The following is a 57,671-nucleotide window of genomic DNA, read 5'->3' as shown; positions in this document are numbered from 1 at the left end:
GCTATCGGGAACGCGCCAACTTACAACAATGCCGCCTTGAGCGGGTCTGAAAATTTCACAATCTTTTAAATCGAAAAAGCGCAGGTGGCTTTTCCATAAATTTGTATGGGGTGTATTTTCTCTGGCATTGAGAAATTTTCTCTCTATCAAATTAAGATCCGTAGGCTCTGTAAAATAATAAGAGATATCAGCTATAATACTAGGCGTTTTACCACTGGTTGAATAACTATAACGTAACGCTATTATACAGGGAATTTCCTGTTGATCCGTGACTATCTCCCCTTTATAAGGATAGTAGTTTATTGTTCCTATTCTCGGCCTAGTAAACAGTGCTTCAACTGGACCAAATTTTATATAATGAAACTCTTTTTCAACGAACCACTTCTGTAAACTTTTCTCTCGTACATTTCTGGATTGTATTATAACAACGAAAGTACCTATAATACCTAAGGCAAGACCAACCAGTGTGAATTTTTCGCGGGGTGTAATGTAACTTATCCCTGTACAGACCGCGACAACAACGAGCAGCAACGTAGCGTGTTGGGGGCTGTTTCGATACGTCATATAATAAAAACCACCGATCAACAGCAAAGCCGGCAAGTAGGAAAACAGATTAAACGGTTGCACAGACGTACGACTTAGTTGACGTAATATTAACCTGATGCGTATCGCCTTGAACGTATCAGTACGTCAAAAATAAGGGCTTTGTGACTGAGTAGTCTGGGTATTTATAATCGGCTACAATGGGTTTATAAATGGAGCCGGAGAATGCACCGGCGGTATTGGGACAAGCAAACTTTGTTAGAAAAGTTGATAATTAAGTTTTAGGCTATGCCATACCGAATACTTATTACTTCCATTTGTTCCTTTCCCTGTAGAGAAGGTACCATCACTGTTTCTCCGATCCGTTTACCTTGCAGCGTCTTCGCCAATGGAGCCGTAAACGCAATTAGTCCCTGTGTAGCATTGGCCTGGTCAACTCCCACAATCGTGAACTGACGTTCAGTACCAGCTAATTTCCCGGTTTGTATTCTCAAACCAACAGTAGCCCCAAAGCGAATTCGATCTTGCTCCTGCGCGTCGACCACCCTGGCGCTTGAAATACGCTGATTCAGATTAGCGATACTGCCATTAAGCCAGGCAAGCCGCCGACTACGTTCATTCTCGTCATCGACCTCAGTGGCTTGTAAGTGAGCGCGTTTAGTTTCTAAATCCGTAAGCTCGGAGCGTAACAGCACCAGCCCGTGGGGTGTTACGTAGTTGGGTGTACCCGGTGGCAAGGGGGCGCGTGCCGGGATAACGACGGGCGCATCAGCCGTTTCATTTTTTAAAAAAGCACTGCTCATAGTCTACTTCACAGAGACTAATTTAGTTTTAGCCCCAATGAAAAACAGCGGCATCTGTTGAATTGTTTCTGCTACGATGAGGCTGGTAGTTTGAGCAACGTAGCATTGGCCCCGCTGAGCTCCGGCTGTCTCGAAGCAGACACGGAGCCCAGCGGGGCCAATGCTAATCACTTATTTTAATGACTGCCTAAAAACGCCCGACACGCTTTTGGAGCGCATCACGAGTAAGCGTAATTAAATGGCCAATGGGTTTGCCCGACCGATACGTAACGACCCGGAGCGTAATGTTACCGTCGGGCAGGTCGACAGGTTGGGTGTATTTGGTCGAAAACTGGTCCGGCATGGTGTCGTCGGTAGTGTAGTAGATATCGAGTCCCGGTACTTCGCCCGCAAGTTCAAGCCGTAATTTGTCGCCGTTCATGCTGGTTCGTACGATGGCGTCATACACCGCCCGCGAATAATTGATCCGTGCTACGTCGGCCCGGTCGAAATGGGTTTCCATACGTTGCACAAAATTGGGCCAGTTTTTCGCTTCCTTCTGCGACCAGTAGACCTCGGCCAGTGCCCAGCCACGTGGGTACATCATGTATTCAACATGACGTAGCGTTGGAATCTGCTCGGTCCACAAATTCCCCTGCCCACCCAGAATGTATTTGGCATCCACACCTTCAGGAACGGGTTCGTAGCTATAACTCTTCTGTGTGCGCAGGTTGGCGTAAATAGGCGGGTCGATGGTGGGGTCGCCTTGGTTATAGTCGAGGTAAGCGAACGTAGTGGGGGTCATCACTACGTTGTGTCCCGCATGAGCCGCTTCAATGCCACCCTTAATTCCCCGCCAGCTCATGACCGTAGCACCGGGCGAAATACCGCCTTCCAGAATCTCGTCCCAGCCCAGTAATTTCTTGCCTTTGGCCGTCAGAATCTTCTCGACCCGGTTCATAAAATACCCCTGTAAATCTTCAACGTGGCGGATATTCAGTTGCTTCATCAACGCCTGACAGCCAGGGTCCTGCGCCCAATATCCCTTGTAACATTCGTCGCCCCCAACGTGAATGTAGGGATTCGGGAAGAGGGCGGCTACTTCGGTAAATACCTTATCCAGAAAGGCATACACGTTTTCGTCCGACGGGTTCAGTGTGTTCTCAACCTTCATTTTGAACGTACCATTGCCATACCACTCCGAGAAGGGCGTTCCGGGATCGACGTTTACCTGTGCTTTGGTGCAACTCAGCTCGGGATAAGCCGCCAGCGCTGCCATACTATGCCCCGGTACGTCGATTTCAGGCACAATCGTTACGTTACGTGCCTGAGCGTAGGCTACAACTTCCTTAATATCGTTCTGCGTATAAAAACCGCCATATGGTTTGGGTTCGCCGGGTTTTGGGCTAGGCCGGTCGCCGTAATGGCCGGTACGTGCTACGCGCCAGGCACCAACTTCGGTAAGTTTCGGTAGCGATTTGATTTCAATTCGCCAGCCGTTATCGTCGGTCAGATGCCAATGTAACGTATTGAATTTCAATTCGGCGAGCTGATCGATGAATCGTTTGACTTCCTCTTTGGTGAAAAAGTGACGACTTACGTCGAGCATGACACCCCGCCAGCCGAAACGTGGGTAATCGGAGATACGTACGGCGGGCACCGACCAGGTTTGTGATACGGCTGTTTTACTTTCAATTTCTTTGGGCAACAACTGCGTCAGCGTTTGAATACCGTAAAATAGGCCCGCTGGTTTGTTGGCCGTAATAACGATACGTTTTGGCGAAGCATCGAGCGTGTACCCTTCCTGACCGAGTTGATTGTCATGCGTTTCGTTTATCGTAAGCTGGATTTTTCCGGACTTTCCCGCTTTGGGCAATAAGCCCAGACCCGTTGGTACGTTTAGTTGCTGGCTAAGCATTTCGGCCACTACGCGGCCATCAGCCTGATTGTATTCGATGGTGGTTCCCTTACTTAGCGTAAAAGCGCCGGATTGCGGCTCAAGACGTACAGGTTGGGGAATAAGATGAATTGGAGTCTGCGCTTGGGCGAACGTAACGGCCAGGCAGAAATAAACAATATGACTAAACTTCATGAAGCAAAGGGTTTATAAATTTTTTTCAAAATTAACTCAGAGATAGTTTACTATTCAACTGAAAGCCAAAAGTAGTGTCTTTGTCATGCTGAGGAACGAAGCATCCTAAGGTTTCCTGACTGGTGAGTTATGAAACCTAAGATGCTTCGTTTCTCAGCATGACAAAAATGGCAATCAACGTTTTATAAACCTCAAAGCCAGATTTTAACAACGAAGTATTGGCGTGCGTATTCCTTTTTTGCCGATTTTTCCGGTCATGGCTTCATCTGACAAAAAGAGCCTAACTTTGCTCATACCTGATTTCGACAAGACAGAACCTCATGCAAACTGAAAAGCAAGCAGATATTGAGTTAATTAATGCCCCAAAACCGTTGAAAACCGACGTTCTTGCCCGGAAAAATGCGGAAGCCGAACTCGGTGGCGGTCAGAAACGTATCGACGCCCAACACGCGAAAGGCAAACTGACCGCCCGTGAACGGATTGCCCTACTGGTCGACGAAGGTTCGTTTGAAGAAATCGGGAAGTTTGTGATGCACCGTACCCGCGACTTTGGCCTCGATAAAGAACATTATCTGGGCGATGGCGTCGTAACGGGTTACGGCACCGTCGATGGGCGGCTGGTGTACGTTTTTGCGCAGGATTTTACGGTATTTGGGGGCGCTCTGTCGGAAACCCACGCCGAAAAAATCTGCAAACTGATGGATCTGGCGATGCAAAATGGCGCGCCACTTATTGGGTTAAATGACTCAGGTGGTGCCCGGATTCAGGAAGGTGTTCTATCACTGGCGGGTTATGCCGATATTTTTTACCGGAACACGAAAGCATCGGGCGTTATTCCGCAGCTATCGGCCATTATGGGGCCGTGCGCGGGCGGAGCCGTGTATAGCCCGGCCATTACGGACTTCATTTTCATGGTCGAAAACACGAGCTATATGTTCGTGACGGGCCCCAACGTAGTGAAAACCGTTACGCACGAATCTGTTACAGCCGAAGAACTGGGCGGAGCCAGTACGCATAGTACTAAATCGGGCGTTACGCACTTTGCCTGCGGAAACGAACTAGCTTGCATTCAGTCAATTAAACAACTGCTCAGTTATATTCCCCAGAACTGCGAAGACGAACCGCCGATGTTGGCTTACGAGCCTTCGGAAGAAGCTCGTTCGGCGTTGAATAGTATCATTCCCGACAACCCGAACCAGCCATATGACATGCGGGAAGTGATTGCGGAACTGGTCGATGAGGGCAGTTTCATGGAAGTGCACAAAAATTTTGCGGAGAATATCGTCGTTGGTTTTGCCCGACTGGCCGGACGTAGCGTTGGCGTCGTGGGTAACCAACCCGCCGTGTTAGCCGGTGTTCTCGACATTAATGCCAGTACGAAAGCAGCCCGTTTTGTGCGTTTCTGCGACTGTTTTAACGTACCACTGTTGGTGTTGGAGGACGTACCGGGCTTCCTGCCCGGCACCGACCAGGAGTGGAACGGCATCATCACGAACGGTGCCAAACTACTGTTTGCGTTCTGCGAAGCAACCGTTCCCCGCGTAACGGTCATCACGCGCAAAGCCTATGGCGGTGCTTACGACGTAATGAATTCCAAACACATCGGCGCAGATCTGAACTACGCGTGGCCCACTGCCGAAATCGCCGTGATGGGTGCCAGCGGTGCCGCCGAAATTATTTTCAAACGCGAAATCGCCGAAGCTGAAGACCCTCAGGCCAAGTTGCAGGAAAAAGTACTGGAATACACCGAGAAATTTGCCAATCCGTACCGGGCCGCTCACCGGGGCTACATCGACGAAGTCATCATGCCCGACCAGACCCGTCAGAAACTTATCCGGGCATTTCAGATGCTGGAAAATAAAGTCGCATCAATGCCAAAGAAAAAACACGGGAATATTCCGTTGTAAAATAGATTGTTAAACCGTATTCTGTTACTATAATTGCCAGTGCCGTCCACACTACGTTCCAGCATGAACTGATGTATCGATGACAGTTACCCAAAAACTAATTCTGTTTGTTTCTGTTGGTTTCGCACTAGTGTTGCTGGCTGCGTTTTTACCCGTATTATCTGCCACCTGGCGAGGTGCGCTTGTTATTGGCGGTGGTTGGCTGATGGCTATCGGTGGACTGTTTCAGGTAAAGGAATTTTCGCTTCGACGAGACGTTGCCTACTATGTCATGCTGGCTTTGGTCGGTCTATACTGGGTTGCTTTGCTAGGCATTACGTTCTACTGGCTCGCTACGTTGGCAGGGTGGATATAAATAGAGAGAAAAGTCAATGACAAAATCAACACCCGAAAAGCCGGGTAGTTTACTGAGAACTATACTGATTGGTCTGGCGATAATTTTCGGATTAGCACTGCTGGTCGGTACGTTGACAGTCTTGTTTCCGTAAAACCGGACAATAGCGTTATGAAGAAAAAGATTTTACTGGCAGGAGCCAGTGGAGCGGTTGGACAACGCTTGTCGCGGTTGCTGGTAGCGGATGGGTGGCCGGTAGTAGGTACAACTCGCTCGGAGGAGAAAGCAGCCCTGCTACGTTCGATTGGCATAGAACCGGTAGTTGTGGATGTTTTCGACGTAGCGTCGCTAAATCACGTGTTTGCTGAATTTCGGCCTACCATTGTTATCCATCAACTTACCGACTTGCCTCCCGCGCTGGACCCGGCCAAAATGCCCGAAGCCCTGATACGTAACACTTACCTGCGAGAAGTCGGGACTCGAAATTTGCTACGTGCCGCCATGTCAGTTGGAGTTGAGCGGGTTATTGCCCAAAGTATTGCATTTGCCTATGCATCAGGCCCGACGCCCTATGCTGAAGACGCTCCGCTAGACCCGTCATCGAAAGGAGTTATCAGTCTGGAAGAACAGGTGCTAAGCGTTGGCGGAATTGTGCTACGTTACGGCAAATTTTACGGACCAGGCACTGGCTTCGATAGCCCTCCGGCCGGATGCGCCGTCCATGTCGACGCGGCTGCAGATGCGGCCTGCCGAGCGATTACGCAGGGTGAAAGCGGTATTTATAACATCGCTGAAGACGGCGGTACTGTTCAGACCGATAAAGCAAAACGTGAACTAAGCTGGGACGCAGACTTTCGCATCAATGAATAATGGATTAATAGAAAATTAACCGATTAGTTTACGATGTATTGCTGACGTATGGGGCTTCGACAGGCTTAGCCTGACTGTCAACTTAAATTTGTTAACTCAAGCTGGTTTGTCAGGCTTAGCCTGTCGAAACCCCATACGTCAGCAATACGTTGCTTATCCGTTATTCATTTCTCTACCGCGTCCAGAATAACATTACAGGCTTCGTGAATTTGCTCTTCTGTGATAATAAGCGGTGGGGCAATTCGCATTGAATTGTTGCAGAAAAGAAACCAGTCCGTTATGACGCCCGTCTGGCCGGACGTACCACGTGCAATGGCCCGGTCGATGATGGGTTTTAGTACGTCGAAGGATTCGAATTCAGCTGCGAGCATCAACCCTTTGCCGCGTACTTCACGGATAGCCGGGTGACGTAGCAACTGTCTGAATAACTGTCCTTTGGCTTCAGCTTGCTCATGTAATTTCTCAGATTGAATCACCTGCAACGTAGCGAGGGAGGATGCGCATGAAACCGGATGCCCTCCGAACGTAGTAATATGCCCCAGAATCGGGTTGTTTTTCAGGACGCCCATGATCTCCGCTGAACTGATGAACGCACCAATCGGCATACCGCCACCCATTCCTTTGGCGCAGAGCAAAATATCGGGTACTACGTTAAAATCCTCAAATGCCCAGAACGTACCGGTACGTCCGAAACCCGTCTGAATCTCATCGAAAATGAGCAACGTACCGACTTCGGTGCAGTGTTGCCGAACGGCTTGCAGATACGTAGCGTCGGGTACGCGAACACCCGCTTCACCCGCTACTACTTCCATTACAACGGCGGCTGTCCGGTGAGTTATCTGGTCAAGATCATCGAAAATGCCGTAGTGGATATGACGAATGTCGGGTAGGAGAGGGCGATAATTCCGTTTGAAATTTTCGTCGCCCGACAGCGAAAGCGCACCCTGTGTGGAACCATGATATGCATTGAAACAGCTTATGATTTCGGTTCGACCCGTGTATCGTTTGGCGAGTTTCATCGCACCTTCGGTAGCTTCGGTGCCCGAATTGGTGAAATAGACGTTGTCCAGCGTCGGCGGAAGCGTTTGCACCAGCGCGTGCGCCAGTTTTGCCTGGGGTGTCTGAACGTATTCGCCATACACCATCAGGTGCATGTATTTGTCCAGTTGCTGCTGAATCGCTTCCAGTACACGCGGGTGTCGGTGCCCTACGTTGCTCACACCAATGCCCGAAATCAGGTCAATGTAACGCGCTTCTTCGGTACCATCATTCGATGGACCAATTAAATAAATGCCTTCTGCCCGCTCAATTTCCAACGCTAACGGGAAATCGGAGGTCTGTGCTATATGCTGAAAAAATAATTGTCTGGATGTCACCGTTGATATGTAGAAATTATCATACTAATTCCTGAATCCTAACACCGCCGACCATGAAAACAGTTCTACTCTTCCTGCTGATTATCCCGTTCTTCGCCTGGGCGCAACGTCTGCAAGTGAGTCCCGACGACTTGCTACGTAAGCAATCGTATCTGCTGCTACGTGACGGCTCTGTTGTGTATGGACGTATCGTTCAGCAGGATAGTTCAGTAGTTAAAGTCCGACTACGTGGTGGTGCTATTTCATACGTGGAAACGGATCAGATTGTTCGTATTTCAGCGTCGAAAGTGGCGCCCATAAAGGAAAGGATTCAGCGGCCATCTACCGTTTTTGTGCTGAAAGATGGTACCCGATTGCCCGGAACGTTTGTCCGACAGAATAATACGATGATTACTGTCAGAAAAGCGAGTGGACAACTGACGTATTTCGAACCGGAACTCTTACTTAGGGTCGATACGATTCGGGCGGGGATGCTGCCGAGCCGGGATAGCGTGGAGCAGGGGTGGCAGGAAGCGGGGGGGGCGTCACTGGCCAAACCGTCGTTCACCAACAAGTTTTCGCCGTTTATGCTGACCAACCCGACGGCATTTAATCTGGAAAAAGGGCGATTCTACTATCGTAACACGTTATTACTCCTTAACGAAATCGATTATGGTATAACCAAAAACTGGAGCGTGGGCGCTGATTTCTGCCCTATAATAAATGATTTGAAGTTTGGAAGTTATTCGGTCATGGTGGCAAGTTTTCGGTTTAAAACAAAACTGGCCTTTCAGGTAAGTGATCAGTTTCGATTTGGCGTAAACGCGATTTATCAGCCTAAACAACGGGGCGACATTGTGTTCACGCCTGAACAGGTGATTCTGCAAGGTGTTGTGTCGATTGGCAATAGCCAGCGAAATGCAACAATTGGTTACGGAATGCGCTTACTGACGAACAGTATATCCGGGTCTTCCAGTATTTATTCATCATTCTATGCCCGAAAACAAACGTATATTTCGATTGGCGTAATGCAGAAAATTTCCCGAAATCTGACCCTCCTGAGCGATAATATGATTTATAAAAACCTATACTTTGGCGGCAACGGAGTGGACGTTTCGGTTGCCTTACGTCTTGATCGTCAACGCCATGCGTTTGATCTTGGTGTTTTATCAACGTTACAATCGTATACATATTACTCGTTCAGTTCGTCGGGTACAAAACTTCAGGCTAATTTTTACCCGTATCTGGCCTATAACCTACTGATTGGTCGACATTGACCGCGAATCGCTCTGGCACTTGCTTTGCAGTAGATTCGTCCGAACGTAACGCTTCGCTCAGGTAGTATGAAGTATATTTTATGGATCTTCCTGTTCATTTTGCCCCTGCTAACCCAGGGGCAGGACGAGTATTACCAGACTAAACCCAATCCGTCTAAACGAACGTATCGAATTGAATTAAAAGACGGTACGCAGCTTCGGGGCGAATTGCTGAAACAGGATAGTACAGAAGCCATTATCCGAACCGATAATCTGGGCGAAGTAAAACTGAAACCCGAGCAGATTATACGTATCGAGCAACTGGATGCACAGGCACGACCGGCTTTCCCGAATTTGTTTCCCCATACGCTACGTCTGACACCCACGGCGTTCCAGGCCGAAAAAGGTAGAGTTTATTTTCACAATTACTGCATTTACATAAGCCAGTTTGAGTACGGCATCACCGATAACTGGAGCGTTGGTACGTCGTTTTTTTCGTTTCTGCCGACAAACCTGTTCAGTCTGAATACCAAAGTATCGGTGCCTGTAAGCAGTCGGGTGAGGGTAGGGGTAAATGCGCAGTACGTCGCGCTCCGAACCGATATTACTGAGCCACAGGGACTTGGATACCTACAAGGGATGGTAACAACAGGTGACCAACGTAACAATACTACGTTTGGACTCGGATGGAGCATTGCGGATGGAGAAATCTCCCGAAACATCGTCGGTACGTTCGGATTGGTACGTAAAGTAAGTCCGAGACTTACGCTCATCAGCGAAAACTTTGTTCTGTTCGGCGCTGGCCCGGTCGATTTTGCGGGTATCCTTTCGATGGGACTGCGCTTTGATCGCCAGCGTCACGCTTTCGATATAGCCGCTTATATTCCATTTATTGCAGAACCGGGCGTTCCCTTCGTCGTTACGTTGCTGCCTTATGCGAGCTACCACATTCGTATCGGCAAATAAACCGTTCATGTGAATATCGGCGGCAATACACCGATTTATCCTATTTTCGCCGTTATAGTCAGACAATCCTACCCTTCATGCCTGAAAACACTACCGATTTACCTCCTTTTGTCCGTTCGTGGGCACAGCTCTACGCCATCGTCATTGGCTGTCTGGTGCTTGAAATGCTGTTGTTTTACGGTCTAATGCGCTGGCTATCATGAGTGTTCTTGACTGGGTGGTACTAACCGTTACCCTGGCTGGTATCATTCTCTATGGCATACTACGTAGCCGCGGGTCACGTAGCATGGACGATTATCTACTGGCTGGTCAGTCGTTGCCGTGGTATCACGTAGGGTTGTCGGTGATGGCTACACAGGCCAGTGCCATTACGTTCCTGTCGACGCCGGGGCAGGGTTTTGCCGATGGAATGCGGTTTGTTCAATTCTACTTCGGACTGCCGCTGGCGATGGTTGTGCTATCTGTTACGTTCGTACCGATTTTTCATCGACTGAAGGTATTTACAGCCTACGAATTTCTGGAAGACCGGTTCGATGCCCGCGTCCGAACCCTTACAGCGGGGCTTTTCTTACTCCAACGCGGTTTATCGACGGGCTTGTCGATTTACGCTCCGGCTATCATTCTCTCGACGATTCTGGGCTGGAATATTTACCTGACCAATCTGCTGATGGGCGGTATCGTGCTGATTTACACCGTTACGGGCGGCACCAAAGCCATCTCGCATACGCATCTTCAGCAAATGGTGATTATTACGTTAGCGATGGGGATAGCCGGCTATTTGACTGTGAAGTTGCTACCCGAAGGAATTGGCTTTGTCGATGCGCTGCACGTAGCGGGTAAGGCTGGTCGCGTAAATCTGATTGATCTGAAATTCGACCCCAACAGTCGATACAACATCTGGTCGGGGCTGATTGGCGGCTTTTTTCTGCAACTATCCTATTTCGGTACCGACCAGTCGCAGGTGGGGCGCTATCTGACGGGCGAAACCATTGGGCAAAGTCGGCTGGGTTTACTGATGAATGGGCTGCTGAAAGTGCCGATGCAGTTTCTGATTTTGCTGGTTGGCGTGCTGGTGTTTGTGTTTTACCAGTTCAATCCATCACCCACGTTTTTTAACAAGCAGGAAACGGATCGACTGAAAGCAAGCCCTTACGCCCGGCAGTATCAACTCGCTGAAATCAAGCACCAGAACCTCACCACGCAACGTCAGAAAGCGGTGATCGATATGCAGGCCGCTCTTAAGACCGACGATGAAGCCGCGCAGAACGTAGCAAGTAATACGTTGCACGAAACGGACGATGCCCTGAAAACGGTGAAAGCCGACGTAGCGAAGCTTATTAAACAAAACAACCCTGCCGCCGACACCAACGACGTCAATTACATTTTTCTGCGCTTCGTGCTTGACTACCTCCCGCATGGACTGATTGGTCTACTCATTGCCGTCATCTTTATTGCGTCGATGGGGTCGATTGCGTCGGCTTACAACTCACTGGCATCAACCACCGTAGTTGATGTGTATAAACGATTGATTAACAGCAAGTGCAGTGATACGCAGTACGTAGCAATATCACGCTGGTCGACCATTGGCTGGGGGATTTTCTGCATTGTGGTGGCTCAGTTTGCCAATCAGCTGGGCAGTATGATCGAAGCCGTGAATATCCTGGGGTCGTTGTTTTACGGAGTGATTCTGGGTGTTTTTGTAGTGGCTTTCTACGTCAAATCCATTGGCGGAGGTGCTACGTTCTGGGCTGCCATTATTGCCGAAGTTTTGGTTGTTGCGAGCTGGTATTTTGATCTGACGGCTTTTCTCTGGCTGAACGTAATCGGCTGTCTGCTGGTCGTTGGCATTGCCTGGATTCTCCAACGCACGATTTATCGGTAACTTTTGGTGTGCTATACTACGTTAGTGACTTTCTGGCTAGCAATTTGGTATCCCGATTGTAGAAAATCGTACATTTAAGCGATAACCTCACATCCATGACAACAGGACTGATTTTTTCGTCAAAACGACCAATTGTATACTGGAATCTGAGACGGCAGGTCATCGCTGAATTTAGGGAGGAACTACGCGGGACAGCCGGCTGGAAACGGGAATGGATTCGGTGGAAACGAGGTATGGCGCTTGAGATACGGTACAACGAACTTCTGTTTGCAGAAAAGAAAGGACGTGTCCCAACCCATTCTCACTGAACCAGGTCTTTCCAGATATGAAAAAGCTAAACTTTTTGCTTCTGTTAGTCGTATGTGCGTGCCAGGAACAGGGACCTAACTGCGAAGAAACGACCAATCAACGAACAACGGATCAAACAGCCGGTCTGGTTGTCAGCATGCTGGACGACAGGTATTTGGCTTACGATACGAAGCAGGGCGAAGATTTAGGGCGCTTTGGTATTAAAATTACGGATGCCCAACAATACCGACGGGTGTTTTCATACTGCTGCGAAAACCGACTGGACAGCGTTGATTTCGCTCAGTTCGATGTACTTGGTTTAACAACGGTGAATCTGGGGAGTAACAGCACTTATCTGCTCGACGTAAAGCGCGATGATGCGGCTAAAAAGATCGTATATACCGTAACCGAACGTTACTGCCAAAAAGCTTCGCCATTTGATGGTCGGGGAAATTTTGTGGTGGTACCTAAACTACCGACAGCCTATCAGGTTGAATACGTTCGGAATCAGTAGGTTTAGTTCAGGCTGAAAAATGGTTGCATCTTTCCGGATTTACCCAATATTTTGGGCAACGTTAAGACGGGCTTGCTTACACCTTTCGAAAAACTGATTAATCTATAATACAGTCTATTACCTGAAAAAGCCAGTCGGAATCATGCGTTCCCGACTGGCTTTTTCAGGTAATAAAATCATGTATCAATTACGCTTTTTATGGCCATACATTATTTACAAGCTCAGCCTATCCATTGAGTGGCTTCGACCAGTTGAAAATATTATTTGTATATATAGATTTCTTATATATTTTTGTTTAAAATTTACCATTGTTATTAATACAACCAATGGATTCAGCAAATCAGGAGTTTCTACGGGGAACATTGAAGACAATCGTCCTTCGGTTATTGGCTCAACAGGGGCGCATGTACGGTTATGAAATCACTCAGGCCGTTGAAGAACGTACCGGAGGTGAACTGACACTTACTTTTGGGGCACTATATCCGGTTCTTCATAAACTTGAGGAAGAAGGCCTGCTGATTACGCAGAGCCAGGAAGTTGATGGACGACTACGTAAATACTACCTGCTTACACAGATGGGTAGTGAAACGGCGCTCCGGAAACTGGGTGATTTTGAGCGTTTTGTTTACCTGATGAGGTTGCTCATCAGTCCTGCACCGAATGTAGCTTTAGGCCAATAAGGCCTCACAATTCTCTCTTCAATAAACAATTTACTGAGTTATGACCAAGCTATCTCGCGCCCAGCTTGATACAGTAGCGCATCAAATCCAGCAAAATGAGCCGGTTCAGGCTTTACAAGCCGAATTAGTCGACCATATTGCCTCCATGATAGAGCAAAAGATGGAGCAGGGATTAATCTTCCCGGACGCTTTCAATCTGATCATGAAACAGGCTAATCCGCAGGCGCTGGACCAATTGAAACAGCTTTATTCGCGGGAGTTTATGGCAAACCCCTCGTCTGCTACGTTGACGGCCTCGCGGATGCGGTTACGCTCGCAACGGCGTACATCTCCCCAGCCTTTTCAGTACATGCTTCTTCCGAGCGGACTCGTCATGTTGATTTTGATGGTTTTTTTCGGGCTGGTCAGCCGCCCCTTTTCTGTGCCAATCGGTACGTTCCAGGTTGTTTCGGTAGTAGGGGTAGCGGGGCTGATGGCCGTCATAGCTGTTCGGTGGTGGACGACTCGACGGCTCCGTAAACCGAAGCGATTACTGACAGCCTGACCCCGCGTTTATTGATAAACGTATTAATTCTTTTCTGCCCTAATTCTCTTTTCCGATGATTATTCACTACCTCACAGTGGCCAGGCGTCACCTGTGGCAACATTGGCATGTCAATTTGATTAGCCTGTTGGGGCTGGCGGTGGGACTCACCAGTGGCCTGATCATTTTTTTGGTAGTCAATTACATGTTCAGCTTTGACCGTTACCACCCTCATCTGGAACGTTCCTACTGGATTGTTACCGACATCAAACGCGAAAAAACTCAGCCGACTGATGCTGCTCCCCGCCCCCTGGCCGATGTACTCCGACGCGATTATGCGTTTGTGGAGACTGCCGTTCGACTGGAAACGTTCTTTGGGCGGGTTTTGAGCGTATCGAACGGGAAAGGCGGTTGGGTTAAAAAATTCGCGGAGGCACGTACCGTTTGTTTTACGGAGCCTCAATACTTCGAGATGTTTGGTGTGGAGTGGGTAAGCGGGAATCCAAAAACTGCTCTGGCGGCTCCGAACTCAATTGTACTCAGCGAACGCTACGTCCACAAATATTTCGATACGTCTCCCGCTATGGGGCGGACGATACGTTTAGACAATCGAACCGATCTAACAGTTACGGGAATTGTCAAGGACCCGCCCGCCAACACCCAGCTTCGGTACGATGCGTTCGTGTCTTATGCCACTATCCCGGTTCTGGAAGGACCGACCGCGTTGACCGACTGGCAGGGCTTGCAAGCCATGTGTTTCGTGCGGTTGCGAGAAGGTGTCGATCCAAACTTGCTACGTCGGAGTTTGCCAGTTATTCAACGTAGCAACCTCCCACCGCAGGAAGCCAATCATTTCGACTATCAGGCTTTGCCACTGTCTGAGCTTAATCACGAACGTAGTGGTACGGCTCCCCGGCCTATTCTTTACGCCTTAATTGGTGTAGGTGTGTTACTGGTGCTGGCAGGCTGCATCAATTTTATTAATCTGGCTACGGCAAGGGCACTCAAACGGGCGAAGGAGGTTGGCGTTCGCAAAGTGATGGGCAGTTCGCGCTGGCAACTGGTTGGGCAGTTTATGCTGGAAACGGCCTTATTGGTACTACTATCCATGTTTGTGACACTTGTACTAACTCAACTGAGCTTGCCTTGGATTAATCAGATCCTGGCCGCTAACATTGAAATGCTACGTCCCGATCTGTCCATTTTCGATATAATTTATCGACAGGCTTCAGGTTGGTTTCTGGGACTGATCGTCGGCGTTATTATCCTTTCAGGGTTGTATCCGGCGTTTGTGCTGGCGCGCTTCAATCCGGCAAAGGCATTTGCCAGCCAATCAACGGGGCGGATTACCGGCAGATTAACGGTGCGGCAGGGGCTCGTTTTATGGCAGTTTGTCTTGATGCAGTTTTTCATCCTGAGCGTATTGGTCATTACGTTCCAACTTCGGCACATGCATCAAACGGTATGGGGTTTTCACCACGAATCGACACTCGCCATCTTCCTGCCACAGCAGGGAAATTCCCCTCTTTCGAACTTACGCGAGCAATGGTTGCAGGTGCCGGGTGTCGAGCAGGTGGCTTTCGGTAGTGATATGCCTGCGTCGCCCTATAATCATCCCAGTCCGTTTAGCTTCCATAAATCTACTGAGCCTGAATCATTTGAAACACGAGTGCGGGCGATCGATGAACACTACGTATCGGCGTTCGATTTGTCGCTGGTGGCGGGCCGAAACGTCCGATCCATTGACACGTCTGGACGCGAAGTGTTGGTCAATGAAACGCTGGTGAAGCAGTTAGGCATTTCGTCGCCGACTGCAATAGTGGGTAAGCCTATCCGGGTTAAAGATGCCGAGCGGATTGTTGTCGGTGTCGTACAGGACTTTCGAAGCGGAGATTTGCACCAGCCTGTTTTACCTGTAACGCTGATTCATGATCTTCCACACAGCCGGGTTGCCCTGCTACGTCTGAATCCAACACAGTCCGATCAAACCCGTCAAGCCATTCAGCAAGTATGGGATAAGGTGTTGCCAGATCAGGTCTATCACGCCAAAGACTTAACCGATTTGATGCAAAGTTTTACGGAATTCGAACGATTATTGGCCGGATTGGTTCAGGCGTTTGCCTTTGTAGCGATTGGGCTAAGCTGCTTAGGGTTGTACGGGTTGGTTACGTTCTTAAGCGAAGCTAAAGCGAAAGAAATTGGGGTTCGTCGAGTCCTGGGCGCTCGTACAGCGCAACTGCTTTGGTTACTGGGTCGGGAGTTCGGAAAACTGCTTGGTTTAGGATTTCTACTAGCAGCACCGGTAGGAGCATGGTTGCTGTCTGGTTGGTTGCAACAGTATGCGTATCGAATATCGGTAAACGGCTGGTTACTGGCGGGAACTCTATTGCTAACGTTACTAATAACTGCGCTGACAGTTGCACGTCAAGCGTTGAAAACCGCTCGAATCAATCCAGTTAATTACTTAAAAAGTGAGTAATCAGGCGCTACGTATTCCTGCTAGTAATGCCCTGATGTACTATTCCTTTATGAAGCACAAACCCGCCAATGAAATCCATATTTCATTGGCGGGTTTGCGTAAAAAGATGTCCGCAACGTAGCGGCTACGCTTTTTTCTTGCCTTTTCCGGCTTTCACATCAGGCACAGCGGCTGGAACTTTGGACGTGTATTCCGTGATGCTTTTTTGTATAGCATCCTTAAAGAACGGAAATATCTGGTCGTTTGACGCCTGACCCACAGAAAGTGCTTTCTGAGCTAACGGAGCTGCTTCTGCGTATTTACCCATTTTCGCCAGAATCTGCGATTTCACGTAGAGGTTCCGGTAGGTTTCCTGCTTGGCAATCGACTTGTCAATCCAAGTCAGCGATTGATCCAGATTACGCCCTTTTGATACGTTGTAGCTGGCTGCGGCCATCAAAACGGCGGCATCGTCGGGCTTCTCGGCTACGGCTTTGTCGACATTGGCAGCTGAGTTAGCGTTTACGTCTACACGCAGGTCAGCCGACGCTTTCACGTTCGCCCACATAAAATTTAATTTGGCGGTGCTGTCGGTCAAATCGCTGAAACCGATGGTGAACGTCTCCACTTTTTCTGGCAGTTCGGCCGGAGTGAGGTTCACACGTAGCGCGTCTTCTTCCTGCTTGTACGTCGCTTCAGTAGTTTCTTTATTCTTGCTGAAAATCAACGTAGCGTTACCATCCTGCGGAATCGATAAAACAGCGTACGAACCGGCTGCAAGCTTCTTGCCGCCTACCATTAGGTCGGTGGACGTAGTAAGCATTGTAGGCGAATTGGCACCAGTACGCCACACTTTTCCCAGCGGAACAAATGAATCGGTGAAAGGTTGACGACCTTTTAGGCTAGGCCGTGAATACGTAACGGTGATGTCGGTGGTGCCAATGGTTTGCATAACCGAAGCACCGGGGCTAGGCGAAGGTAGTTTAATTTGAGCCGTCGCTAATTGGGCAACTAAACAAAGCGTAGCAGCCGTCAGGGATAATTTGTGCATAATAGTCTATAGACTTATGAAATTTGACGGCAAATTGCGGCTTTTTACAGACAAACTCAAGGTTATTACAATTAACAATACGCAATAGCTGTTTTGCTTACTTCTAAACTGCTATTGGATGAATAAACTGGAGTTCGTACCTCATAAATTATTTCTTTTTCGTGCATCGTCAACTTCTGCTTCAACTGCTACGTCAACACCAGCCTGCTGATTCGAATGAACAGGCTATGAATCAGGCTACTATCTCATTTGTTGAACAACATTCGGACTGTTTCGAACGGTCATTACTCATTGGTCACATTACAGGCTCAGCCTGGATTGTAAGCCCCGACCGCCAGCAGACACTTCTGATTCATCATCGGAAACTAGATAGATGGTTGCAACCCGGTGGCCATGCCGACGGCGATCCCGACGTAGCAGCGGTTGCCCTGCGCGAAGCTCAGGAAGAAACCGGATTAACCTCGTTACGCCTGGTGTCGTCGGCTATTTATGATGTAGATATACACCCAATTCCGGCCCGGAACGATGTTCCCGAACATCTTCATTATGATATCCGATTTTTACTTGAGGCAGACCCTGAAGAGCCGTTTGGCAAATCTGATGAAATTAAGAATATTCAATGGTTTTCAATGGAAAAGGCCAAAACAATAGCCGATTCTGAATCAATTCTCAGACTTGTAGTAAAAAAATAAGAAAAACTATAAACATAGTAGCTATTTTAATTGTTTTTTAATCTGACAAATGCATAGATTTGCCTTACAACAAAACCATAGATACAGTTATGAAAGCGTTCACCTTATTGCTGGCGGGTGCTGGCTTGCTGGTCGCATCGCAGCAAGTATATTCTCAGGATGAAGGAGGGAAAAAGCCCTTGTATAATCCGATGTATTCGACCCACAATTATAAACATCCCAATATGGCTAAAGCTGCCAACCGTTGGGAGAAAAAATCAGGGGTAGCGGTGCAGACACCGGCGCCGGGTGCAGCCCAACTGGCGAATTATAAAACCCAGATGCCGATGGCTGAACCCGTTGGTGGTATCACTGTCGAGCATACGCCGTCGAGCAATCTGAACGACCGTAATTATAAAATTCAACGGCTGAGCGAACCACAACCACTCGGACCACCCAGCGAATACTACGTGAAGAAGCCAAAACGTAAAGCCGACGGCTCTGTTGTGGGGGAATAGTTTTAAAATGAATAATGCTCAATGTCTACTGAATAATTGCCATTCACACCGGCATTATTCAGTAGACATTGAGCATTATTCATTCAAAGTTACTCGCTCTTAGCGGTTCCCTCAACCGCACTTTTGGGCATTGTACTCTCGTAAAGAGCGTTGAAAATCAGCTTATACGTACCACGAGGCTGCCCCCGGAACTGTGGGCTAAAGCCAAACATGATAATGTTCCCTTTCCCCTGCTGCACACGTAGCACGGCGGGTTTACCGGCAATGTATTTGTCTTCGTTTAAGGCCCAGCCACTCATCAATAAATCTTTTTTGGCGTAGCTGGCAATCACTTCTACTTTCGGATCGGGAGCAGTTTTCGTCTCTTCCCGACCGCCTTCGCCCTCGCGAACCTGACGTATCACGTCAAAAGCCCGGCTGTTCGAAAACGCAGCCGCGGCTTCGGGCTGCATACCGTAAGCCAGTGAATGTTTCGTGTCAATTGTGGTACGTATCAGCGAACCGGGAATATAAAATTGCTGACTCGACAGACCTTCTGTTACGTTCCTGACAGGCAGACCGAATAGTTCGATAGCGAAATCACTGGCTCCATCGAACGTAACGAGTGTGCCGCCATTGGCAACGTACTGTTGGAGAGCCATCGTGCCTCCCAGACCAAGTCCGCCGGTGTATTGTGCGGGCATAGTGTTCGGTGCATGACCGTTCAAAATACGCTTCACTTCCTGGTCAGGAATGATGATCGCGCTATAGGTCGACAAGTCTTTTTTGGCTATGTCAGCGTCATGCAACGTATCGATGGGGAAACTGTATTGTTCCATCAGCCAGCGCGTCCAGCCTTCGTCCATGTTAGCCACCCACGATTTATAAAGGCCAATTTTTGGAAGCTTGAGCGGTTTCGTTGCTGCTGTTGGTTTGCTGGCAACGGACGTAAAGCTGATTCCTAATTCTTTGGCCAGTTTCTGCACACGAGCTTCAGTCGACGCACCTTTTTCAATAAGAAAACTTCCTGATTCAGAAGGAATTACCGATACGTTCTCGCCATCTTTTAACAAACGATTAACGGCCATTACGCTGGCATTCTGGTTGCGCGAAAGCATATATCCGTAACCTGCACTGGCCGCTACGTCTCCACTAACCACCGGTGCGAGGCCGCTAATCAATGCCGCATCCGCTTTGAACGTGCTGCTGATACGTGCCACTTTTACGCCCATCTGCATGGGTAACGTCCAGCCAGCCAGATCGTAGGGTGGGATGGGAGGACCTCCGGGATACAGGCGCTGGTTAGGGTGGACCTGCTTCTCCATCAAATCCACTACGTAGGGGCTGAATGCCTGACCGCCGTAAATAATGTAAGCACCTGCCTGATACGTTTCGTTGTTCGCCTGGAACGACTGTGTAGCCCGATGTACTTCCACGCCACTTTGCCGGAACATATTTACCAGGTTCAACGCTTCGCTCTTGTCCCATTGATCAGTGGGAATCACATAGGCGAAAGGCTTCGTTTTGCCAGCGGATTCGATGGCATCGCGACCCATTACGTAAATGTTGTAGAGAAATTCTTCGCGTTTATCGGCCGCCAAAACCAACGTCGCCATCGACGCTTCTTCCATATAATTCACCGCATCGCGGAAACGCGATTGACCACCTTTCCAGGGATCGGCGTAGAAAATATCGGTGCCGCCGGTTGACGCTGTTACGCCTACGCCCACCGTTTTCGGCAGCGAATCAGGCGGGTAGAAGCGGGGTGATGGGGTGGCATGGGCTGTTTCGGTCAAAATGCCAATCTGGTTATGGTAATACGGAACCGTCCGCATACCGCCGTTCCACCACATACTAAAACGTAGTTGCGCTACCACACCCGGCATTTTTTTAATGGCGAAACGGCTTGCCATAGCCGTACCGACCAGATTGACGCCCGCCGTTACGCCAGGGTGAATCTGTGGATTAACGGGATTGGCGAACGGCGGAATAAAAATACGCGTCCAGGCAGGAGAAGTCTGGTGGTGGTTGTATACAATCTGCGGATACCACTGGTTGTATAGTACGTTCGAAATGGCTTTTGTTTCAACCATGTTGTTGGTGAACCAGTCGCGGTTGTTGTCGTGACCAACGTAGTGATGATAGAGCCACGGTGGTTGGGTGGTTTCGAAGGGCGTACCGAGGTTGCCGTTGTACCAGTCGGCTACGATGTCAAGGCCGTCGGGGTTCATCTCTACCATGAGCAACGCCACTACCTGATCGCGGATTTTTTTCATTTCCGACGATTCTTCGGTAGCCATGCGGTAGGCGAGTTCGGGCATCATTTGGGCCGACGCTACCTCCGATGCGTGCATCCCGGCGTCAATCCAGATGATAGCTTTGCCCGATGCTGCGAGCCCACGAGCTGTCTTATCATCAATCTTTGCTCTGGAAAGCTGTTCGCTGATGGTGCGCCACTTTTCCAGTTGCTTCATATTGGCTTCACTCGACACCATGAGTAGCAAAAGCGGTTTCCCCAATGTTGATTTGCCAATGTTGACCATCTGTACGCGCGGGCTGGCCTTATCTAGTTTCTGATAGTAGTCTATCAGCATTTTCGTGTTTGCCAGTTTGTAATCGGCACCGGGTTCAAAGCCGAAAACATCGGCTGGTTTGGGTACCTGAGCCAGGGCCATTGTTCCAGCTACTAAGGTTGCCAGAAGCAGACTGCTTCGAAAAATGGCCATTTTGGGAATAGAAAGTTTCATGAAAGAGGAGGTTAGATTGGAGAATTTGTCATTCTGACGAAGGAAGAATTTTAAGGTTTCTTTATTCGCTAGTAAGGATATATGTAAGATTCTTCCTTCGTCAGAATGACAAAAAAAATGTAGTTAATTCGCGGTTCCGGCTTCAGATAAGAGAACCAGCAGAATTCGTTGCAGACCCAGTACGCCCTTGTCATTGATCCACCATTCGCGGAGGGAGTGCGCGTTACCACCTGTACCACCGCTACCAATTGTGACAGCCGGAATGCCTTTGGCAATAGGAATGTTGGCGTTGGTAGAACCGACGCGCAGTTTGGGTTCACCTTGTAGGTATTTGGAAACCGCCATAGCCCGCTGCACCAGCGGAATCGTCGGTTCGATACGTCCCGATGGCCGGTCACCAACCAGCTTTACCTCGACGGTCAGATCGGGGCCGCTACGTTTCATGGCGTTTTCTTCTTTCAAAGCCCGTTGAACAGCGGCCTGCAAAAGCTTATCAACACCAGCGAGTTTTTCTTTGCTTTCCGACCGCATATCAACTTCCATCCACGATTCATAGGGAATAGCGTTGATCGACGTACCTCCGCCAATGACGCTCACGCTGTAAGTCGTTTTTACACCTTCGCGGGTGAATTTGTCGGCGTCTGTGGTGAAGTAATTAATTGCTTTGCCTAGTGCACCGTGGGGATTCACGATGCCAAAAGCACCATACGAGTGTCCACCCGGCCCTTTGAACGTAATACGATAGCGGTGCGAGCCTAGCCCCCGGTGAGTGATGGTTTCAATACCGTGTCCATCGACGGCGATATACGAATCGACTTTTGGGCTACCATCACGTAGCAGGTGTTTTACACCACGCAGGTCACCGAGTCCTTCTTCGCCAACGGCACCCACGAACAATACGTCGGCTTCGGTTTCAATCTTCGCTTTTTCCAGCCCCTTCAAAACGGCTAGTACGGCGGTCAGACCGCGTGTATCGTCGCCTACGCCTGGAGCGTATAACGTATCACCTTTGGTTTTGATTTTCACGTCAGTTCCCGCCGGGAAAACCGTGTCGAGGTGCGCTTCAACCACCACCGTTTTTTTGCCGGACTTTCCCTTGCGTTTGGCGATTACGTTGTTGACTTCATCAATCCAGACCGAATCGGCGCCAGCTTCTTTCATCATGGCCGCGTATTTTTTAGATCGCTCGGCTTCCTTAAATGGGGGCGATGCAATTTCCGTCAGCGTATAAAGATCCTGTTTGGTTTGCGGTTCCAGGTCGTTGAAGATTTTAAACGCAGACTGAACCGCTGGTTTTTGGGCTAACGTACTGATTTCGGTTTCGTACCGCTTGTCGATGGGAACTACCTTTTTCGATTCTTCGTCCGCTTCTTCTTCCTGAGCAAACAGTCTGGTAGCCGTTAGCAACAAAGGAGCAACGAAAGCGACTTTTACAAGTTGATTCATAGTTAAGAAAATTTGAAGCGGTTGCTACGTACCTTTTCGTTTAGAATCGCTACGTAACAACCGCTTCACTACGTTTAAGAACTGGATTTGCGATTATTCTTCACTTACTACGTCAGTGCCTTGCGAACCGCTTCTACCCGTGTTGTAAAGCTGGTTGAACAGGAACTTGAAGGTTCCCTGCGCCTGCGCCCGGAAGGTGATTTCGGGGCCAAAGGCATAGAATTTACCCGCGCCAACCGGAGCCATGAAAGCAGCTACGCCATCCTGCAGATACGACTGACCCCACGCCCAACCGGAACGTAGCGGCTTGTCGGTATCGAACCAGGCGAGTGGTATTACAGTACCTTTAGCAATGGCTTCGGGCGATAGTTTGAAAACCGGGCTGGCATCGAAATACACATCAGTTTGCTTCGACAGACCCCACGTAGCATGTTGCGTCGAATCGAGCGTAACACGTAGTACGCTGCCGGGAATGTAGTATTTCTCACCAGGCAGCGGGCGCTCTTTACCAGCAGTGGTCATTTCGGTCAGAGCGCTCTTAACGGGCAGACCAAGATGGTACGCTAGATTCGTACTGGAACCGATAGTCAATACTGTCCCGCCTGCTTCGAGGAAGGTTTTTATCTGCGGAATCGACTTGGTAGCAGTAATCTTGCCCAATAACGGACGGTATTCAGCCGGTGTAGTTTCCTCTTTCGGCTCCCGTTCCATCGCGCTGAAAATGTCTTCATCCCGACCGCCAACCGGAGGAATCGCACGGGTTACGAACACGATCACATCATATTTTTTCTTCAGATCACCAGCGTCGATGTCCTGCGGGAAAATAACTTTCATTGGGAAATGGTATTGTTCCATCAGCCAACGTACCCAGCCCGACGGCATCGATCCGCCATACGTATCCCAAAGCGCAATACGCATCGGCGACACTTTAATCATCGACGTAGTAGGCTTTTTAGCTACGCCCATCACTTCCAGACCAAGGTCTTTAGCTGATTTGTCGAGCAACGATTTCGCTTTTGCCGAAGCGGGAACGTAGAACGAACCCGCTTCTACCGTCGATTTTCCACCTGTTCCATTTGGTAACCGGAACACGTCGACACCCGATGCCAGCAGGTCATTCACGGCAATAAACGAGTTGTTTGCCTTGGCGCTCAATACGTAGCCAGCGCCAGCCGCACCATTAATATGGCCTTCTGGCGACTGAAGTTCACCAATTGGAAGCTTCTTGAATGGGCCATCGAAGCCATCCAGAATCCGGTCGAATTTTACGTTCATGGTGTACGCTAACGTCCAGCCAGCTGCATCATACGGACGTACCGGCGGGCCACCTGGGTACTGGAAATCGTTAGGGTGATCCTGCGGCTCAAACATGTCCAGAATGTGCGGACGGAAGGCTTGATCAGTTTTCACTACGTAGGAACCGGCCGAATATTTTTTACCTGCAACCGTGAAATCGGCGGTAGCCTGCTGAATCTGCACACCGGTACGTATCAGGGCGTTGATGAACTTGGTAGCTGTTGCAAAATCAGGCTGATTGATTGGGATGATAAAACCACGTGGATCACGTAGCACCGGCGCTTTCATGATGGTGTCGTAATATTTCATTGGCATACCACCACCGCGAGGAACAAAGCCATATTGAGCCAGCGCTGCGTTAGTTGGTACGTTAGGCTTTTTGGGATCGTTCTGGAAAGCCTGCGTAATGGCGTCGATTTTCTTCGGCGACAAACCCCAGAAATCTTTACTACCGCGCTCAATCGAGTTTTTACCCATGCGGTAAATGTTGAACAACACCTCATCGCGGTAGCGGGCTGCATAGCCCAGCACAGCGTAGTTCAGCGAAACCGAGTAATCAATAGATTGCTTGAAGTACCACTTCTGAGGTAATACTGGAAATGGTGTATTGCCATTGGGAATCAGGTATTTAGATACAACAGGAATGTCTTCTGGTGTTGGGCCACCGATGATTTCGGTCAGCAAACCAATCATGTTGTGAAAGTGCGTCGTGGTACGTAGACCGCCGTTATACCAGGTCGAGAAAACTGAGCCACCAAGGCGTGTAAAGCCCGGTTTGTTCTCCGAGTTTAGTCGGTTGATCATAGCCGCTCCCAGCGCGTCAATTCCCGTAATCATCAGTGGGTCAAATACGTAGTTGAACGGATCGCGGTAGGGTGGGCCTGCCAGCACCGACCCAGCCGGACCGCGCTGGTGGTGGTTATACATAATCTGCGGAATCCATTCGACGAACAGTTGCTTACCCATGTTCTGGGTTTCCTTCATATTCATGATAAAGAAATCGCGGTTGTTGTCGTGGCCGACGTATTTCTGATACAGCTTGGGCAGGTTATCGAGTACGCGCTTGTTGGCAGTCTGCTCGCGCATGTACCAGTTGGTCACGATTTCCTGTCCATCAGGATTAGCGTGAGTAAGCAGGATAACGTCCTGATCCAGAATACGCATCGTTTCGGGATCTTTCCGGCTCGTCAGCTGATAGACGGTTTCGATGAGCTGCATCGTACCAACGGTTTCGGTTGCGTGCAGGCCACCATCAATCCAGACAATGGCTTTGCCTTCGTTCGCCAGCGCATGAGCCTGTTCATCGCTAAGCCCTTCGGCGCGGGCCAGTTTCGTCGAAATCTCTTTGTAACGATCTAGTTTCTTGATGTTTTCGGGCGACGATACAATCAGCATTAACTGATGCCGACCTTCTTCAGTCAGGCCAATATCGACCAGTTTAACCCGGTCGGAGGCAGCAGCGACTTTTCGGAAATAAGCCTCGGTCTGGGTATACGTAGCGAGTTGATAATCATCGCCAATGTTGAACCCAAAATGCTCCTTGGGAGAGGGAATCGTCTGGGCAAACGTAGTGCTTACGCCCATCAGCAGCCCTGCAAAGAGCGAGTACGGAGAATAACGCATTTGTTAGCAGTTAGTTGAGGTTAATTATTGTAATAGAATGAGTAAGGATTAATGAATAATGGTTAATGAAAAATGAATGCTCTGAACTGTTTGTACATGAACCATTATTCATTAATTTATTTCCTACGGAAACGCACGCCTACGCGGCAGTCGCCAACTTCCCCACGGGCTTCGTCGCAGACGTTTTCCTGATAGCCTTCGATTCGTCGACCGTCGGTCATGGTCAGGATAAATTTAAAGATAAAATAATCATTCTGAACCACCTTCGTGAGATCCGTACCCGTAAAGGTTGCCATCTGACCCGCCGTAGCTGTAATCACTTTCGGGAAGTCTGTAACGGTCATGAAAAGCTTATCAGTCGAAGCAACCCGACTCGGAAGCGGGAATTGCGTTACGCTGGGATAGATACCTCCCGGTTGAGAAACCACAATCGGATACGCTGGATTACCCGTTGCTGGGGCCTTCACAAAACCCAGATACACATCGATACTCTTCACCTCAGTCTTGCCAAAACCTTCCCATTTGAGCGTGTATTCAAATTCCTGGCTGGCCAGATTCGCAGCGCCCATATCAAAAAAGGACGTATTGGCAGTGGCTATGGTCGGTAGCGCCGACTTGGCCGTATTTACCGCCACCAACGGTACCGCCGTATAAGACCAGTTTTCCCAAACGTAGTTCTCCGTCTTACAGGCATCCAGTACCAGAATAGCTAGTAATGAACAGTATAAAGAGATTTTTTTCATAAATCTTGAATGTTTTTAAGATTCAGTTTGCTACGTTCGGTAATGAGGACGTAGCAAACTGAATCATTTATTTGTCCCAGAAAACAGGTGTTGTTTGCTGGGCGGTTTGAATCTGATCGGCTTTTTCTGATACGCTTGCATTGGTGGCTAACTCAGTTACTGAATAGGCCAGACGTAGCGGGAACGTATTAAGTGGCGCGATGGGGGCAGGAAGAACTGGAAAGCCCGTTCGGCGGTAATCATTATAGGATTCCATGCCGTTTCCATACAGCGCAATGTATTTCTGGGTCATAACCGCATTCAATTTACCGGTTGCATCGGCGGCATCGTACTGAGCTGCCCGACTGGCAACAAAGGACGTAACACTAGCTGCGGGCATGGTAGGGGCAGAATTTCCAGACGTAGTGGAAATGGTATTGATGCTGTTCAGACTTGCCGTAATACCATCCTGAAAAAGCTGTTTTGGGTCACCAGCGGTGCCCATTGTAAGAGCGGATTCCGCTAAGATGAATTTCACCATCGCATTCGTGATAAACGGAAAGACGCCAGCCCCTGAACCGTCGGAATTCGTGACCACTTTGGGCGAGCCAGTTGCGCCTGTGTTGAGGATAAATACGTTAGCCGCCGTGAGGTTATTAATGGGGGCGTTGTCGTACAAACCACCCGCCGGATACACGCCACACGTGGCTTTCAACGCGTTGTCGTTGGGTGAAGCAGTGGCATCGCCCGTGTAGCGACCGAAGTACCCATTACCCGTTGGTGTAAAGCCGACCGTGTAATTCGACGTCTGGCGGAAGAAAAAATACCGCATTCGAATGTCGTCGGTACCAAACAAACGTTCGATGAAATTCTGGCTCATGTAATAGGTTTTCCCCGCCTGATATTCAGTCCGATGCCAGGGGTGGCGGTTCGCCGGTGTTTCGGTGGTGCCGAACCGGAACGCAAAATCCTGGGCATTGGTCGTAATCAACGGTGCGTTACTGCTCAGGAGAGCAGCTATACCGGCTTTCGCTTTGTCAGTCTGTACGAGCCGAATCTGATTGAACAGCTTTAATTTCAGCGAGTTACCCATCCGAATCCACGCAGCTTTATCGCCTTTGTAGATGATGTCAGCCGTTGTTGGCTGAATCGCGAAATTACCTTTATTAGCGTCGGCCAAACCCTCGTCAATCAACGTAAAGAGTTTGTCGTAGATAGCTGCCCCACTCTCGAACGTAGGGTCGGAAACAGTAAGCCCTTTCGAGGCATCCGTATACGGAATGTCGCCCCAGAGGTCAACCATTATACTGTAGAGATACGCCTTCTGCAATTTGGCAATCGATACGTAGTCCCATCGTTGCAGGCGCGTACCTTCCCGGATAACAATTTCGATATCGTTCAGAACCTGCGTGTAGAGCGCATTCCACGATTGCTGGTAATCGGTACCATCCTGAAAATTGCGGCTGGCTGTAGCCGTGTACAGGTGCTGCATCACGATGGACGTACCCTGATTAACATCCCGCAGACTACCCGCCATCGAGATTTGAGTAGCCGGTAAAAGCAACTCCAGTACTGGCGTAGTCGGGTTATTAGGGTCACTGTTGATTTCGACGAAATCTTTGCAGGCACCCGCTATTTCAAGCAAACCCAACAACGAAATCGTACGTATAAGGTTAGTGAATTTCATACAAGTTAATGTTTGTTATTTCGGGTTCCAGGTTCCACATTTTGGCTTTAGCAACCTGAAACGTTGACCGTTTTAGAAACTAAACCGAAGATTAACGCCCAGACGACGCGTGGTCGGAATACCAATTAAATCGAACCCTTGCGAATTTCCTGCCCCTAACGAACTGACTTCCGGATCGAAGTTCAGGTATTTAGGGAAGTTGGGAGCCAGATACCAAAGGTTACGTCCGCTGACCGACAGAAACGCCGTTCCGAAAGGAGTTTTCTTCAACCAGGATTTTGGGAACTGATACCCCAGCGATACTTCGCGCAGCCGGAAAACCGTGGCATCCAGTACGTTCACTTCGTCGGCGCCACCCGGTCCGAAACCGCCGGTGAAGTAATAGTCAGCTACGCCGATGCCGATGTTATTCGGGATTTTCTTGCCTTCACCGTTGAGCAGTGGTTTCAACGTATTGACGTCACCAAGAACGCCCGGTCCAACCAGAATAGCTTCCCGTTCTTCGGTATCTCTAGTTACGCCCCGGCTCAGCAATTCATAGGCCGTGAACGAATACATATCGCCACCTTTCTTCCAATCGAACAAGGCACTGAGTGTAAGTCCCTTATAACTAAACGAATTCGTAATGCCCAGAATAAAGTCGGGGTTTGGGTTACCGATAGCCGTCGTTTTGCCGCTCAGAATGGGCTTACCCGTATTGGGGTTTACCAGGATATTGTTCTCGTCGTCGCGGGCGTAGGTCGAGCCGCGAATCATGCCGTATGGCTGACCAGCAATGTGAACACTACCCAAATTCGCGAAGCCGCCGTAGGGAAGCTCTTTCAACGAACCAATGTCCAGAACTATGTTCCGGTTCAGGGTGAACGCTGACGAAATATCCCACTGGAATCCACTGGCCATTTTTATCGGCGTTACGTTCAAACCGATCTCAACCCCTTCGTTCTTCGATTTTCCCAGGTTAATCACCTTTTGGGTGTAACCCGTGGATGGTGCCGCGTTCACCGTGAAAATCTGCGACGTACTGATTTTGTTGTAGTACGTTACGTCCAATCCAACCCGATTGTTGAAAAACTGCAATTCCGCTCCCAACTCCAGCTCGGTGATAAACTCGGGCTTTAATTCTGCGTTTGCCAGCAGATCCGATTCAGTCAGCGAACTTTGTCCGTTAAAAGGAGAAGCTATAGTACCCGTTGTGACACCCGCTCCCAGAACGGGGTTGGCGATGAAAACGGTCTGAGTCTGATACGGCGTCGCTTCGTTCCCTACCCGTGTATATCCCGCCCGAAGCTTACCAAAATTCAATACGTTTTTCGGAAGATTAAAGGCTTCTGTGAAAATCAACGAGGCACTGGCTCCACCGTATAAATAGCTCCGGTTGCTTGACGGCAGCGTCGACGAAATATCGTTACGTGCCACCAGATTCAGGAACGCGTAGTTTTTATAATCGAGCGAGATATCGGTGAAGAAAGCAAAATACCGCTGTTTGAAATTATTGCGGTTGTTGAGTAACACACGCGGAATCGTTACACTGGTGTTGTTCAGCGAGTTAATGCCCCGGAAGATGATACCATCACCAAATACGACCTGCCGTTCGGTGATACGTTGGTTCACGTTATTACCGATAATGGCTTTCAGACCGAAGTTTTCACTCAGTTGTTTGGTCGCCGTAATAAGCAACGTATTGTCTAATTCCTGCCGATAAATGTTGTCGTTGGTGATGTTTCCGTTCGGGAAATAATCGCCCCCCTTGCCATTCACAACCACCCGGCGGTCGGTGTAGGCGTTGAAGCCAATCGTATTCTGTACGTTCAGCCAGGGCAGTGGATCGAAGCCCAGAACCATGTTACCATAATAGCGATCTACTTTGCTGGTCGTCGGGCTGTTTACCACCGACCAATACGGATTGTCGGTACCCACGCGGTCATAGATATTGTTGCCGTTCAGCGGATTTGTGTTTGGGAAACCCGTTAAATCGTAACTCGTTGGTACAAACATCAGGATGTCCAGAATGGATGCCCCGCTGCCGTTAGCCGCCGTCACCTGAGGAGAAACCTGGTCCGTATTGACGTAATTTAAGGAACCGCTAACGTAGAACTTATTATCTAACTGCGCATTTCCCCCAATATTAATCCCAGTCCGTGTAATCTCGTTCTCGCGAACAACGCCATTGTTTTTCGTGCGCGACAGACCAACTGTAAGGTTACCTTTTTCTCCTCCTGTCGATACCGAAAGGGCATTCTCAAATACGTTACCTGTTCGGAAAAAATTTTTGGCGTTATACTGCGCAAACGATTGGTAAGGCACCTGAATCGGCGTAGTGCCATCAGCTTCGTAAAACTGCGGAAATACTGACGAAGGATAACGGTTGTTGGTCGTGAGCGGATGCGGGATTGTCGCCCGCGTCGGAATTAGGCTCGTAAAACCCTGATACGCAGGTCCCCACGAACCAAACACGCCACTGCGGTAGTCGAAGTTGGTACCCTGTCCATATTTAGTCTGGTATTCGGGCAAACCGGCTACGGTTTCCGTAGCATAGCCCACGTTGTAGGTGATTTCCAGCCCCTTACGACTCTGACTTTTACCTGCTTTAGTGGTTACGATGATCGCCCCGTTTGCTGCCCTTGACCCATACAGCGCAGCCGCAGCCGCACCTTTCAGAACGGTCATCGTCAGGATGTTATTGGGGTCGAGGTCAAAAGCGCGGTTGGTAATCGTTGAGCCACCCACGGTGCCATCTGTACTGCCAAAGCTGGAATTATCAAATGGAACACCGTCTACTACAAACAGGGGCTGGTTATTGTTTCCCAGCGACGAATTGCCCCGAATCGTAATGTTGGTAGCGCCCCCAGCGGCCCCCCCAGAACCCTGGATGTTTACTCCTGCTACCTTACCCGTTAAGGCACGTAGCGGGTCAGGCTCCGACCGTTGAGCCAGCTTGGTGGCATCCAGTGTACTTACGGCATAACCCAGCGCATTCTTATCGCGCTTGATACCGGCAGCGGTTATCACGACTTCGGTGAGCTGTTTGGTATCGGTGACGAGCAGTACGTCGATCACCTCTTTAGTTCCTGCCACGATTTCCTGTGACTGAAAGCCTACAGACGAAAAAACGAGCGTAGTGTTTTTGTCGGAAACGTTAATTTGATACGTTCCCTGTGCGTCAGTTACCGTTCCTAACGTACCGCCTTTAACGGTAATTGTAGTTCCGGGTAAGGCCTCCCTGCTAGTCGCATCGCTCACTTTTCCCCGAACAATCCGCGATTGAGCGAAGGAAAAAACAGGCAATAGCAAGGCAATGAGAAGTAAGTGTCCCTTCATAGAGCTTTGGTTATAGTTTACTGAATAAGATGAGGAAGGAGAGCAATTGCGTAGTAATATTAAAATATAAATTTTATTAAAAGGCTCAATATGCGAATAAAATTTTAAAAAATTCGATTATGTAAATATACTCTTCTTTATATTCAATTATTAGCCAATAAATACATTCGAAGATTAAAAACAGGCATATCGATAGCTCCTTGCCGTGTACAGGTGCCTGATTTAAGAAGTAGAACCGTTTTTGCCGGAGTACGTAGCGCTGGCTAAACGTAAATCATGAAAGGGGAGAGAGCTGAGAAGATCAGGTGTAACGTACTACTAGATCCGGTCGTTCACTACGTTGTTTCCAGACGAGCAATTCGCCATTGCCCAGCGGTGCGAGGGATGTTTCAACACTAGTGCTCTGATTAAGCAGCAACGTAAAATCGGCTAATTCGGCTTCATGCGAAACGGCGTTATCGACAACCATCAGACCGCCGGGTTTTAAAATCGCAAATAACAAGTTCCACCAGCCAACGTATTGATTCCGGTTGGAATCCAGAAAAATGAAGTCGAATTCTTCGGCAGATAGTGTAGGTAATACCGCTTCGGCTGGACTTTGCAGGAGCGTAATAGTATCGGTAACGGCAGCCTGTCCGAAATTCTCTCGTGCCTGATCAGCCTTCACCGCACTTTGTTCGATGGTCGTTACGTGCCCACCGGTGTTTTGGGCTGCATCGGCCAGCCAGATGGTAGAGTAACCGTTCGACGTACCGATTTCGAGAATAGCCGTTGCCCCCATCGCCTTTATCAGTAGGGCCAGAAATGGGCCGGTTTCTGGCGTGATGTTGAGAAGTTTTTCCTCACGCCGAGTGGCTTGCTGGTCGCTGGTTTGGCCAAACTGAGCCAACTTTTCCAGAAAAGAGAGTCGGGTTGGGGTCATCACTTATCGTTCATCACTTTATTGTACAGCGCCAGATTATCGGTATCGAAGCAGACAAAAATTATTTCATTTATGGATGTCGGTGTCGTCAGAAATTCCTTGACAGCGGCTACTGCTACGTCAGCAGCTTTGTCTTTTGGGTACCCATAAATGCCCGTGCTGATGTTGGGAAAGGCAATGCTACGTAACTGATGTTCGACCGCAATTTCCAGCGACCGGCGATAGCAACTCGCTAATAAGGCTGATTCTCCGTGTGAACCTCCTCGCCAGACGGGCCCTACGGCATGAATCACGTAGTGAGCCGGTAAACGGTAGCCTTTCGTCAGTTTCGCGTCTCCGGTTTTACAGCCATGCAGCATTCGACATTCCATGACCAATTCGGGTCCGGCAGCCCGGTGAATCGCCCCATCGACCCCGCCACCACCGAGCAGACTGGTATTGGCCGCATTCACAATGGCATCCACAGTCTGTTTGGTAATATCACCTTGTATAACCCGAATCGTTGCCATAAATAAGGTTCGTGAAAAGACATGTACATTAGCCTGTCAACTATAATAAATGCAACGAATGACGTAATGAACTGTTTACAGCTTCAACACCTTTGTTGTCCGTTTTTTATCGCCCGAAATGAGTGTGAGGATATAAACCCCTGCCGATAAACCGGGACCGGGTAGCATAAACGAAGTCATTCCCGATGAAAGGTAACGACCCTGCCAGACAATTTTCCCCGCGACGCTGGTTAAGGTAGCGTCGAGTGGTACGTTAGCTTCAATTTCTCCCCACTGCACACGTAGCGGCTCTTCGTCGCTGAAGGGGCTGGGATAAATCAGCAACTGCGTGAAGGATTTGGCCAGGGTCGATGCCAGTTCGAAGTTGGGTATTCCGTAGCCTAACTGATCATCGGGGGTATTGTATTGACTTCCTGACCGACGTAATGCTTCGGTTACCTGCGTAGCGGTGAGCCGTGGGTTGGCCTGCCAGAAACCAGCCACCAAACCAGCAACTAGTGGCGTAGCAAAAGACGTACCGTTGCCCTGAACAATCTGCCCGCCAGGACTCCCGACCACCGTTCCCTGACCGAGAGCCGCCAAATCGGGTTTGATACGTTTATCGGCGGAGGGGCCAAATGAACTGAATAAAGCCCGTTGCCTGGTCTGCGTAACGGCTCCAATTGCCAGTACCGACGCTGCATCAGACGGAGCCGACAGATAATGCCAGGCATCACTACCCTCATTGCCAGCCGCTGCCACCACTACCATGCCCGTTTCGGTGGCAATCTGCGCGGCTCTGGTCGAGAGGGCAGTTTTACCATCCATATTGGCATAGGTGTAACTGGTTGTCGGGTCGTCGAATTCTGAATATCCCAGCGACGAACTAATCACATCCACCCCAACGCTGTCTGCATATTCGGCCCCGAAAAGCCAGTTGGCTTCTTCTATTTGCCTTTCAGTAGCGGCATCTTCGGTACGTAGCAACACAAATGAAGCTTTGTAGGCAGTGCCGTATAACTGGTTATCGGCCGTAGCCGCAATTGCTGACAGGCAGGAGAGACCGTGCGAATCGTCTTCGTAAACACTGGTTTCTTTTTTGACGAAATCATAGGTAGCCAGCACCCGATTTTCATCGAATAAAGGTTTCAGGAAACTTACTTTGTTGGCATTCAGGAAGCCCGCATCCAGCACGCCAATCAGAATGCCTTCGCCGTGGTAGCCCTGCTGGTGCATTTTGTCGACGCCGAGCTGAGATATTTGAGTCTGTGATAGCCCATAATTCAGGGGCGTTACTTCGCCAAACTTGCTCGCGGCATTGGTTATATTTGTACTAGTGCTACGCTCGCTAACTCCAGCGCGGGTATTGGCCAGCGAACGACCAAACTCAACACCTTTCACGAACGACAGTTTTTGAATCGTAGCCAACGTAGCATCGGTCGTTTCGACCAGAACAGCATTGAGCCAACGCGATTGAAACCAGATTTTGGCCCCTGCCTGCTGCAACTGAGTCAGGTAACTCGGGTTGACGGGAAGGTCGCGCTCCAATACAGCAATGTTCTGCTTCTGCCGACGCAGTATAGATCGCTGCGACAGAAATTTCTCTGGCTGGCTAATGCTGTAGGGCGAATTAGCCTTATCGCGCAGGAGTACCAGGTATTTACGGTTCTGCCCAAAACTGGCCGTGCAGATAAGCAGACCAATAACTAGTATCCAGTACGTTCTATTCGTAGCCGTAGGCACGAATGCGGTAAATCTGTCGAGTCCCATAATCAATCTGATTGCGACCAATGCAGGCTGGCGTTGTTGAACAGAACCAAAGTTGCGTTCGTTCGCGGTAGATCAAGCCAACCTGTCGGGCATATACACTAATACGTTTATCCTGTGAAACAAGCGTTGAATCATCGTGTTCAACAACCGTTACGGTATTATCGAATCTGTTACCATGTACGTAGAAATCGCCTGTTACGTTGCGTGCTGTAAACGTATCGGCGCCTAAAGCGTTCCGTCGGTTTCCATCCCAGCTCGATTCGTTACGTACTGGTAACAATAACGTAATAAAATCAAGTCCATTTTCAGTACGTATCACTTCATTATTGATCATACGTACCGACCATATCGAATCGAGTTGCCACGACTGACTTTCTCCGGACCGACGGTAACGTAGTAATCGATACGCTGTTTTGCCCGTTACGTCCTTATAAGGATTCCCAATAACCTCTTTCCGTTGGTATTGCTGTTGGATTGGGCTGGCATTCAGGCCGTAACGTTCTTCCTGAACGTCGTAAATAACGTAATGACCTTTTTCAAAAAGTACATAGTCATTGGCGGTACTAGTAGGCTCAGTAGTTGACGGTTGGCAGGCTGAGAGAATAAACCACGTAACGTAACCGGCCAGCGATGAATAAAGACGTAGCGACATAGGCAAAAGAGATGAGCCTTGTTGACGTAAGTCCTTGTGCTGCGTAACAAGCCAGTCAGAAATTAAACTTCGCAGGCATAGCCGTCCAATTCTTTCATGTAACAGGCAAGTTGCTGGATGAAAGCGGTTGTATAAGGTGGTTGTTGCTTGCTCTTTAACGTAGCGGCATACCACGTTCGCAGGATACGTTTCTGGGTAATACGTACCGTTGCGAGTTGACCGGCTTGTACATAAGGTCGAACTACCCAGGTTGGCATGACAGAAACACCTAACCCCGCCTTGACCATCTCAAGAATGGCTTCCGTCAGCGTGATTTTATGCACTTTCCGGGGGCGACGGTTTTTGAAAATGGTCATGAAATTGTCACTTTCTTCGTCGGGGATATTGTACATGATGTAGTTTTCGTCGGCAAACTCATCAAATTCCACCCAGGGACGCCCTACCCACGGATGATCAGGTGCGACAATGGCTACGAACTCATCCTGAAAAAGCGGTGTGTATGAAAATTTCGGATTGTCATCTCCCTCCGTAATCGCTACGTCTATAGTGTTGGTTGCCAGATGTTTAATAGCGTCCTGCGTGGCGGCTTCCAGTTCGACTTTAATGTCTACTTTCGGGTAAATGGTCTGGAATTCGCGCAGAAAACCAGCCAGCCAGTGGTAAGAGGTGTAACATTGCGTACAAAGCCGAATCTCACCCGATTCTTTATCAGTGATGCATCGAACTTTCGCGCGAGTTTCGGCCACCTCCTGAAGAATCTTCTCCGCGGCCTGCAAAACAACCTCGCCCGCCTGTGTGAGCAGCATCTGCTTTTTGTCGCGGAGGAAAAGTTGCGTATTGAAATAACCTTCTACTTCTTTCAACTGATGGCTCAGTGCCGATTGCGTGAGGAACAGTTGATCAGCCGCTTTGGTCAGGTTACCGTGTTTGGCAACCTCTTTTATCATCTGCAGATGCCGGATTTCCATGATGAATATTTTTCATGATTTCCACAAAAATAATTCGTTTTGTTAATATGTCAAGACCCGCGATCTTTGAATCGTAATCAAAAACTAATGAACACCCTTATGAAATCACTAGCACACAAGTTAAGAAATGGGCTGATTATGAGCCTGATTTGGGTAAGCGTAGTAGCTAACGCCCAATCGGTAAACACAGAAACAGAAGCCCCGGTAGAGAAACAGCCATTTGAAGTGGGTACGTATATGGGTACCGGTTTGACGATCAATGTGATGTTGGCCGTTCATACTCCAAAGGGCGTAACGCTGAAGATTAAGGATGCCAATGATACCGTTCTGGAGGTGACGCATCTGAGAAGAGCCCCGAAAGCGTATCATCAAAAAATAAGTTTTGAAGGGAGCCAACCCGGCGTTTATCGCGTCGAAATCAGCGACGGTCGGAAAACCATTGTCCGTCAGATTGACGTGGTGGATATTCCGGCAGTTGAATCACAGCGGTATATTACGTACTCTTCTCAAACCAATCAATAATTGTTTGATTTGATAGCTAATGAAACAGGTTAACTTTTGGAAATAAATTGAAAATGAGCCTTTGTCTGGCACCAACCGGTGTCGGACAAAGGCTGAAAATTTGAAAAGTCATGAGTCAGAATACAACAAAAAGCGCTTCTCCACTATTGGTTGCGGGCGCGTTTGCTATTGTTTATATAGTCTGGGGCTCTACGTATTTTTTCATACAAATGGCCGTTCGAGACTTTCCGCCACTTCTGCTGGGGGCTTTGCGGTTCTTTGCTGCGGGTGTAATCATGCTGACCTGGGCCTTTTTGAAAGGTGAGCAGCTATTTAATAAAGCCAATATCATTACGTCGGCAGTAGTGGGTTTTCTACTACTGGTTGTGGGTAACGGCATCGTGATTTGGGCTGAACAAACTATACCAAGTGCTTTGGTGGCAATTCTGGTGTCGTCGTCGCCAATCTGGTTTGTGCTGCTCGATACATCGAACTGGGGTGTCAACTTTAAAAGTAAATCGACGCTTATTGGTCTCGGTATTGGTTTTATTGGCGTAATCCTTCTGTTTGGTGAACAGGTAAACAGCATGCTGGCTGAAAACGCGGATCAGTCGAAATTGACTGGTATGTTATTGCTGATGCTGGGCGCTATGGCGTGGCCGGCAGGATCCCTATATTCCAAGTATCATCCGACCAACGGAGCACCTACTTCCGGTGTAGGCTGGCAGATGATTATTGCTAGTGCCGTGTTCCTGCCGGGAAGTTTACTCAATCAGGAGTTTACCACTTTTCAGTGGAGTCAAATATCCGTTTCAGCCTGGCTGGCAATGGCTTATCTGGTTTTGTTTGGGTCCGTTATTGCGTATACCGCTTATGTCTGGCTGCTGCAGGTGCGTCCGGCTACGCAGGTCAGTACGTATGCGTATGTGAACCCGGTAATTGCACTGATTTTAGGGATGGTATTTGCCCATGAAACCATTACACCTTTGCAGATTATCGGATTGGTGGTGATTCTGGGAAGTGTGTTGCTGATAAATTTGTCGAAATATAGGAGCGCAAAGGAGGATAAGCCTCTTAAACCAACTGTTTCTGTTGCTACGTCCCGGAGAAACATGGCTTTTAAATGAAAAAAAGGCTAGTAGCCAAACTTATCGTCGCGTAGCGACCTAATGTTTGTAGAAAAAAGCCTGTTATATATCTTACCGTCGCGTAGCGACCAAACCAACTACCATTGTTGTTTGGTCGCTACGCGACGGTAGATTATTGAGGAGCATGATTGCTATAAACGTTAAGTCGCTACGCGACGATTAGACTGACTCAGACGGCTTAGAAAATGCGGCTCCAGGCGAAGCGGATGAGCAGGAGCAGGGCCACAAACCCAACCACGATGTACATGAACGGGATGTACGTAATGGCGTAAATACGTGTCCGGTCGATGAACCAGAGAATGCCCATTACAGCAGCAATCAAAGTAAGAAAGCCCGATAGTTTGCCAAAACCAGGAATATATTTGAAAGGCATCTTACGTCGAATGAGCAGCAACGTACCGGCCATCGTTAAAATAGGGAGCGCCTGCAACCCCAGATTCATTTCCCAGATGCTTTGTCGTTCAAACAGAAACAGATAGATATTGAGCGTAACGGCAAACACGCCCGGAATACAGGCCAGATAAACCAACGTAGCATAAACGTAGCGCCATTTCCAGATTTCTTCAGCTGTTTCACCCGACCATAAATTTACCAGAAAAGCTGCTGTTGGAACGGCCATCAGGAGCACAAACAGTAAAGCAGGCTGACTCGAAACGGCCTCAAATACGTCACGTAGGGTCATGGGAAATCAATGAGCGAAAGAGTGAAAGAGCGAATAGCCATTCGGGAAATTCGCTCTTTCACTCTTTCGCTCTTTATTTTAACGTCAACAAATACCCAATCGTGAAATTGGCATCCCAGTCGAATACGAACTGATTACAGCCGGTGCCTTCTGCAATGGCTTTATAAATATTCAGGCCCGCTTTCGACTTGGCGTTTTCCAGTTTGTATGCCGAAGGCGCATCCAGTACCGTATAGCGTTCTTTGCCTTTGCGAACGGCTTTGGCTAACTCAAATGGTACGCCCCCGATAATGAAACAGGTTTGGCGGTGATCAGATGGCACCTGTTTGGCTTTTGCCTGTACTTCTTCAGCAACTTTTTCGTCAGTAGCTCCTTCCTGAAAATATTTCGAACCGTAAGTTTCCAACGCCTTTGTCGAGCCGCCGGTTCTCCACGAGATTTTCGTATTACCCGAACCGATGTCAGTTACGAACGAATTGTCGGCGTATTCAGCGGGGAGCACCGAACGTAGCGCCAACTGACCTTCCTGTTCGGGTGTTACGGTGTTTACGAAGTAATTCAGCGATTTCAGGACTTTGATAATCTTTTGCGTGCCTTCAGCTTTCACAGCGCCGGAACTGACCACGAAATGAATGTTACGCCCACCCACGCCGAAATCGAGCATTTTGCCGATGTAGCTTTTTAGACCCGAACGAACATCATCGTCGGTGGCCATATTTTCCAGCACCAGACTATTGCCGAACTCAGCTTTTTCGAGTTTCCAGCGTTTCTGATCGTCGACACGAACGATGAACGAGTTGAAACCACTGGCTCCTAACTCAACGACGCCTTTCAGAGCACCGTTCTGCGGTTCGGGTGCGGTGTAGGTAAATGCTTTCTGCGGCTGGCTGTTGGTAGCTTCATCCGACGAACCATTGTCCGACGCCTGCGACTCCTCTACAGTTCCCTCGGCGGTTTTATCATCTGTCCGAGGCATGGTTTGCGATTCCGAGTATTCTTTGTCTTTTGGCTGAAGTTTCTTCAGAGCCGCATTACCGCCGAAGTATCGAAATCCAAAATAGATACCGGCTAAAATCAGGACCGTAATGAGCAGCCGACCGGCTACGGTTAAACGTTGCATAGTTGTTAAAGGATGAAAGAGTGAAAGGGATTTTTAAAGAGCGAAAGAGCGAAAGAGCGAAGACCATTCGGTAAAGATGCTGGCGCGTCAGCCGTTCGCTCTTTCAATCTTTCGCACTTTAATCTAAAAGATTCTTATATCCAGCGTCCTTCTGCGGAGTGGGGCCGAGGTTGACGGGCTGAGCGGGGGCATCGAGCTGGACCATCTTGAACTCGCCTTTATTATAGGCCTCCAGCAGGGCCTCGCCTTTGTCGGACAGGATACCGTTCTGAATATCGACGCCGTTAATGAAATCCATCGAAAGGTCCATAGCACGCTTCATTTCGCCAAGTTTCTTGCTCATGTCATCCTGAATGTATTCCATCGACTGGTCGAAGTAAAACTTCTTATCGGGATCGCCTTTAAAGATACTGACAGCCGTTTTTAAAGCGTTTGAGCTTTCTTTAACGATTTGATATTCAGTCTCTTTTAGGCGAACCTTGATTTCGGTTTCCTTGATGATGTAGTCGGCGCTCTGGTTCACTTTTTCCATGAAAGCCAGCACCTGCTTCATGTTACGTTGTAGCGGCAAAAGCTTTTCGTTCATCTCCTGAAGACCAGCGCCTTCAATGGTCGCCAACTGCGCCTGTTCTTTCATGCCGGGCTTTTCGGTCATCGAATTTGCTTTGTTGGCTTCGGCAAATTTCTGTTTGATGGCCTCGTTGTTTTCGTTGATACGTTTATTTAGCTTCACCAACTGACCCTGCAACGTATTGATCTGCCCCTGCATTTTTTCGCGCTTTTCCCGCAAATCCTGAACGTAGATTTTCATGATCGCGATGGGATTCAGTTGGATAACTGTACCCGTAATGCTACGCATCAGCGATTTGAACAGAAAGAAGATGGCCGTCCGAATGTCTTTACTCGTGAAGAGAAAAATCAGTACGCCCAGCGCGCCAAGCAGCAGTGACAGTTCGAGAATATTCGACGTAACACGAATCAGAAATTCAAGAATAGTATTGAGGTGGATCAGGCCGTAACCAGCGATACCCGCCAGTACGACCATGCCCAAAAGACCTTCGGGACGGCTCCAGAACGATTTCTTTTCGGGTTCTGAACCACCACCAAGTTGAGAAAAATCAGGAGTTGCCATAATTAAAGAGTGAAAGAGTGAAAGAACCAAAGAGTGAAAGGCTGATGCGAGCTATTATCGCTCTTTGGCGCTTTCGCTAATTATTTTAAAAACTGTGTCATTTTGGCGATGTCGCCTTTAATCTGTTCGGTAAAATGCGCGAACGTAGTGTCGTAATTTTGCTGGTTCTGCGTGATTTTGCCACTTTGTTCAGTGATTTCGCCACCGATGTTCGCTAGTCGGCTATTGTTGGCGTCGATTTGTTTTTGAATGTCGACCAGTTGTTTCGCCAGCGTTTCATTATCTGACTGGAGTTTCTTCTGCTCATTCTGCAAACCACCGACTCGCTCATTCAGAGCCGCTTCTACGCTTTTACCAAACGCATCGCGGTCTTTGTTCAGCGCTGCAATATAACCATTTGCCGTATTGGTCAGCTTCGATACGTCGGCGCCACCGCCCAAAGCTTTGAAACTAGCCCAGGCCGCCTGAAATTGTTTATCCTCCGGCAAGCCCAGATTACCCAAACTACGTAGCGCTTCCCGAAACTCGAAATAATCGGGGCCGGGTGGATTATTCTGCGCGAGTACCGTAGCGAAATGCTCGGCAAACTTCGAATCGATTGACCCGGCTGTTTCTGTCGACGTAGCAGCAGGTTTGGCGACTGACGGCGGGTTCGATGGCGTAGCTGCGGGTCGGGGAGAGGCCGTTGCTGCCTCAGGCGACGTACCGGTAGCGACACCCGGTTCTTCTTCTTTGATGAAGAAACCCAGGATTTTACGACCAATTGATTTGTCTGTTTCTGGCATAGTAGTCTGTCATTTCGGGAACGCCCGTGCGGTAAAAGACGAAGCAATGTTACAAGGTTAGTAGCAATCCCGCAATATCAGATTAGGCCGAACGGTTACGGGCATACGGAAATGGTCGTAGAAAAGGCCGAAATTTTTGTCATGCTGATGAAGGAAGTATGGCAAAAGGCTATTTCAACCACTCCTCCATCCGATCGCGGAACGTTTCTACTTTGGGTTTTGACACTAATGTGATGTATAAATTATAATTGTTGTTGCGGTAATAGTTCTGGTGATAAACTTCGGCAGGATAGAAAGCCGCGAAAGGTACTACCTGCGTAACAACCTTCGCATTATGATGTCCCGAAGCATTTTCACGACGAATAGCCGCTTCGATACGTGCTTTCTCGTCGGGCGTGCGGTAGAAAATAGCCGAACGGTAATGTTTACCAATGTCAGGGCCTTGTCGGTTTAACTGTGTAGCGTCGTGACCGGCGAAAAACGCATCGAGTACTACGTCGTACGAAATTACGGTCGGGTCATAATAAATCTGGACGGATTCAGCGTGGCCCGTCTGATCAGTGCCTACCTGTTCGTAGGTCGGGTATTCTAAATCTCCACCGGCATATCCTGAAATGGCTTCCCGAACACCTTTCAGTGATTGCATTTCTTCCTGCACGGCCCAGAAACAGCCACCCGCAACAGTGGCAACTGCTTCGCCGGAACGTAGCGTGGGCAATTTTGCCGGATTGACATCGATAGCTGTAGCTTTTTTCTCGGCTGGATGCTGGTTGCAACGTAGCGTCAAACCGGTCAGTAGCGTTACTAGAAAAATAGAAGTGACAATATTCATAGATAAACCAGTATAGGAACGTAACGGAAAAGTCCCTACAGAGGTTATACTTCTGTCAATTTGCTGCTTCGGAATTATCTTTACGCTCTTCTTGACCGCTGACTATCGACTGAACAAATGACTCTCACTACGTTAGGACTCGAACTACCGACCGACCCTCGTTGGGTGAACATCGCCGAAATGAACATTGGCGACATTTTAATCGACCATGCGTACTGCGAACAGAAAGCCGCTTCGTCGTGTATTTCGCTGATTGTGCAGTATTCCGACAAAGAAGCGCTGGTCGAAACCCTGACCCCTGTAGTGGCCGAAGAGTGGGGCCATTTTCAGCGCGTATTAAAAGAACTTCGCAGACGTAACATTCCCCTCGGTCGGCAACGTAAAGATGAGTACGTTAATCAGCTACGTTCCCGGTTACGTCGGCCTGTCGGCGACCAGAATGAGCAATTGATGGATAATCTGCTCATTAATGCCCTCATCGAAGCCAGAAGCTGCGAACGTTTCAAACTTCTCTCCGAGAACATCGCCGACGAGGGTTTGCAGAAATTCTACCGCGAACTGATGATTTCGGAAGCTGGTCACTACCGTAACTTCATCGAACTCGCCGAAACTTACCTCCCTGCCGAACGCGTACGGGCACGCTGGAAAGAATTTCTAGCCGTAGAAGCCGATATCATGGCAAACCTGGAAGTGCGAGGGGATAGGATGCATTGATTGATCCTTTGGTAATATTCACTACGTTCATGCATTGGCTATAGTCGCCAGTACTATGCTGCCGTTTTGTTAAAAAGAATTAAAAACGTTCATGCATGCCAACTACGGCTCTTGATTAGGTATCTATCAGGAAAATAAGCTGTAGTAACTATGAAACCTTGTCTAGTACTTCTTTGCCTGATCATACCATTCGCTGGAGAAGCACAAAAACTCCCAGATAGTAAATATCAAGACCCGTTAAAAAAGGGAAACATAACCCTGGGGTTCAATGTAGGTCAAGGGTACCGGGGTAGGTATCCTACAACTACGTTCATTGCACCCCAGATTCAGTATTTTCTGTCCGATAGATTGTCGGTGGCTGTCGTAGGTAAATATCTCAAGGCTAAATCGACATATAGTATAACCTACGTGGGAGCAGGGGCGTCTACCCGCTATTATTTTATCAAAACCAACCGGTTTACCGTATTTGGTCAGGCTGGTGCTACCTACGGCCAGACTACGTATGATCGATTCGATCCCTCCGACTTAAGATCGTTAAATGGTACACGTAACAAAAACTGGCAAACTAATGCGGGATTGGGCATTCAATATCATGCAGGAAAACGCCTTTCTTTCGAAGCCGTTGCCGATAGAAGCTGGTTGCCTGCATCCTACCTAACACCTGAATACAATCGCTGGCAAACGAGCGTCGGTGTTCATTACCGACTGAAGTAAGTATTGACCAATTGACTTGAAAAACAAGCATAAAAAAGCTGGTACAATTTTGTATCGGGCTTTTTAATGAATTTTAACAACGTATTTGCAGAGAGAGAGGGATTCGAACCTATATATTTATAGGATAAATTAGAATATCAAACATTGCTGAATATCAGTGTATTATTAGGGTTAAAGTAAAATAAAATAACATAACATTGAATAAATTTAGGTACTCTACCCTACTAAAATAGGTCAACAATAAAAAGAGGATTGGATATTTGTAGTTCTCTACACTGCAAATACAACCAATCCCCATGAAGCAAAGCCTCAAAGGCGAAATTACGTCAATTCTCTATTCGGCCCCAATCGTTGACAACTTAGCCCGAAAAACGTTCATTAGCTTGTTTGTCCTTGCACTCCTACAAACTCGAAAAGTACAGTTTAATGAATTGGCAACAGTACTTAATGACCAAGTAAAAATCACCTCGAATCAGAATCGAATTGAGGACTTCTTTCGAGAAGTAGCTATCAACTTTCAGGCAGTGGCTCATCTGAGGCTGGCTTTGCTGCCCAAAATGGTAAAACTCCCTTTGACGATTGATCGCACAGAGTGGGATTTCGGCAACTATCAGGTTAACATTCTGATGGTGTTGATGGGTTATGGCGACTTGCAATTGCCACTCTATTGGGAACTGCTTGATAATAAAAGTGGGAATTCGATTAGCCAGGATCGGATTGCCGTGCTGGAAAAATGCTTTGCAGTAGTTGATAAAAAACGGATTGGGTTAGTAGTTGGAGATCGAGAATTTGTGGGCCACAAATGGATCAAATACCTAAAGGACAGTAACTTGAATTTTGTTATGCGGTTCCCTAAACATCACTTACTGACTACTACTGCCGACGAAACGTTTGCCATCACCGAACTGGGCTTAGCGGTTGGTCAGCATTGTAGTTTCACCGACTGCCTAGTGGATGGCTGTTGGGGCAGGGTTTGGATAAAGCGGCTTGACCAACAGGAGTATCTGTATTTGTTTGGCAGTGTAAGGGTGGCTTTTTTAGACCAACTTTACCGGAAACGCTGGCGTATTGAAGCGTTTTTTCAAAACCTCAAATTGCGGGGTTTCGATTTGGAATCAACGCATCTTCGCAACTTATCTAAGCTGAGTAAACTGGTTGCTCTGGTGAGTCTGGCGTATGCTTTTTGTGCGAGTTTTGGGGTGTAGTATCACCAAAAAGTACAATCGATAAAAATCAAAAAGCATGGCTACAAGGCGAATAGTTTCGCTCGCTATGGTTTAAATCAACTCCGAAGTATTTTGCGAAGTTCGCCTAGTCATTCCACTTCAAGTTGGCCTCTGCTGGAATGCCTATTTAAATGGCTAAAACGCCAACTCTCTCAAAATCAATCAACTATTTTAGCAGGGTAGAGTAGTGTCGTTCAGAAGAAGTATGTGGTCACTACCACGGATTCAAAGCACACTTACCCGGTGACCGAAAACCATTTGAATCGCCAATTTAATCCACTATGAAACAGAAGAACTTTGAACGATGATAAGCTATTGCCAATTACTACTAATGCGCGATTACTGGCTGGGCTAAAACAACAGAATGGTAGTAAAGTATTACTTGGAGATAGAGGGCAAGGTATAAGATCAGTACTGTCGATTTGCCAGCCAGAATATCACTGACAGGCGATTTTCCTGTCCACTACCCTTAATTGAATTGGTGGACGGATAGTTAGAGGGATATTGAGTGAAGTTATAATTTTACCCACCAGGAGCCGAAAGCATAATCCTCTCAGTAGCCTTTGGAGGAATTCAAGTGGAAGAGCTTGGCTTTGTATCCGAGACAAGTGTAATAATTACACTTACAAAGGGAGACGTGATTTTATCCGCCACGGATAGAACAGACTACGTACCGTCAACTGCTATAGCTAGCTGATTTTATAATTTGCGCTGGTCGCATTTTTTCTCCTCCTCCAGGGAACGGCTTTTACCCCTAAAGGAGCCGTATTCTACCTCAAAATCACTATGATCCTGCTGCCTGATGTGAACATAGCCATTGACACCAGTCCACTTGTAGGTTGTATACTTACTGCCAGATTGCGTTTTCCTTTCTTCAGAAGGTTCCCCAAATTCCCCTCGAAATAGCTCATGGAGCTGCCTGCTTATCTGATAAGTGTATGGACTAAACAGAATTACCCTGCATAAACTGTCCCGGACGAATTCAAGCTCTACCTTATTGAAGTTAATGGTACTAATGGCTGTATATGGTTCGGCTGTGATCTCAAACTTTTTTGTTCCCGTACAGGGATTATCGAATGTTGGCTTGAGGTCAACCAGTTTATTGATCGAGTCAAAAGGAGCATCTAATTTCAGATTTTTATAGCCCCCATTAATATCGACTTTGGTGTTTGGCCCATTATCAATGGGCGTACAGCTCTGACTCACGAAGAGCAGGGTGATCCATATGATGAATATGAACTGGGAGACTTGTTTCATAGCCTGGCACAAGATTTTGGTTATACTGGGCTGGAAACTACCACCTTTTTTGATCACCCTGATTAATCCCGCAACAGAATAACCGCCAATAATTGCCCTATCATTCCTATACGCATAGGTTGACCCTCTTATTTTGTTTGTTTGACGAACGTAAGCCGTCGACAGCCGTCGCGGGAAAAGGCAAATCCATTTTTATTGAACGACAAATAGTTACCACCTACGTACTCAACTATAAAATCGGTAGCCGTTAGCCGAACCAAAGGAAATTGAACACCCGGAGCAAACACCAGCCACAACTGGTTATCTTTTAGTTGTATTTCATAAGATGTTTGTAATTCAGTGGATAAATAGGTTCCCGTTAATGCCTGTAGATCATCGATTGTGCTTACTTTTTTTAACGCGGTAAGCGATTTTCCCTGGTGGTAATAAGGATCAATTAGTGTCAGCGTGCGGTCACCTGACAATTGATATCGGGTGGGTAAAGGATCGCTGGATTCATACGTACCAGAAGTCGTAGGGTAATAGATCGCTGCATATCCGGTCGGCGTGTCTTTGATGGTTATGTACGTACTGAACTGGGTTACCTGACGAAACATAGGTTGCCCTTCTCCGCTATAATATAAGCTTGAGCCAAGTGACGGCTCTGGCTTAAAGGGTTTTACACTTCGTTTCGGCGTTTGTAGCCATAAATCGGCTAGGGCATAGAGCTTCTCTGACAAGGTATGATTATCAGCGTTATTGGTTAATCCAATAATTGATAGTCCGGCTTGAGGAATATAAATAAGGTTCGCCTTAAAGCCTGGATCAGCGCCAAAATGCTCGTAAACCGTTCTACCCTGATAGCTAAATTTTTCCAAACCTCCCCCATAGGCAATCAAGCGCCCATCCTTACGTTTTCCTGGTGTTAACATCTGAGCAATTACTTCCTTAAAAGGCCCAAACCGCTCAGGGTGCTGAATAACTATTTCCCACCGAGCTAAATCGGGTAACGTAGTAATAATGCCGGTTGAGCCGTACGTATTACCCAGAAAGTGCGTTTCAGTATACGTACCGCCTTCTTGCCGATAGCCCTTCGCCAGCGTTTTGTTTGGTTGATACTGACCGGCTATCAGCGTATGATTCATACCCAAAGGCACGAATAGATGCTTCTGTATGAATGCAGGGAAAGTCTGACTGGTCACTCGTTCGATAACTAAAGCCAGTAATACGTAGCCACTGTTATTATACTCATATTCAGTGCCTGGTTCAAAATTGAACTGTTGTTGCTGGCATAGGTAAGCGAGCACATTTTGATTGGTGTAATCTGCTTCGCTTTTTTTAGCCAAGGCCGTTAACACGAAACCATCCCGAATGCCGCTGGTATGATGAAGTAGCTGATCGATTGTAACGGGCTGGAAAAGAGCAGGCAGTTCCGGCAAATAACGACGTATCGATTGGTGAACGTTCAGTTTACGCTGAGTGACCAGTAAGTAAATACCAGCTGCCGTAAACTGCTTGGTTACCGAAGCAACCCAAAACTGTGTAAGTGAATCAATAGGCTGCCCGGTTTGGAGGTTAGCCATTCCAAAGTGATGGCTATAGAGCAATCGCCCACGTTGAACAACTGCAATAGCTACACTCGGTACGTTGGGCTTTTGACAGTCCATAAACAGGCTGTCAATACGTTGTGGGAGAGACCCTGGCTGGGCTTGCCCGAACGATATGTTAAACCAGATGGTGATGGCTAAAACGGCAAGTCGTATACGTTTATTCTGGCGGCCATGGGTGTATTTGGACATACGTAGGACAAGTTTTTTTAGCTTTTTCTAAGCTGATTGTTATGACTGATGCTATTAAAATCAGGAACAAGACAAACGTTACGTATCAGGCTATTGGTGCTTTAAATCTAGAGTGCTACGTCTGTAACTGTTTTCGCTAAATAGTGCTCTACTTCCTGACTGTCGTTTACATTAATTGCGCCCGATTTAATTGCATTGGTCACCTGTGCAGTCGCGTCAATTAGAATGATTTTCACATCGATCTTATACGCACTTATATAGCTGGGGTTACCGATGTTTGTCAGATATTGCCCTTTGACGAGCACACCCGTTGGAAGGATCGAACTCGTGTAGTTTGCTTTCCAGGTTCCGCTGTTACCGATATTGATGTACGTATCCTGGAAAGCGCTCAGAGTCCAGCCATTCTGCGAAAATGTGTTATCCCGTAAATAAACCAGAACAGCACCCCCGTTAACTACCCGGTGATAGTTCGTCGGCAGAAACGATTTAGAACCTATATAAGTATACTGTTTAGTCGCCGGATCATATACTTTACTACTATCAGACGAAGCGAGTGGCAGCACCTGGGCTGTGTATATATAGCTCCAGGCATTGACGCTGCCAGGTTTATTGGTGGAATCATTTTGAGATTCCTTCGGATCTGCTAAAGGTGATCGTTCACAGGCGGTTAGCAACGTGAACGGCAGGGAAAGAAAAAACAAAGTTGTTATCAGACTGTCCGTAAACTGGCGCACAGATTTAGTGAATGTGTTCATGATAAAAGTAATCTGTCTTAAATGATGAGTTGCTTCAAATGTGTTACGTCTATGTAAAAAGCCTTGGTTGAGACCGGATGCTTTACATAAAAAATGAGATGTTGGTAAGCCCGAATTGCGGGCAAACGTATTGATGGGTTGTAAACCGAATAGTTATGCTTAACGTATCGGTTCAGCCTGGAAAGAATTCACTTCTTATTTTCCATTACAAGCTTATTGCGCCTGAGCTGCTGCTCAAAACCCAGGCGATCCGTTTGCAACCAGTATTCGACAATTTTGCCCTTCTCCACTCGATACACCACCGAAGTGAATTCAGTAATTGGTAATCCGGTGGGCGCATAGCCGTCAATTTCCGCCAGGTGTCTGCCTTTTTGAATCCATCGAACAAACACTTTATTTCCATCGGCCAGTAATTCAGTAATTTCAAGGTCATACCTGCCAAAAAGTGTCAGAAAATCGTTCACATGTTCAGCATAGTTGGCTGGAGAGCGATGCACCGTGGTTGGGTTCTCAGCCGTTAGCTGGTGGGCCAACACTACGTCGGCCATATAGTCTCCAGCCTGTTCGGGATGTAGTCCCGAGCGAATCGTTTTTAGAAACCCCAGCACCACGTCTTTAGCTGATTTCTGGCGCGAGTCGACGGCGACTTCCTGCGCCGAAGCAGTAGGTAAACTCAACATGAGAAGTCCCAATAAAAGAAACGTACGTTGTGACATAGAATAATGAATGAGCTTTTTAGTCGGAAATCGCGATGCTGTCAAGCCAGTTTCTGGCCGCTTGTGGGTCTGTAAAAAATCCCTCGTTATGCATGCGATAGTACGTAGCGTACTTGGTTATCTTGGTTTCATCATGATGAACGTGGGCCGCTGCCACACAATGAATATTCCGATCGGATCGAATGGTGAGTTCAGTCTCTGGAAACAGTCGTAGATAACCGATATACCAACCGTAATTAGCCAATAAACGGGGTATAATGACCCTGAACTGCTTATGAACATTAAAATCAGTAGCCTTGAATCCATGCAGATTGACCAGGATTTTGAACTGGGCGTTATCGGGGAGTTGCTCAAAAACCTGCGTCAGCGCCAGTTGCCAGTTCTTGATGTCGGTGTCGTCCAAGTCCCCACTCAAGTGTGTTACTATTAATTTCTGATGGGGTAAATACGTTGATTCGTAGTGTTTCATAAATAATATGGTGTTTAATACGTATTGAGTAAGAATTGCCCTTACATTCTGCTTTTGCGGTTTATCCCTCTAGCGTGATCGTTACGGAATGCGATACGGCTGCCCGGCCACAAACGCCTGAATAACAGGAAAGGTAAGTTGATGCATTTATAATAGTGCTGTTGTTACGTTCGTCTTGGCAAACGTAGTATGGACTGGCTGGCGTAAAAAGACAGGTGAAGCTGAAGTGGAAATTACTACGTTCCAATCGACAAAATTTGATGATGAATATAGCCGTGTCCAGCAACCTTTGATTGGATAAATCAGGCGATTACAGGTTGCCTGCTACGTTACATGCAGCGTTCAGACTCTATTACGGCTTTCAACTCGTAGTCTCGCTACAATCCTTCCACCAATTTGTTCGAGTTTTCGTAAGGGTATTTTTTGGCAAATAATTGACTAATTTTTAGATAGTTATATGCCTGTTACTTGTGCTTGTGTACAGAATATGGATCAAAAGCGGAGCCTGTTTGCGTTTTGGTACAGCCTTACTATGGACTAAATGATGATCCATTTACCATTAATTAGCCGAAGTAGTGCTAAAGCCATTTAATTTTGCTCGACGAACAAGTAGTAGTTTCAACCTTATCGATGGCTAGCAATGCATAAATTAACTTCCTTACTTTTCTGTTTGGTGATGCTGCTTTGTCAATTTTCTCTGGCACAAACCAAGCAAAAAGAGCCTCTCGCCAAAGAAACCTATACCAATCCATTACCACTTCAATTTGGCGACCCTTACGTTTTATATACGCAAGGCAAGTATTACTTATACGGCACAGGGGGTGGGGCAGACAAAGGCTTTGCGGCTTATTCGTCCAATGACCTGGTGAATTGGAAGCCGGAAGGACAGGTGTATTTTCACAATAATAGGAATGGATGGAGTGATCCAAAAGCAAGCTGGGGTGGCGCTTATTGGGCGCCAGAGGTATATGAGCGAAATGGTAAGTATTACCTGTTTTATAGTGCCCAATGGAAAGAGAATCCTACCCGGGAAGTAGAAAATTTTCGGGTAGGTGTGGCTGTAGCTGATCGGCCTACCGGACCGTTTATTGATCTGGTCAATAAACCAATTTTCGATCCTGGTTATCCTATCATTGATGCCAATGTGTTTTTCGATGCTAACGGCAAGGTTTATTTGTATTATTCGCGCTGCTGTTATAAACACCCGGTTGAAAGTGAAGTGGCTGACTTAGCCAGACAAAAAGGGTGGTTCAAGGAGATTGAAGAAAGTTGGGTATACGGTATCGAACTCAAACCTGACTTCTCCGGCGTCATTGGCGAGCCAGTTTTACTCTTACGTCCTCCCACGAGTCTAAGTGATAAACAAGCGGAGTGGGAAAGTCGATCGGTAACAGCCCGTGAAGTCAATCGGCGTTGGACAGAAGGATCGGTGACGTTTAAAAAGGATAATACCTACTATATGATGTATTCCGCTAATCACTTTGGTGGTCGCTATTATGCAGTAGGGTATGCCACCGCTGATTCGCCACTAGGGCCTTTTGCAAAAGCGGCTAATAACCCGGTTTTGCAAAAGAATACAGACCAGGGAGGAGACGTAACAGGTACGGGCCATAACAGTATTACGTATTCGCCGGATGGTAAAGAAATGTTCTGTGTCTACCATGCCAGAACCGCAAAGACAGGGGAGGAACGGGTTGTTTGTATCGATAGAATGGCGGTTAAAAACGGACAGATAACGATTCAAGGGCCTACCACTAAACCCCAAAAGCTACCTTCAGGAGTAAAAACAGCCAGAAATATTGACTGACTTCCTGCTTCAGAAATCTGTTCATTCAGTTGATACGTTGGTAAAAAGAGTAATCATTTGAAAGTCTCCTTCGCAATGAACACTCTCCTAGATATCAATATATGCACCTGATTACAGTTCTATAGCTGCACTAATCTATTTGCTCGTTGGGACATCAAAAAACGCCAGCCTAATCAGGACCAGACGAGCAGGGCGACGTAGTGCTGACCATATGAATGGTTCTGCTCACGAAGGCGGCAGCGAATCGTTCTGGCAACGTAACTAACGGCTCGTTCTTACAAAGCACTCAGAACGATGCAGTAATCATTGGTACCAACGTAGCACAGACACCATCAGGCTACAAGTTGTTTGTCGAAGATGGTATTTTAACCGAAAAGTGAAGGTTGCCCTCAAAAACACGTCGGAGTGGAGCGATTACGTCTTTGCCGGTACGTATCAGCTAAAAGGCTTACGGGAAGTAGAAAATTACATCAAAACCCATAAACATGGTCATCGATGGTCGAGAGTAAGCCGTTGAAAGCGTATAGGGTTGTGGAGCTTTTGAGATTCTTATCGGCTGTAAAGAGTTGCTGTTTGGGATCCCAATTGTAGGTGGTAACGATACGCGCCGTACGGGGAGCTAAACGTTTTGCCGTCAAGGTCGGTAAAGTAACGCTCAAACCGTTGGCGCAGATTGGTGTAACGGGGGTTGCCGGTGGGGTCCTGTTCCACTCGTTCGAGAAAGATATGAAGTGCTTCGGCAAAATTGGCGGGCTCGTCTTCATCAATGGGCACAAACATGGGCAGCGGTGAATCCAGGATCAGCGACCGAATTTGGGCCGGATCACGCTGGAGGATGGCGGTCATTAAACCCCCACGAACAGAACGCCTTGAATTGTTCAGGCATTACGGATTGGCCAGCAGTCGAATACTCTGGCAACCCGTCAACCGCGCTTTCAAACCCCACCTCCCGAACTCATCCGTAATGGCAATCAGCAGCTCATTGCTTCCCATCTTCAGAGGTAGATAATCGTGTCATACAGTCCCACACTACCCGAGAAGCGGTAATCGCGGGACAGGAATTCGTCGTGTCCCATGTAACTAATTATCCCCTAGCCTCAACCGGCTATTAGTGCCAAACGCCAGACGACCGGTTGTTGAATAAGTCACCCGCAAGGCTTGTACCTAAAAGGTAACTGGCAAACTCATCGTATGATTCAAGGTCACTAAATCGGTTAGTAGCGGCACTCGCTCATAGGACCACACGCTAGCATCATTCCAGTCCCCGGACTTCACCGTAACTAGTGTCCCACTAGTGCTCGACTGGACACTGATGGATTGGAATGCCGTACAGCCATTAGGACTAGACGTCGTCACTCACCAATACGTCCCCCTACATTCACCACAGTGATGTTCACCGGCTGACTAATGACACCCGGTCTGATAAACTGATAGCTCGTAATTCCGGCCTCGCGGGACACTTCCCCATACTTCGGGATGAGTCTTGTTGATTTTTGAAAGAAAATGATAGTTATTTCTTCTCCAGTACTTGCTTCAGGAGGACTTTGAGTTCGTCAATTTGCGTCTGTTGTTGCTGAAGTTGTTGTTGTTGCGTCTTGATGGTTTTATGCTGATCGATGCTATACAAGGTCAGTTCTTCAATCTTTGCCAACAGTTTGGCGTCCGTCTGGTGGAGGTCATTGCCCCTCTCCACCATTTCCTGGGCTGAGGGAATTCCCGGCAAATGCTTGTTGGCTTTGATGTAACGCTCCACCTCCGCCAAGCCCCTCAACTGATACGTATCGTCAAACACATAATCACTCCATTCCGAGGTGTTCTTCAGGGCCACCTTCACCTTCTCAGTCAGAATACCTTCCTCCACAAACAGCTTATAACCCGAAGGGGTGCGTGCTACGTTCCCTCCAATGATGACCGCGTCGTTCTGGGTGCTTTGCAAAAACGAGCCCTTACGTTGCCAGAACGCTTCCGTCGCCCCTTCACGAGCCGAACCATTGGTACTGACCAGAATGACATCTCCATTCTCATTGACGGACAGAACTTTGGTTTGGTTAGTCAACGAAGCAGCGTTCGAGCTCTTCAGGTTAGTGAACCGCAGACCCGACTGGCCAGATGTGCCGTGAGTAATCTCCAGCTTATTGTTGGGGGCGGTGTTGCCGATGCCCACTTTCCAGAGTGGACTGGGAACACCCAGAACAATCGAATTGTCGGCCGACACCTGAGCACCCACCCCGATGGCGGTCGAGTTATTCACCACGGCACCCGAGGACACTCCCGCATTTTGGCCAATGAAGGTGTTGCTCTGACCCGCCCCATTGCCGGTGAAGCCAGCCCCATTGCCGATATAGGTATTGTTCTGGCCCGTGACGTTGCCATAGCCCGAGCCATTGCCAATGAAAGTGTTGCCCCCACCCGAGGTCGTGTTCTGGCCTGAAGAGTTGCCAATGAACATATTATAGCTGCCGTTGCTGCTGTAGCCAGCGAGTTGGCCCATGTATAGGTTGGCGATGCCACTGGTGTTACTGTAGCCGGTCTGATAGCCGATGAATACGTTGGCGTTGGCAGTCGTGTTTTTATAGCCAGCTTCAGAGCCCAGGAATACGTTGTTGCTGCCTGTGGTATTAAACCCACCACTCTTTCCACCCAGAAATGTATTGTTATTTCCTTGCGTGTTAGTATATCCCGAAATAGATCCTAAGAAAGTGTTGCCATTACCTGTCGTATTGCTTAGGCCTGCATTAGAGCCCAAAAACGCATTATCCTGGCCCTGTGTATTAGCCCGGCCTGAATTAGATCCTACAAAGGCATTGCTATGCCCGGTTATATTCTCTACCCCTGCATGCTTTCCCACGAAAACATTATTGAGCCCCGTTGTATTTTTATAACCAGCCCCAAAGCCAACGAACGTATTTTCCCCTCCACTGGTGTTACTCTCCCCGGCTAAACTGCCCAGAAACGTGTTAAAGGAGGCTGTATTAGAGTAGCCCGCATTCACTCCATAAAAAGCATTATAATTACCTTCTGCATTACTAGCTCCTGATAAATAGCCCACGAAGGTGTTGTTGGCCCCTTTCGTATTACCTAAACCAGCTTTACCACCCAAAAACGAATTTCGAAAGCCTTCCTTATTACTGTAACCTGTGTTATAGCCGACAAAGGCATTTTCATTTCCGTTCGTGTTGCTTAGACCTGAGTTGGCTCCTAGGAACACATTTTGCTGTCCCACTACATTTTTATTACCAGACCCAAAGCCAACGAATGTATTTTCAGCACCCGTGGTGGTAAATTGACCCACAAAACTACCCAGAAAGGTATTGCTGGAAGCTGTATTTAATGTGCCCGCATGGGCCCCAAAAAAAGCATTATTACTACCGTTAGTAATTGAAGCACCCGCTGCAAATCCTACTAACGTATTATAAGTTGCACTGGCACCATTGATAGAGTTGCCAGCCTCATATCCAATAATCAAGTTTTGGGCACCGGTTGTATGCATAAGGCGGGCACCACCAAAACTCAGTGATTGGGCTCTTGATGAAAACGTAGTGGCTACCACAAAAAATAGCGTTCCAAAAGTAAGTAGAGTTGGTTTCATGGTTAGTTGTTAATATTAAGGTTTGTACTGGTTGTGGACAGATTCAGATTCCCATTGATGTTGACCGCTTTTGTGCTTTCATTTGTGTTCAATTGCACGGCGTGTCCACCACCGACGGTTACATTTCCCAGGACACTTGGCATTAAACCACAAGCCCAGGTAGAGGAGCTTGACCAGTTGCCAGAGGCAATCGATTCAGTATTACCGTCGGAGGTCGTTATAGGAAGGCTGGCACTCAAACCTGCCAGCATCGTTTGAATAGCATTTTTGGGAAGATCCCCAAATCCATTTATAAAGTTTATGTAAGAATTCTGGTGGCAGTAACTCATAATCGTTCCTCCATTCGTTGGGGCAGGACCGGGAGTACAACAGTTAATTCGATTCGAGCCATCCTCTGCGCAAGGACCATTGCAGCAAGGACCATTATTTTCTGAAGGGTTGCAGTTATCTATTGGGCCCCCTGGCCAGCCGCACCAATGGGTGTGGCGGGAACCTAAATTATGCCCCAGCTCGTGAGTGACCACTTCGACCTCCCAGGAATAGGAAGGCAATTCTACAGCAAGACCATAGTAATCATTTAAATTTGCCGATACGCCATACGCTGTACTTTTTGACATAATACCGGTGGTAGTCGCAAGGCCGCCCCCTAGGTTCTGACTTGATAACAGATGGGCTACATTTCCGGGATAATTGTTACCCATACCCCGCCACCTGTTTCTGAACCGGTCTAACGCTTCATCTGTATTCGCAGGGTTGTTGTAAGGGTCAGTCGTATTCCAGATGTGCAATTGAGCTAGTAGAACATAGATTCCATCCCTTCTGTAGAGGGTGACAACCTGCGCAAAAAGAAAGCCAAGATGTTCCGCTAGTTCATTAGTGTTGCTGTTAAAGTCTTGATACATGGCATGGTCAGCCTCAGCGTACACCCCCACATACTTTACGCAGCTTGTCGAATTAGTTGTATGTGTTGGGATATCCTTAGTCGGGTTCTCTTTAAGTGGAGTGCTCGGGGAATCACCGTCGGTTGTTCCACAAGTAAAAGTTGGTTTTTGAGTAATTACGGCGTTCTCATTATAGAAAGCATATTCCGAAGCTGAGGCTGATTTATTATTACGTTTAGCTAGTACCCGATTTCCAGTCTGGTCGGCAATGGTACCGCTTATCGCATTCTCTGTAATGGCAATGATCGCTAATGAGTTGGGATTATTTTTAATGAACCCGTTGTAGTACTGAATCCTGGTAATATCCAAGGTAAAATTAGGATCAGGTACCGCCGTTACCACTTTAAAGCCAGGGGCGAAAATGGTGGCAGGTACTAATACCAATTCGAGGGCTCCCTGAGCGGTTGGCAATGCAATTTGGAGTAACTGGTGTTTCTGGCTGCTGATGCTTTTCAGCACCGACATATTGAGCGTCAGATTTTGTATGCGCTGAGTGGCATCAAGGGCATTGGTAAGGGCCTTTGCCGACTCATTGGCTGTAAACAGATTGGTGTAGGTATCGGCTTTACCCGATGCTTTAGCAGCACTAACAGCTTTTACCAATGGATTTTCTTGTGCCCATCCCACAAAGGGCAGTAGGAGTAAGTACATAAACAGTAGTCTCATACGGGGTTCTTAAATTGGTTAGAAATAAAGTATAACTAGCTGATTGAGAAGAGTTAATCCTGCAAAAATATATGTACTAAATAGTTTCAACAAGGATCATATAGCGATATTTCGTGAATTAGTCAGCCAAATGAGTTAACGGTAGATTTTTACGGCGTCAGTTGGTTCATTAGCGCATCAGCAAGTACATAAACAATAGGCTTATATGAATGTATTTATTGAACCTGTTTACACTTTTATACACAGGATACAAGCGAACGTTTTTGTCCTTCTGATACGTCCATCTGGTTTAGACAAGATGAGTAGCCTTTTCGATTTCAGGCTTTTCGGTATCCGCCCTTTGATCAGCACAAAATTGGCTCCGCACCGCCTGCCTATGCTATACCTGAAATCCGGTATTTTTCGCAAGTCCAGATGCTTGTATCTTCGTGAATTACTCAAGAACGATCAGACCTCTTAAGGGGTTAAGCAAATATTTTAGTGTATTTTAGAGGACCTTTCATCTCCTCTGCCATGCTCAAAATTACACTC

Annotated in this window: 51 protein-coding genes (1 of these 51 running past the window's edge); 22 read left to right on the top strand and 29 right to left on the bottom strand. The window is 47.8% G+C overall.

Features of this window, described 5'->3' with window-relative positions; translation table 11 throughout:
- The 3 genes from IC229_RS22825 to IC229_RS22815 form a co-directional block, all read right to left on the bottom strand.
- Positions 1–627: the 5' portion of a hypothetical protein gene (locus tag IC229_RS22825; protein WP_190889342.1), read on the bottom strand. 54 nt of this gene lie to the left of the window's left edge; only the first 627 of its 681 coding nucleotides appear in the window; the start codon lies at positions 625–627; the stop codon falls past the left edge of the window.
- A gap of 197 nt (positions 628–824) precedes the next feature.
- The gene (locus tag IC229_RS22820) at positions 825–1,346 is read right to left on the bottom strand and encodes a GreA/GreB family elongation factor (protein ID WP_190889341.1); all 522 of its coding nucleotides are present in this window, start codon (positions 1,344–1,346) and stop codon (positions 825–827) included.
- Between the two features lie 187 nt (positions 1,347–1,533).
- Positions 1,534–3,417, bottom strand: coding sequence for a beta-N-acetylhexosaminidase (locus IC229_RS22815; protein ID WP_190889340.1), 1,884 nt, complete (start codon positions 3,415–3,417; stop codon positions 1,534–1,536).
- Between the two features lie 320 nt (positions 3,418–3,737).
- Between IC229_RS22815 and IC229_RS22810 the strand changes: the two genes are divergently transcribed.
- The 3 genes from IC229_RS22810 (at position 3,738) to IC229_RS22800 (ending at position 6,528) form a co-directional block, all read left to right on the top strand.
- Entirely contained in the window at positions 3,738–5,324 is a 1,587-nt protein-coding gene (locus IC229_RS22810; protein WP_190889339.1) for an acyl-CoA carboxylase subunit beta, read from the top strand.
- A 79-nt stretch (positions 5,325–5,403) separates the two neighbouring features.
- Positions 5,404–5,679: a hypothetical protein gene (locus IC229_RS22805; RefSeq protein WP_190889338.1), complete on the top strand. Its 276-nt coding sequence runs from the start codon at positions 5,404–5,406 to the stop codon at positions 5,677–5,679.
- 150 nt (positions 5,680–5,829) lie between these two features.
- Positions 5,830–6,528: an NAD-dependent epimerase/dehydratase family protein gene (locus IC229_RS22800; RefSeq protein ID WP_190889337.1), complete on the top strand. Its 699-nt coding sequence runs from the start codon at positions 5,830–5,832 to the stop codon at positions 6,526–6,528.
- A gap of 164 nt (positions 6,529–6,692) precedes the next feature.
- Here IC229_RS22800 and IC229_RS22795 read toward each other — a convergent pair whose 3' ends face one another.
- Positions 6,693–7,904 (bottom strand): aspartate aminotransferase family protein, encoded by a 1,212-nt coding sequence (locus tag IC229_RS22795; RefSeq protein ID WP_190889336.1) that lies wholly within the window; start codon positions 7,902–7,904, stop codon positions 6,693–6,695.
- A 53-nt stretch (positions 7,905–7,957) separates the two neighbouring features.
- On the opposite strand from IC229_RS22795, the gene IC229_RS22790 reads away from it, so the two are divergent.
- The 9 genes from IC229_RS22790 to IC229_RS22755 all read left to right on the top strand — a co-directional run bounded on the left by IC229_RS22790 (position 7,958) and on the right by IC229_RS22755 (position 16,471).
- Positions 7,958–9,160: a hypothetical protein gene (locus IC229_RS22790; RefSeq protein WP_190889335.1), complete on the top strand. Its 1,203-nt coding sequence runs from the start codon at positions 7,958–7,960 to the stop codon at positions 9,158–9,160.
- A gap of 66 nt (positions 9,161–9,226) precedes the next feature.
- On the top strand, positions 9,227–10,105 hold the full coding sequence (locus IC229_RS22785; protein ID WP_190889334.1) for a hypothetical protein: 879 nt from the start codon (positions 9,227–9,229) through the stop codon (positions 10,103–10,105).
- Between the two features lie 77 nt (positions 10,106–10,182).
- Positions 10,183–10,308, top strand: coding sequence for a hypothetical protein (locus IC229_RS35785; protein ID WP_262893404.1), 126 nt, complete (start codon positions 10,183–10,185; stop codon positions 10,306–10,308).
- Positions 10,305–11,987, top strand: a complete 1,683-nt coding sequence (locus tag IC229_RS22780) for a sodium:solute symporter (protein ID WP_190889333.1) — start codon at positions 10,305–10,307, stop codon at positions 11,985–11,987. The genes IC229_RS35785 and IC229_RS22780 overlap by 4 nt, the downstream gene beginning before the upstream one ends.
- Before the next feature lie 95 nt (positions 11,988–12,082).
- On the top strand, positions 12,083–12,295 hold the full coding sequence (locus IC229_RS22775; protein ID WP_190889332.1) for a hypothetical protein: 213 nt from the start codon (positions 12,083–12,085) through the stop codon (positions 12,293–12,295).
- Positions 12,296–12,312: 17 nt separating this feature from the next.
- Positions 12,313–12,789 carry a hypothetical protein gene (locus IC229_RS22770; protein WP_190889331.1) on the top strand — a complete coding sequence of 159 codons (477 nt, stop codon included), beginning with the start codon at positions 12,313–12,315 and terminating at the stop codon, positions 12,787–12,789.
- 326 nt (positions 12,790–13,115) lie between these two features.
- Positions 13,116–13,469, top strand: coding sequence for a PadR family transcriptional regulator (locus IC229_RS22765; RefSeq protein ID WP_190889330.1), 354 nt, complete (start codon positions 13,116–13,118; stop codon positions 13,467–13,469).
- Positions 13,470–13,509: 40 nt separating this feature from the next.
- Positions 13,510–14,013: a hypothetical protein gene (locus IC229_RS22760; protein ID WP_190889329.1), complete on the top strand. Its 504-nt coding sequence runs from the start codon at positions 13,510–13,512 to the stop codon at positions 14,011–14,013.
- A gap of 55 nt (positions 14,014–14,068) precedes the next feature.
- Positions 14,069–16,471, top strand: a complete 2,403-nt coding sequence (locus tag IC229_RS22755; RefSeq protein ID WP_190889328.1) for an ABC transporter permease — start codon at positions 14,069–14,071, stop codon at positions 16,469–16,471.
- Between the two features lie 124 nt (positions 16,472–16,595).
- On the opposite strand, the gene IC229_RS22750 is transcribed toward IC229_RS22755, so the two are convergent.
- Positions 16,596–17,501: a DUF2911 domain-containing protein gene (locus IC229_RS22750; RefSeq protein ID WP_190889327.1), complete on the bottom strand. Its 906-nt coding sequence runs from the start codon at positions 17,499–17,501 to the stop codon at positions 16,596–16,598.
- 161 nt (positions 17,502–17,662) lie between these two features.
- On the opposite strand from IC229_RS22750, the gene IC229_RS22745 reads away from it, so the two are divergent.
- Together IC229_RS22745 and IC229_RS22740 are read left to right on the top strand one after the other, a co-directional pair.
- A complete protein-coding gene (locus tag IC229_RS22745) occupies positions 17,663–18,193 on the top strand; it encodes an NUDIX hydrolase (RefSeq protein WP_190889326.1) in 531 nt (176 codons plus the stop codon).
- Positions 18,194–18,282: 89 nt separating this feature from the next.
- Positions 18,283–18,690 (top strand): hypothetical protein, encoded by a 408-nt coding sequence (locus IC229_RS22740; protein WP_190889325.1) that lies wholly within the window; start codon positions 18,283–18,285, stop codon positions 18,688–18,690.
- Between the two features lie 89 nt (positions 18,691–18,779).
- Here IC229_RS22740 and IC229_RS22735 read toward each other — a convergent pair whose 3' ends face one another.
- From IC229_RS22735 to IC229_RS22685, 11 genes are all read right to left on the bottom strand, one after another.
- A complete protein-coding gene (locus IC229_RS22735; RefSeq protein WP_190889324.1) occupies positions 18,780–21,416 on the bottom strand; it encodes a M14 family metallopeptidase in 2,637 nt (878 codons plus the stop codon).
- 123 nt (positions 21,417–21,539) lie between these two features.
- Positions 21,540–22,862: a M20/M25/M40 family metallo-hydrolase gene (locus tag IC229_RS22730; protein ID WP_190889323.1), complete on the bottom strand. Its 1,323-nt coding sequence runs from the start codon at positions 22,860–22,862 to the stop codon at positions 21,540–21,542.
- Between the two features lie 93 nt (positions 22,863–22,955).
- The gene (locus IC229_RS22725; protein WP_190889322.1) at positions 22,956–25,781 is read right to left on the bottom strand and encodes a M14 family metallopeptidase; all 2,826 of its coding nucleotides are present in this window, start codon (positions 25,779–25,781) and stop codon (positions 22,956–22,958) included.
- Positions 25,782–25,897: 116 nt separating this feature from the next.
- Positions 25,898–26,524 carry a hypothetical protein gene (locus IC229_RS22720; RefSeq protein ID WP_190889321.1) on the bottom strand — a complete coding sequence of 209 codons (627 nt, stop codon included), beginning with the start codon at positions 26,522–26,524 and terminating at the stop codon, positions 25,898–25,900.
- A gap of 67 nt (positions 26,525–26,591) precedes the next feature.
- Complete coding sequence (locus IC229_RS22715) at positions 26,592–28,190, bottom strand: SusD/RagB family nutrient-binding outer membrane lipoprotein (protein WP_190889320.1); 1,599 nt, start codon at positions 28,188–28,190, stop codon at positions 26,592–26,594.
- 72 nt (positions 28,191–28,262) lie between these two features.
- On the bottom strand, positions 28,263–31,508 hold the full coding sequence (locus IC229_RS22710; RefSeq protein ID WP_190889319.1) for a SusC/RagA family TonB-linked outer membrane protein: 3,246 nt from the start codon (positions 31,506–31,508) through the stop codon (positions 28,263–28,265).
- 301 nt (positions 31,509–31,809) lie between these two features.
- Positions 31,810–32,430 carry an O-methyltransferase gene (locus IC229_RS22705; protein ID WP_190889318.1) on the bottom strand — a complete coding sequence of 207 codons (621 nt, stop codon included), beginning with the start codon at positions 32,428–32,430 and terminating at the stop codon, positions 31,810–31,812.
- Positions 32,430–32,939 carry an O-acetyl-ADP-ribose deacetylase gene (locus tag IC229_RS22700; RefSeq protein WP_190889317.1) on the bottom strand — a complete coding sequence of 170 codons (510 nt, stop codon included), beginning with the start codon at positions 32,937–32,939 and terminating at the stop codon, positions 32,430–32,432. The genes IC229_RS22705 and IC229_RS22700 overlap by 1 nt, the downstream gene beginning before the upstream one ends.
- A 75-nt stretch (positions 32,940–33,014) precedes the next feature.
- The gene (locus IC229_RS22695) at positions 33,015–34,688 is read right to left on the bottom strand and encodes a S8 family serine peptidase (RefSeq protein ID WP_190889316.1); all 1,674 of its coding nucleotides are present in this window, start codon (positions 34,686–34,688) and stop codon (positions 33,015–33,017) included.
- Positions 34,642–35,340: a hypothetical protein gene (locus IC229_RS22690; protein WP_190889315.1), complete on the bottom strand. Its 699-nt coding sequence runs from the start codon at positions 35,338–35,340 to the stop codon at positions 34,642–34,644. Before IC229_RS22690 ends, IC229_RS22695 begins: the two co-directional genes overlap by 47 nt.
- A 62-nt stretch (positions 35,341–35,402) precedes the next feature.
- The gene (locus IC229_RS22685; RefSeq protein WP_190889314.1) at positions 35,403–36,308 is read right to left on the bottom strand and encodes a LysR family transcriptional regulator; all 906 of its coding nucleotides are present in this window, start codon (positions 36,306–36,308) and stop codon (positions 35,403–35,405) included.
- Positions 36,309–36,407: 99 nt separating this feature from the next.
- Between IC229_RS22685 and IC229_RS22680 the strand changes: the two genes are divergently transcribed.
- Both IC229_RS22680 and IC229_RS22675 read left to right on the top strand, forming a co-directional pair.
- A complete protein-coding gene (locus IC229_RS22680; protein ID WP_190889313.1) occupies positions 36,408–36,830 on the top strand; it encodes a hypothetical protein in 423 nt (140 codons plus the stop codon).
- Positions 36,831–36,940: 110 nt separating this feature from the next.
- Positions 36,941–37,936, top strand: coding sequence for an EamA family transporter (locus IC229_RS22675; RefSeq protein ID WP_190889312.1), 996 nt, complete (start codon positions 36,941–36,943; stop codon positions 37,934–37,936).
- A 199-nt stretch (positions 37,937–38,135) separates the two neighbouring features.
- On the opposite strand, the gene IC229_RS22670 is transcribed toward IC229_RS22675, so the two are convergent.
- The 5 genes from IC229_RS22670 to msrA form a co-directional block, all read right to left on the bottom strand.
- Positions 38,136–38,639: a hypothetical protein gene (locus tag IC229_RS22670; RefSeq protein ID WP_190889311.1), complete on the bottom strand. Its 504-nt coding sequence runs from the start codon at positions 38,637–38,639 to the stop codon at positions 38,136–38,138.
- 73 nt (positions 38,640–38,712) lie between these two features.
- Positions 38,713–39,759, bottom strand: a complete 1,047-nt coding sequence (locus IC229_RS22665) for a hypothetical protein (RefSeq protein ID WP_190889310.1) — start codon at positions 39,757–39,759, stop codon at positions 38,713–38,715.
- 118 nt (positions 39,760–39,877) lie between these two features.
- Positions 39,878–40,891: a hypothetical protein gene (locus IC229_RS22660; protein WP_190889309.1), complete on the bottom strand. Its 1,014-nt coding sequence runs from the start codon at positions 40,889–40,891 to the stop codon at positions 39,878–39,880.
- A gap of 80 nt (positions 40,892–40,971) precedes the next feature.
- On the bottom strand, positions 40,972–41,676 hold the full coding sequence (locus IC229_RS22655) for a hypothetical protein (RefSeq protein WP_190889308.1): 705 nt from the start codon (positions 41,674–41,676) through the stop codon (positions 40,972–40,974).
- Positions 41,677–41,845: 169 nt separating this feature from the next.
- On the bottom strand, positions 41,846–42,508 hold the full coding sequence (gene msrA, locus IC229_RS22650; protein WP_190889307.1) for a peptide-methionine (S)-S-oxide reductase MsrA: 663 nt from the start codon (positions 42,506–42,508) through the stop codon (positions 41,846–41,848).
- Between the two features lie 117 nt (positions 42,509–42,625).
- Here msrA and miaE point away from each other — a divergent pair, with 117 nt between their 5' ends.
- The 3 genes from miaE (at position 42,626) to IC229_RS22635 (ending at position 45,141) form a co-directional block, all read left to right on the top strand.
- Positions 42,626–43,222 carry a tRNA-(ms[2]io[6]A)-hydroxylase gene (gene miaE, locus IC229_RS22645; RefSeq protein ID WP_190889306.1) on the top strand — a complete coding sequence of 199 codons (597 nt, stop codon included), beginning with the start codon at positions 42,626–42,628 and terminating at the stop codon, positions 43,220–43,222.
- Positions 43,223–43,372: 150 nt separating this feature from the next.
- Positions 43,373–43,936, top strand: a complete 564-nt coding sequence (locus IC229_RS22640; RefSeq protein ID WP_190889305.1) for an outer membrane beta-barrel protein — start codon at positions 43,373–43,375, stop codon at positions 43,934–43,936.
- Positions 43,937–44,232: 296 nt separating this feature from the next.
- Positions 44,233–45,141: a transposase gene (locus IC229_RS22635; protein ID WP_190889304.1), complete on the top strand. Its 909-nt coding sequence runs from the start codon at positions 44,233–44,235 to the stop codon at positions 45,139–45,141.
- A 720-nt stretch (positions 45,142–45,861) separates the two neighbouring features.
- On the opposite strand, the gene IC229_RS22630 is transcribed toward IC229_RS22635, so the two are convergent.
- The 5 genes from IC229_RS22630 to IC229_RS22610 form a co-directional block, all read right to left on the bottom strand.
- Positions 45,862–46,419: a hypothetical protein gene (locus tag IC229_RS22630; protein WP_190889303.1), complete on the bottom strand. Its 558-nt coding sequence runs from the start codon at positions 46,417–46,419 to the stop codon at positions 45,862–45,864.
- A gap of 128 nt (positions 46,420–46,547) precedes the next feature.
- Complete coding sequence (locus tag IC229_RS22625; protein ID WP_190889302.1) at positions 46,548–48,197, bottom strand: serine hydrolase domain-containing protein; 1,650 nt, start codon at positions 48,195–48,197, stop codon at positions 46,548–46,550.
- Between the two features lie 107 nt (positions 48,198–48,304).
- Entirely contained in the window at positions 48,305–48,952 is a 648-nt protein-coding gene (locus tag IC229_RS22620; RefSeq protein ID WP_190889301.1) for a hypothetical protein, read from the bottom strand.
- Between the two features lie 188 nt (positions 48,953–49,140).
- Complete coding sequence (locus IC229_RS22615; RefSeq protein ID WP_223834143.1) at positions 49,141–49,668, bottom strand: ester cyclase; 528 nt, start codon at positions 49,666–49,668, stop codon at positions 49,141–49,143.
- A 19-nt stretch (positions 49,669–49,687) separates the two neighbouring features.
- Complete coding sequence (locus tag IC229_RS22610) at positions 49,688–50,137, bottom strand: hypothetical protein (RefSeq protein WP_190889300.1); 450 nt, start codon at positions 50,135–50,137, stop codon at positions 49,688–49,690.
- A gap of 640 nt (positions 50,138–50,777) precedes the next feature.
- On the opposite strand from IC229_RS22610, the gene IC229_RS22605 reads away from it, so the two are divergent.
- The 3 genes from IC229_RS22605 to IC229_RS22595 all read left to right on the top strand — a co-directional run bounded on the left by IC229_RS22605 (position 50,778) and on the right by IC229_RS22595 (position 52,461).
- Positions 50,778–51,944, top strand: coding sequence for a glycoside hydrolase family 43 protein (locus IC229_RS22605; RefSeq protein ID WP_223834142.1), 1,167 nt, complete (start codon positions 50,778–50,780; stop codon positions 51,942–51,944).
- Between the two features lie 215 nt (positions 51,945–52,159).
- Entirely contained in the window at positions 52,160–52,324 is a 165-nt protein-coding gene (locus tag IC229_RS22600; protein WP_190889299.1) for a hypothetical protein, read from the top strand.
- On the top strand, positions 52,321–52,461 hold the full coding sequence (locus IC229_RS22595) for a hypothetical protein (RefSeq protein WP_190889298.1): 141 nt from the start codon (positions 52,321–52,323) through the stop codon (positions 52,459–52,461). The genes IC229_RS22600 and IC229_RS22595 overlap by 4 nt, the downstream gene beginning before the upstream one ends.
- A gap of 32 nt (positions 52,462–52,493) precedes the next feature.
- On the opposite strand, the gene IC229_RS22590 is transcribed toward IC229_RS22595, so the two are convergent.
- The 3 genes from IC229_RS22590 to IC229_RS22580 all read right to left on the bottom strand — a co-directional run bounded on the left by IC229_RS22590 (position 52,494) and on the right by IC229_RS22580 (position 57,140).
- Positions 52,494–52,790 (bottom strand): hypothetical protein, encoded by a 297-nt coding sequence (locus IC229_RS22590; RefSeq protein ID WP_190889297.1) that lies wholly within the window; start codon positions 52,788–52,790, stop codon positions 52,494–52,496.
- Between the two features lie 664 nt (positions 52,791–53,454).
- The gene (locus IC229_RS22585) at positions 53,455–55,533 is read right to left on the bottom strand and encodes a beta strand repeat-containing protein (protein ID WP_223834141.1); all 2,079 of its coding nucleotides are present in this window, start codon (positions 55,531–55,533) and stop codon (positions 53,455–53,457) included.
- Positions 55,534–55,535: 2 nt separating this feature from the next.
- Positions 55,536–57,140 carry a M12 family metallo-peptidase gene (locus IC229_RS22580; protein WP_190889296.1) on the bottom strand — a complete coding sequence of 535 codons (1,605 nt, stop codon included), beginning with the start codon at positions 57,138–57,140 and terminating at the stop codon, positions 55,536–55,538.
- Positions 57,141–57,671 lie beyond the last annotated feature (531 nt).

Source organism: Spirosoma profusum (assembly GCF_014699005.1).
In the GTDB taxonomy this organism is placed as follows: Bacteria; Bacteroidota; Bacteroidia; order Cytophagales; family Spirosomataceae; genus Spirosoma; species Spirosoma profusum.
Note: the sequence above shows the minus strand (reverse complement) of the source record. Positions and strands in the feature narration are given on the sequence as shown.

Bases quoted from the DNA above. Each gene is read 5' to 3' on its own strand.
- IC229_RS22815 (WP_190889340.1), bottom strand. From the start codon at position 3,417: ATGAAGTTTAGTCATATTGTTTATTTCTGCCTGGCCGTTACGTTCGCC.
- IC229_RS22735 (WP_190889324.1), bottom strand. From the start codon at position 21,416: ATGAAACTTTCTATTCCCAAAATGGCCATTTTTCGAAGCAGTCTGCTT.
- IC229_RS22790 (WP_190889335.1), top strand. From the start codon at position 7,958: ATGAAAACAGTTCTACTCTTCCTGCTGATTATCCCGTTCTTCGCCTGG.
- IC229_RS22620 (WP_190889301.1), bottom strand. From the start codon at position 48,952: ATGAACACATTCACTAAATCTGTGCGCCAGTTTACGGACAGTCTGATA.
- IC229_RS22680 (WP_190889313.1), top strand. From the start codon at position 36,408: ATGAAATCACTAGCACACAAGTTAAGAAATGGGCTGATTATGAGCCTG.
- IC229_RS22600 (WP_190889299.1), top strand. From the start codon at position 52,160: ATGGTTCTGCTCACGAAGGCGGCAGCGAATCGTTCTGGCAACGTAACT.
- IC229_RS22590 (WP_190889297.1), bottom strand. From the start codon at position 52,790: ATGACCGCCATCCTCCAGCGTGATCCGGCCCAAATTCGGTCGCTGATC.
- IC229_RS22765 (WP_190889330.1), top strand. From the start codon at position 13,116: ATGGATTCAGCAAATCAGGAGTTTCTACGGGGAACATTGAAGACAATC.
- IC229_RS35785 (WP_262893404.1), top strand. From the start codon at position 10,183: ATGCCTGAAAACACTACCGATTTACCTCCTTTTGTCCGTTCGTGGGCA.
- IC229_RS22710 (WP_190889319.1), bottom strand. From the start codon at position 31,508: ATGAAGGGACACTTACTTCTCATTGCCTTGCTATTGCCTGTTTTTTCC.
- IC229_RS22740 (WP_190889325.1), top strand. From the start codon at position 18,283: ATGAAAGCGTTCACCTTATTGCTGGCGGGTGCTGGCTTGCTGGTCGCA.
- IC229_RS22635 (WP_190889304.1), top strand. From the start codon at position 44,233: ATGAAGCAAAGCCTCAAAGGCGAAATTACGTCAATTCTCTATTCGGCC.
- IC229_RS22655 (WP_190889308.1), bottom strand. From the start codon at position 41,676: ATGCCAGAAACAGACAAATCAATTGGTCGTAAAATCCTGGGTTTCTTC.
- IC229_RS22800 (WP_190889337.1), top strand. From the start codon at position 5,830: ATGAAGAAAAAGATTTTACTGGCAGGAGCCAGTGGAGCGGTTGGACAA.
- IC229_RS22640 (WP_190889305.1), top strand. From the start codon at position 43,373: ATGAAACCTTGTCTAGTACTTCTTTGCCTGATCATACCATTCGCTGGA.
- IC229_RS22785 (WP_190889334.1), top strand. From the start codon at position 9,227: ATGAAGTATATTTTATGGATCTTCCTGTTCATTTTGCCCCTGCTAACC.
- IC229_RS22670 (WP_190889311.1), bottom strand. From the start codon at position 38,639: ATGACCCTACGTGACGTATTTGAGGCCGTTTCGAGTCAGCCTGCTTTA.
- IC229_RS22605 (WP_223834142.1), top strand. From the start codon at position 50,778: ATGCATAAATTAACTTCCTTACTTTTCTGTTTGGTGATGCTGCTTTGT.
- IC229_RS22820 (WP_190889341.1), bottom strand. From the start codon at position 1,346: ATGAGCAGTGCTTTTTTAAAAAATGAAACGGCTGATGCGCCCGTCGTT.
- IC229_RS22675 (WP_190889312.1), top strand. From the start codon at position 36,941: ATGAGTCAGAATACAACAAAAAGCGCTTCTCCACTATTGGTTGCGGGC.
- IC229_RS22700 (WP_190889317.1), bottom strand. From the start codon at position 32,939: ATGGCAACGATTCGGGTTATACAAGGTGATATTACCAAACAGACTGTG.
- IC229_RS22720 (WP_190889321.1), bottom strand. From the start codon at position 26,524: ATGAAAAAAATCTCTTTATACTGTTCATTACTAGCTATTCTGGTACTG.
- IC229_RS22705 (WP_190889318.1), bottom strand. From the start codon at position 32,430: ATGACCCCAACCCGACTCTCTTTTCTGGAAAAGTTGGCTCAGTTTGGC.
- IC229_RS22690 (WP_190889315.1), bottom strand. From the start codon at position 35,340: ATGTCGCTACGTCTTTATTCATCGCTGGCCGGTTACGTTACGTGGTTT.
- IC229_RS22660 (WP_190889309.1), bottom strand. From the start codon at position 40,891: ATGGCAACTCCTGATTTTTCTCAACTTGGTGGTGGTTCAGAACCCGAA.
- IC229_RS22755 (WP_190889328.1), top strand. From the start codon at position 14,069: ATGATTATTCACTACCTCACAGTGGCCAGGCGTCACCTGTGGCAACAT.
- IC229_RS22630 (WP_190889303.1), bottom strand. From the start codon at position 46,419: ATGAAACAAGTCTCCCAGTTCATATTCATCATATGGATCACCCTGCTC.
- IC229_RS22580 (WP_190889296.1), bottom strand. From the start codon at position 57,140: ATGAGACTACTGTTTATGTACTTACTCCTACTGCCCTTTGTGGGATGG.
- msrA (WP_190889307.1), bottom strand. From the start codon at position 42,508: ATGAATATTGTCACTTCTATTTTTCTAGTAACGCTACTGACCGGTTTG.
- IC229_RS22775 (WP_190889332.1), top strand. From the start codon at position 12,083: ATGACAACAGGACTGATTTTTTCGTCAAAACGACCAATTGTATACTGG.
- IC229_RS22625 (WP_190889302.1), bottom strand. From the start codon at position 48,197: ATGTCCAAATACACCCATGGCCGCCAGAATAAACGTATACGACTTGCC.
- IC229_RS22725 (WP_190889322.1), bottom strand. From the start codon at position 25,781: ATGCGTTATTCTCCGTACTCGCTCTTTGCAGGGCTGCTGATGGGCGTA.
- IC229_RS22665 (WP_190889310.1), bottom strand. From the start codon at position 39,759: ATGCAACGTTTAACCGTAGCCGGTCGGCTGCTCATTACGGTCCTGATT.
- IC229_RS22760 (WP_190889329.1), top strand. From the start codon at position 13,510: ATGACCAAGCTATCTCGCGCCCAGCTTGATACAGTAGCGCATCAAATC.
- IC229_RS22810 (WP_190889339.1), top strand. From the start codon at position 3,738: ATGCAAACTGAAAAGCAAGCAGATATTGAGTTAATTAATGCCCCAAAA.
- IC229_RS22805 (WP_190889338.1), top strand. From the start codon at position 5,404: ATGACAGTTACCCAAAAACTAATTCTGTTTGTTTCTGTTGGTTTCGCA.
- miaE (WP_190889306.1), top strand. From the start codon at position 42,626: ATGACTCTCACTACGTTAGGACTCGAACTACCGACCGACCCTCGTTGG.
- IC229_RS22750 (WP_190889327.1), bottom strand. From the start codon at position 17,501: ATGCACAAATTATCCCTGACGGCTGCTACGCTTTGTTTAGTTGCCCAA.
- IC229_RS22685 (WP_190889314.1), bottom strand. From the start codon at position 36,308: ATGGAAATCCGGCATCTGCAGATGATAAAAGAGGTTGCCAAACACGGT.
- IC229_RS22730 (WP_190889323.1), bottom strand. From the start codon at position 22,862: ATGAATCAACTTGTAAAAGTCGCTTTCGTTGCTCCTTTGTTGCTAACG.
- IC229_RS22770 (WP_190889331.1), top strand. From the start codon at position 12,313: ATGAAAAAGCTAAACTTTTTGCTTCTGTTAGTCGTATGTGCGTGCCAG.
- IC229_RS22695 (WP_190889316.1), bottom strand. From the start codon at position 34,688: ATGGGACTCGACAGATTTACCGCATTCGTGCCTACGGCTACGAATAGA.
- IC229_RS22585 (WP_223834141.1), bottom strand. From the start codon at position 55,533: ATGAAACCAACTCTACTTACTTTTGGAACGCTATTTTTTGTGGTAGCC.
- IC229_RS22610 (WP_190889300.1), bottom strand. From the start codon at position 50,137: ATGAAACACTACGAATCAACGTATTTACCCCATCAGAAATTAATAGTA.
- IC229_RS22615 (WP_223834143.1), bottom strand. From the start codon at position 49,668: ATGTCACAACGTACGTTTCTTTTATTGGGACTTCTCATGTTGAGTTTA.
- IC229_RS22715 (WP_190889320.1), bottom strand. From the start codon at position 28,190: ATGAAATTCACTAACCTTATACGTACGATTTCGTTGTTGGGTTTGCTT.
- IC229_RS22780 (WP_190889333.1), top strand. From the start codon at position 10,305: ATGAGTGTTCTTGACTGGGTGGTACTAACCGTTACCCTGGCTGGTATC.